The sequence below is a fragment of the Liquorilactobacillus mali KCTC 3596 = DSM 20444 genome (genome assembly GCF_000260415.1).
GTDB classification, from domain to species: Bacteria; Bacillota; Bacilli; order Lactobacillales; family Lactobacillaceae; genus Liquorilactobacillus; species Liquorilactobacillus mali.
In genome coordinates, this window is sequence record NZ_BACP01000033.1 from 1 (window position 1) to 57,671 (window position 57,671).

Here is a 57,671-nt window from a genome sequence, read left to right on the forward strand (position 1 = left end):
TTTAGACATGACACAAGAAATTATTATACACATTATTCATTAAAATGTCAACATGTTTTTAACTTAAATTGAACTTCAAAATTAATAATTTATTAAAATAACCTCACTATGTACATCCTTATCAAGGATAAAAAGACAAGCAATCTCCTTGACAACAATGAATATCATACCAACTATTTTATATTGCGTCAACAACTTTTTTTATTTTTATTCTCAACACTTTATATTACCAAATGACCTGAATCTTCTATCATCGGTAAAACCCTCCACATCAAAAAGGAGTCAGGCCAAAAGATAGCTTTTGACCTAACTCCACTGTTTTATTTAGATAGATATGTTCCATAAGTAAAGGTGTTCTGCCTAATCTCAAATTTTACTAGCCTAAGTCACACTCTATACTAGTTTAGTTTGGACAACAAATTTCAAATTATGTCTACTTAATAACCTCTAGTCCATTCATATATGGGCGAAGCACTTCTGGTACAGTAACTGTGCCATCCTCATTTTGGCAATTCTCTATGATTGCCGCCACTGTCCTCCCAACAGCAAGTCCCGAGCCATTCAAGGTATGCACAAATTTCAGCTTCCCATCTTCATCACGATACTGAATATGTGCCCTTCGTGCCTGAAAGTCTTCACAATTAGAACAGCTTGAAATTTCACGATATACATGCTGTGAAGGCATCCAAACTTCAACATCATGAGTCATGGCTGCTGAAAAGCCCATATCACCAGTCGAAAGTGTAATTACATGATATGGAAGTCCCAACTTATCAAGAATATTACCAGCATTTAGAGTCATTTTCTCTAATTCATCATAGGAGTTCTCCGGTTTACAATACTTAACCATTTCAACTTTGTTAAATTGATGCAGTCTTATCAGTCCTCTCGTATCCCGGCCAGCACTACCGGCTTCTGATCTGAAGGATGGTGATAGTGCAGTAAAATATACTGGTAAATCTTCATCTGGAATAACTTCATCACGATAATAATTTGTCAAAGGTACTTCGGCAGTAGGAATTAAAGTTAAATCCTGTCCTTCAATCTGGAAAACATCTTCTTTGAATTTAGGAAATTGCCCTGTGCCAAACATTGAAGCGCCATTCACCATATAAGGTGGTAATACTTCTGTATAGCCTTCCTTCGCATGCTCATCCAGCATAAAGTTGTAAATAGCGCGTTCTAGCCTGGCACCCCATCCCTTGTAGTATAAGAAACGACTACCCGAAACTTTCGCCCCACGTTCAAAATCTAAAATTCCAAGGTTCTCTCCTATATTCCAATGCGCCTTTGGTTCAAAATCAAACTTACGAGGAGTTCCAACAACTTTAATTTCTACATTTGCTGCTTCATCTGGTCCAACAGGAATCGTCGGGTTTGGTAAATTGGGTAGTCTCGCTGCCATATCAAGAACTTTGTCATTCACCACATTAAGCTGCTCATCAAGTTGTTTTATCTCATTACCGACCTCTTTCATTTCAGCAATAGCTACCCCTGCATCTTCCTTATTTCTCTTTGCCTGAGCAATTGCCTGTGATACTTCATTTCTTTTTTGTTTCAGTGTTTCTGTCTTAACGACCAATCCACGGCGGATCTTATCTTGTTCAAGCAAGTCATCAATTGTTTCAGGTTTAACATTGCGTGTTGCCAGTCTTGTTTTGACTTCATCTTCATTAAGACGAATCATCTTGATATCTAACATTTGTGCTCTCCTCCAATTTTTAAATAAAAAAGCCTTCTCATCCCATAATTGGGACGAAAAGACTTCATTCGCGGTACCACCCAAGTTCGATTTCAATAAAATCGCACTCAACTAAAATAACGGTTTCCCGTGCAGCATTACCTGCCCACATAACGAACGCTGGAATTTCGACTTCATGATTCTCACCAACCATCATGTCTCTGAAAGTCTACTTATAGGCGTACTCAAATGTTTTCTGATATTCTGATATATTATCTGTAAATAATAGTAATGGTTTTTCAATAGAATTGCAACTATTATTCAACTTTTTTACTTGCAATATCATGTGGCGTCAAATCAACTTCCTGTAGCGGAATCATTTTTGTGTGATACTTGATCTTATAATAGAAAAATAGAATCAAAAATAACGGAATACTCATATAACTAACACCGATTGCTTGCCAATCCCAGTTAGCGAATGACTTTAAATCCTGCCCGATTATCACCAGGACACACAAAACGAAAGAAAGTAAGGGTCCAAACGGAAACCACTTTGCACGATATCTCAAATTATCCAATGACATACCTTGCACCTTAAAAGCTTTTCTAAAACGATAATGTGAGATCGCAATCCCAAGCCAAGCGATAAATCCCGTTAGCCCGCTTGCACTTAGCAAAAACGAATATATTCTAGTACCATACACACTTGCAAAAAAGGTCAGCAATCCAACTGCAGTTGTTCCCAACAATGCATAGAAGGGAACTCCTCGTGTATTTAATTTATTAAATATCCGTGGGGCATTACCATGATGTGCTAATGAAAAAAGCATCCTTGTAGAAGCGTACATACCCGAATTTGCAGCAGAAATCACTGAAGTAAGGATTACCGCATTCATTACGCTTGCAGCAGAAGCTAATCCTGCCCGCTTAAAAACAAGTGTAAATGGACTAATCGTAATATCACTTGCACTTGAGCCTAATAAGTTAGAACTTGTATATGGTATCAAACAAGCAATTACAAAAATAGAAAGAATATAGAATAATAGAATTCTCCAAAATACTTGTTTAATCGCCTTAGGGATACTCTTTTCAGGTGTAGCAGATTCACCGGCCGTAATCCCAATTAGTTCTGTTCCTTGAAATGAAAAACCTGCTACTACAAAGACACTTAATAAGGTTGGGATTCCTCCAACAAATGGTGCTTTATGATAGACAAAATTTTCAAGTCCTACAGCATGACCGCCCATAATGCCAATTATCGTCAAAAAACCAACTACTAAGAAAATAATAACTGTAACTACCTTAATCAGTGACATCCAATACTCAGCCTCTCCAAATGACAAAACTGAAAAAGCATTAATGGCAAATATAATTAACAAAGCAACCATACTGAATATCCATGTAGGAATATGGGGAAACCAAAATTTCATCACTAAGGCAACTGTACTGACATCAACCGCCAGAGTGATTGCCCAATTGAACCAATAATTCCATCCCATTGCAAAGCCAAATGCAGGGTCGACAAATCTACTGGAATATGTTGCAAATGACCCTGTGACCGGCAAGTATGTTGCCATCTCACCTAGGCTTGTCATCAAAAAATAGACCATCACGCCTATACCTATGTAGGCTGCTAAAGCCCCACCAGGTCCTGCGGTACTAATTGCAGAACCACTTGCAACAAACAGACCAGTTCCAATACTTCCACCAAGGGCAATCATCGACAAATGTCTTGTCTTCAGCGTACGACTAACTTTTCTCGTAACTTTTTTTGCTTCCATTCTTCCTCCTAAATTTTCAAGAGGCAACCAAGCATGTGCTCCAGTCAACTAGCTTTTTAAACATAAATACAACATAAATAAAAAAGTCTTACCGCTAACAGCAGCAAGACTTTTATAATTCATAAGTGTCAATAAAAAGTCATACTCGATAGCTCTCCGCACAAATCTGCACGACAGTTCCCAACCTCTTAAGCTGAATCCCAACAACTAGCTGTTAAAGCAACTAATCATTTCGGCAAAATCTCCTTTCACTGCAGCTCATCAATGCTTCACCATCTCACTGCAGTTACTGATATCATTTGCAACCTCTTTTCGATATGACTCAATTATACGCCGTCCCAAATAAAAGACAACACCTATTAAAAATAAGTGTTGCCCTTTCTAAACTAATAATTAATGAATTTGATCCTCTAAAATTTGTGTACCTAATTCGTGATTAAAGCTGTAGTCAACTGGAATATCGACTACAACTGGGCCCTTTGTTGCAAACGCCTTATCTAGAACTGCTTTGAGTTCACTTGCCCTTGTAACTTTCATCCCGGTAGCACCAAAGCTCTCAGCATACTTGGCAAAATCGACCGGACCAAATTTTACACCGGCATCTTGCCCATACTTAAGCTCTTCTTGGAATTTAACCATATCGAAATTACCATCGTTCCAAATAATGTGCACAATATTTAAGTTAAGACGGACAGCCGTTTCCAAGTCTTGACTGGAAAATAAGAAACCACCATCACCAGAAACTGAAACAATTTGCGTATTTGGTCGAACTAAAGCTGCTGCAATTGCCCATGGCAAAGCAACACCTAGCGTCTGCATACCGTTACTGAATAATAAATGACGAGGAGCATAACTTCTAAAGTGACGCGCCATCCAAATATAGAAACTACCTACATCAACAGTTACTGTCATATCATCGGTTATATGCCTTTGCATCTCACGGATGACACTTAATGGATGATTTAAAATTTGATCATTTTTAATTGCTGGAGCTTCATCGCGTTCTTCAAGCTTAACATGCAAATCTGCCAAGTATTTGCGTGATGTTTCAGGAACCTTATAACCTTTCATGTACGGTAACAAGAAATCTAATGTCTGCTCAATATTACCAATCAACTCACGTTCAGGCTGGAAATTCTTATCTATTTGAGATTCGATTGTATCAATAACTACAATGTTTGCATCCCCAGTAGCATTCCAGTTTCTCGGTTCATATTCAATTGGATCGTAACCAATTGCAACAACTAAATCACTCTTTTTAAGTAAACGATCACCTGGCTGGTTGCGGAATAACCCAACGCGACCAAAGAAATCATTCTCCATATCACGAGGAATTATTCCTGCTCCTTGGAATGTTTCAACAACTGGCAAGTGCGTCTCTGCAATCAATGCTCGAATTGCCTTTGTTGCCTCTGGAGACGACGCACGCATCCCAACAAGCAAAACAGGCATTTGAGCCGCCTTGATCCTTTGTGCAAGCAATGTAGACTCAACTGGACTCGCTGGTCCTAACTTGGGTGCAATCAACGGTTTGATTACCTTTGTATTCACTTCAGAGTCAACAACATCTTGAGGTACAGAAACGAATCCTGCTCCCTGTTTTCCTGCCTCTGCTTCACGATAAGCATTAGCAACAACTTCAGAAATATTGTCAGGATCTTGCACTTCAGCACTATATTTTGTAATTGGTGCAAACAAAGCTGCATTGTCCATACTTTGATGTGTTAAGCGAAGTAAATCAGTTCTTTGAACCTGTCCTGAAATAGCCAAAACAGGATCTCCTTCAGCTGTTGCAGTAACAAGACCAGTTGCAAGGTTACTTGCGCCAGGCCCTGAAGTCGTCAATACGACACCTGGTTTACCAGTAATACGGCCAATACCTGCAGCCATAAATGCGGCATTTTGCTCATGACGAGTTAAAATTAGTTTTGGTGCTCTTGAATTAGTTGGATGTTCAAGTCTTTCAAACACACGGTCAATTTTTGCACCAGGGATACCAAATACATATTCAACATCATGATTTGTAAGACTGTCAATTAATGCATCGGCACCATAATATTTTTCCTTGTCTTCCATTGTAGTAAAACTCCTTCTCAATCAAATCATATTGACTTGTCTACATCACTAGTAAATGATGCTTGTAAATTCAAGAATTATGATAGCATTAGGGGCAGTTAAATACTAGTTTGTTTTTTTCTTGTGAATAAAATAATTATTATTTATGTAAGCAATTACTTGTACTTATGGAATTATATAGCTTAAAAAAATATGCTTTGTTAAAAATGTAACTTTGAAAAAAGCCGCACACTACTCTACCCTTTTATCTCAATATTTAATATCCTTCAACAGATCCCCCAGTTCTTGATTCTTTGTCACATCAGGATCATTCCAATCGACAAGCTTAAATTGTCGATTATCAAAAGTCTCTATGATTATATCGTAAACCGTTTTTTCACTTAAATATTCACACCATCGTTTATCTGCTTCTTGAAAAATTTCATCAATCACATGTGTCGCCTCATGTGATATTGGCAAGAAGTCCTTAAAAACCAAGTCAAGAAAGCCTAATTCAGGATATGTTTTTATGTTTCCCTCAGTCGCATTCACAATTTGGAGCAAAGTTATCTCTTTTGGATCCTTTGCCAAAGAAAATCCACCACTATTGCCAGAAACGGATGTTATTAAACCTGCAACTACTAATTTACGCATTATTTTTTGCAAATAAGTTTGCGAACCCTTTATCCTTTCGTGAATCATCTGCGATGACAGTGGTATATCTCTTTTTTGAGTTGCTAAAAGTGCAATAATACATGCTGCCTGCTCAAAGCCCTTGGTTAACTGCATATTCAACTTCTCCTTTTCTTAATATTTTTTCATAAGCTATTACTTTATTATTCATTAGTTGTATATCAAAATATGGAACATCAATGATTGAAGAGACTGAAAATCCTACCTTTTCCAGCACACGCTGTGATGCAATATTTCGGTTAGTGACGTACGCCTCAATTACATCTATCCCCATTTTGTTATTCTTTATCCATTCAACCAGTAATATCAAAGCTTCAGACATATAACCCTTATTCCAATACTTATTATTGAGAGCATACCCTATCGCCACTCGTTTTTCAGTTTGTTTCGCAAAATCAAGTCCCTGTTCATATAAACAAACATTTCCAATAACTTTACCAGTTTTCAGAATTATTACCCAAGCTAGGTCATTATCAAGCTCAGCGTAGAAATCCTTAGCTGCCGAATAATTATCGCTTTGAATAAAGCCAGCTGCTTGAGCGACCTCTTTTTGAGAGCTGTACTCATATAAATCATCAACATCACCAAGTTGAACATGTCTTAATAGTATTTTATTTCCACTGATCATCACTAATTCTCCGATACTGGATATAGTTTATCTACTGCTTCTTATTGAAAGTATAACTCATATCACGCTTTGATTGGGGTAAAATTAATAGTAACAGTAACAAAAAGTCTCCAAACCCAAACAAAAATTTCATAAGTATCAAAATTCCTGGTAAACTGCAGTCATGAAGGCGCCTTATTTGAGCAGTTGTAATTGAAATATAAATCAAAGTCATCCACAGGCTTATTGCGATTCGTTCTGTCAAATCTACAACGGCAGGATTAATTTCATTCACAATTACAAGTACTTCCCCCAACGCCAAACCAAATATCAACGACAGTGCAAATATGCCCGCAATTGACCACCAAAAGTCAGCTCTTCCCATTCTTTTTTGCAATACAAACATATCTTTAATCATTAATTTCGTAGAAACAAAAATTCCAGGTTTTTCATTTTCATTCTGTAATAATTTTTTCTCCTTTGTCTCATCCGGATTCGGCTGTATTTCTTCTTCTGCTGCTTTTTCTGAAAAGTTTTTTACATCAATAAAAGCTTGATCTTTCCCACAATATACACAATAATTCGCATTAACTGGTATATCTTTTTTACAAAATTTACATTTTTTTGCTTCAAAGCCGGCTTCAAAAATTGCCTGTTTTGTTCCACAATGATTGCAATAATGTTCATTTTCCTCAATACTGTATCCGCAACTTTGACATTTCATTAATTAAACCACCTTGTCCCTTCTTTGGTATACACATCAATCAATTCAATTGTTTCACCATTTTTAATTTTACTACAGTTTTTATTTCTTATATTTTTAAATATTAACAAAAGTATTACCTTCATACCAAATCTTACCAAACATACATCATTTACACATGCTTTCCAATCAAAAAGTTGTTTTTAACTTGATCTCAGCACATACCTATTTGCAACTGTTTCGTATTTGTATCAATATAAGCTACTTTCTTATTATTTTTTTAATTGGTCATAACTATTATTCTCTGTTAAAATTATAACTGTTAATTCATCAGAGGAGATGAAATATTGTGGTCAAAGAGCCAGAATTAAAGCGCTCAGAATTAAACAAAAGGAAAAAAAAGTTATTAAACCACTGAAACACAAATATTTCACGGCATTTCTATTTGTCTTCGTTGTGCTACTTGGAATTTTCTTTCTGTACCTAGGTCATCTCTATAAAGATGCCCAAGAAATGACGACCAAAATATACAGTTCAAGCAAGATAACAAAAGCTCGCAATACTCAAAATTTATTAAAAGAAGGTAAACCTATTTCCATTCTACTGATGGGAACAGATACCGGGGCTGTCGGCCGAAGTTTCAAGGGTCGGACTGACACCATGATTGTCCTAACATTAAATCCGCAAAAAAAGAAAATGACAATTGTTAGCCTTCCACGCGATGCCCTTGTTGCAGTAACTGGATATAAACAATATTATCCCAGTAAGTTAAATTCAGCGTATGATTATGGCGGATCTGGTACCGCAATCAAAACCGTTCAAAATTATTTAAATATCCCAATTGACTTTTATGCAACAATTAACATGGGTGGGCTTGAAAACATGGTCAACGCTGTTGGCGGCATTACTGTCAAGCCTCTCTTGACTTTTTCATATGATGGACATTCATTCGTTAAAAATAAAAAAACGCATATGAATGGCAGTGCAGCTCTTGCATACGTTAGAATGCGTCATTCTGATCCATTAGGAGATTATGGTCGGCAACAAAGACAGCGCCAGGTCCTAACAAAAGTTGCTCAGAATGGGACAAAATTAAAATCTCTCTTGAAAGAGCGTTTCTTCAAAGAAATTCAGAAACAGCTGAAAACAGATATTACATTTAACGACATGATAATGCTGGCACTTAAATATCGCGTTGCGACACGTAATATGACTTCAGATCACTTGCAAGGCGAGGCTGATTTGGTATCAGGCATATCCTTTGAAGCAGTTCCAGAAACTGAAAAACAACGAATTACAAACTTGATTCGTTCTTCACTTAATCTTGAAACTGCAACAACTGGTAATACTTTACTAAATTCAAGTAGCATAAATACGACTGAAAAATAACATACTGCTGTATATAAAAGGGACCGAATCAAAAGCCAAATTTTGATCCAGTCCCTTTATTTATTTCATATAAGCGTGTCCCATGACTCACAATTATCCGTTTAGTTTAAACTAGTACTCAAGTTTTATCACCTTATATCACACTTTATTTTTAATCCTGTACTCTAACTCTAAACCTGTTCGAATTTCTTTTGGCGAAGTTCAATGATCGAATCACACTTTTGAGCAACATCAAATTCATGAGTTACGATTACCACACATTTATTTTGTTCATGTGCAATTTGTTTAAACAACTCAAGTACGTCATTTGTACTGCTTTCATCAAGATTACCCGTTGGTTCATCAGCCACTACGAATCTTGAATCACAACACATCGTACGTGCAATTGCCACTCTTTGCTGCTGCCCACCAGATAATTTCGTTACCTTTCTTTTTGCATTATCTTCATCAATGCCAATCTTATCAAGTAAGGACAAAGCATACCTTTTATCACCTGTATGCTTGGCACCAGTAATTGCCATTGCACACAATAAATTATCAAGCGCAGACATGTATGTTAATAGATTGTATGATTGAAATACCATCGAGACACATTTTTTTCGATAGTTCATCAAACCAATCTTCTTAAGTTCTTCGCCTTCAAATTCAACTGTACCGCTTTTGGGAGTGTCAAGTCCAGCAATCAATGACAAGAACGTCGTTTTACCAGAACCGCTCTTTCCGATTATCGCATACAGCTTTCCAGCATCAAACTGTAAATTAATATCTTCAAAGAGCTTTTCATCAGCATTGTCATACCAATATGTCAGATTTTTTGTTGTAATCATATTCTGCCTCCTATAATATCAAAATTTTCTTCGGTTCTAATCGTAAAACATTAACGGTTCCTGCTAAAATGGCAATCAGGATAATTATCAATCCGAAACCAAACAATTCAATTATTGACATCATATCGACTGATACTTCTAAGTTAGATAAGCTGCTCTGTTGATTTCCGACACTCTGACTTTGTTGTGTAGCACCTCCACCACTTGGCATTCCGCCTTGGGTTGGTGCGCCACCTTGGCCTTGACCACTACTAACGGTCATCGTGCTTGTCGTAGAAGTTGTAGATTGTGAGACGAGTTCCTTAGACATGTAGTTTCCAACAAATCCTCCACCAATTACTGCAATAATTGTCGAGAATATTAAGACGACAAACATTTCTGTAAAGAATTGGGAAATAACCTTCCATCTTTTCTCACCCATTGAAAGCAAAACTCCAATTTCGTATCTTCTTTCCCGAATCATTAAAATAACAATCAATGCAAGGATAATTGTTCCAGCAATACTTACTAGCCATACAATCTTATTGGCAAATGATTTAACATTGTTCAGCGGTGTCAACAACGATTGATAAGTGCTGTCATCAGTCGTCAATGAGAACTTACTTGTGCTAATCAATTTCTTAGCTTGTTTAATGAATGTACTTGCCTTTGCAGGATTATTCATTGTAAACGTTACTGATTCTGCTTTACCAGTTGTTCCCTCAACTTTATTGACGTATTGCGCCGACGTGTAGATTGTGTTGCCTGGATCAGATTGTCCCATTCCGCCTGTGCTTGCAGTATTAGACGCTTTATATATCCCAACAATCTTCAAAGTACGAACCTTATCGTTCGTATCTTTAACTTTAATCGTTGAGCCAACTTTTAAGCTATTGTCCTTTGCCAATTCCTTTTCAATGACAACATTATTAGTATCAGCATCGCTGGCTGTTAATCCACGTCCAGAAACCAACTTGGCACTGCTGCTTGATAGAATAGTAGAAGTACTTGAAACTCCAGAAAGTGTAATGTCACCTTGACTAGAGCTTTGCGACTTACTGCTTCCACCCATTGATGGTCCTTGATTGCTTGAAGATGTAGATGTCGTTATTGCAGTAAATGATTTTGCATTTACAGTTGTGCTATTTGTGACATTATAGCTTTTAACATAACTAGACTTAGCTATCTTTTTAGCTGTAGCAATGCTGACGCTTGGTAAACTCAAAGTTGTCGGCTTAGACTTACTCTTTCTAGTTTTCTTAAAGGCTTGTTCTCTGTTAGCGGTCAATGTAACCGTGGCATTTGAACTTTCTTTAGCTGTTGCGATTGCGCTCTTTGCCGCGTTTTGAATAATGATTCCAGATAGTACAAATAATAATATTGCTGACATCACTAAGAGAAGTAATATCGATCTGCCTTTTTTCTCTTTAATGTTGAGAAAAGCTCTTTTGATAAAATTCATTCTTTCGCCTCCATGTTTAAAGTGCCATGACACAACTTTTTTTGGTAACTTCCTCCATTTTTGTTTTATGCCTTACCTAGTTGTTTTAGAGATTGTCCTTCTGCACTTCATTAATGTTAATTGGAAGTTGTGAATAATTTTAGAATATTTCCCGACAAAAGATTCCATTAAATTTGTTAATATCGTGAACTTCCTTTTCCAAATAAAAAAGGGAGTGTGACATAAGTTGGTAAGCTTTGAATACTAATACGAAATTACGAACATAAGTATATACTTTGTTACGGGTAATCCGCGGTTAGACTGAAAGTTTCAACTTATGGAACACGTGTATACAAGACAAATAGGGGGCTGGGTCAAAATATACCTTTTGATCCAACCCCCCTGTAAATTGATATTTAATGTTTTACAGTAATTCTAAAGTATGTTCTGGCTGCCAATTCTGAAATGAAAAATCCCATAGCAATAGCGCCGGCTATCATTGCAACTTGTACCAAATTACTAATTGCTGCCAAGTCATTTCCAACGGCAAAATTGCGCACAGCCTTGTATGCCTGTCCCCCAGGGACCAGCGGAACAAGGCTTGGAATATTGAACAAAATCATTGGCATCTTTAATTTGCGAGCCATAAAGATTGAACTAAGCCCTATCGCTAAAGCAGCTACCGCATTAGCCAGCATTGTACCCCCGTTAGCCATCTTAATCACCAGATAGGTCACCCAGCCTAATACACCTACCCAACCACAAGAATTAAGTGCTCTATGTGGAATATTAACAATAATGCCAAAACCAATTGTTGCTAAGTAACTGCAAATTATCTGTATTATCATCATATCGTACTCTCCTCATAAGAAGCGGAAAACAAAAGCAATCCCCATGCCGATTGCACAGGCACTCAAAAGCGCCTCCATCGCACGGGCCATTCCACTAAGAAAATGCCCAGCAAATACATCACGAACTGCATTAGTGATTGGTACTCCAGGTACCAGTGGCATTACACCACCAATAGTAATCATTCCAATCTGTGCCCCTAACTGTAGTCGCACAAATAAAACAGCTATAACTCCTATGAGAAAAGACGCCAAAAATTCACTAACAAACCTGATTTTAAGTCGGTTATTAATTAAATAATAACAGCTGTATCCAACTCCCCCTGCAAAGGCCGTCGCAATTATATCATGCCAAGATCCGCCATACATTATCATCAGAGTTACACTCACAATCACAGCGGCTATCAGCTGTAACCAAAAAGAAAAAAAAGGTGTTGAGATATTTAGTTTTACCAAGTTGTTGCGAAATTCGTTCAACGAAATTTGTCCGTCCTGAAAAGCTCTCGAATTCTGATTAACGAGGGAAACTTTCTCTAAATCAATCGTCCTCTTTTGGATAGGTTCGACCTGCGCAGCGGCTTGCTCTGGAATTGACATTAAAATTCCAGTGGTTGTTTCAAAAATTTTAGGATTATCAATTCCTGCATTACGTGCAATTCGTGTTAGCGTATCATCGACCCTAGCCATATCTGCACCATTTTCAATCATGATCTTTCCTGCCATTAAAATTGTTTCAATAATAAGATCGTTTTTAGTCACAAACTTCACAACCTTTTTGGGAGAATTATCTAATACAATTATAAAAATTGCAATTATTTTTTTAAATTAAAATAAGTAATTATTAGACTGATGATTGTAAATACCAACACCAAAAAAACTATTGTTTCAAACAATAATTCGTATGAAAACATTTCAACTATCACACCGCCTAATAAGGGCCCGACTGCATGACCAATTGAAGCCGCAATACTGACAAATCCTTGATATTTTCCTCTTTCAGAATTACTACTCAGCTTTGCGACAATTGCTGGGATAACTGGGAATGCAATTACCTCACCAAATGTTACTATTATCATTGAAATCATAAAATGTAAATAATCTTTCGCAAAAATCAAAGATGCAAAAGCAGCCACAAACATTACATAGCCTAAATATACTTTTTTGAAATCATTTATTCTATATTTTTTATCAAGAAAACTGATAATCGGCTGTCCAATTACCACAATTACCCCATTAACTGTCCATAAATAACTATATTTATTTAATCCAATTCCTAGTGATTGCATGTAAACAGACAGGTTTGACTGCCACTGTGCATATCCCATCTGAATCATTAAATACGTTAGTAATATTCCGCTGATAATAAGAATACTCCTAGTTGCTGTTTTTTGAGACACTTTTCCTTTAGCTGGGTTCTCGCCCTTCTCAATCCTGGTATTTTCAAACACATATTTTGTCAGAGCAATTACAAAAAAAGCTATGTACAATAAAAGTGTTACGACGAAAATATATCTAATGTTTAATTTGACGACGAAACCCACGATCAATGTTCCTAAGACAACCCCAATATTTGCCATAAAATACATCATGTTGAACACATAACTTGCTTCATGATTCTTAATAGAAGCAGCTAAAGCATTAATAATCGTGTTTGCAATTGCTCCGGCGAAACCATTAACAATCAATAGTATTGGATATGCCGGCCATTTATTGAAAAAAACCAATAACAGCAATGCAACAATCGAAACCATAATTGAAAATAGCATCCAAAGGCGACCATGGCCTTGGTCATATATGTACCCGCCAATATAGCTTCCACCAATCATAATTAGTGACTCTATAAATAAAACCATCCCCGCAAGTGCTAAGGATTTTCCCAGATAGTCGTGCATATATACAGTTGTGAGCGGCCAAATGAAACTTGTTCCAGTACTTGAGATCAAGTTCCCTATTAGCAGCCATCTTAATTTTAAACTTTTCATCTCTCTCCTAACAAAAAAAACCGAAGCGAGACAGCTGTCTCACTCCGGTTGCTTTTCGACTTTAAATTAGTCTTTTGTAACGTTAACTGCTTGTGGTCCGCGGTCGCTTTCTTCAACATCGAAAGTAACATGTTGGCCTTCATCTAAAGTTTTGAAACCGTCGCCTTGGATAGCTGAAAAATGAACGAATACATCGCTACCGTCTTCGCGAGTAATAAAACCAAAACCTTTGTCTGCATTAAACCACTTTACTGTACCTTGTTCCATGAATAAACTCCTCCTTGTGCCTATCAGGCACTATCTAATAATAGTTGTAATTCTTGATCGGCACAAATGGGGAAAGTTATTTGAAACATTCTAACCACGGTAACCTATACAAAAATACATCCTTAGTATATCATGTCATCTAAAAAAAGATAGTGCCGTATCACTATTTTACAAAAATATAGTGTGCCGCTTTAAAACTAACACTCATTTCTTGGCCTGTTTCTGTAATCATAATCTTAATTGGCCCTTCAAAAGGAGAATGTCCTATTATTTTTAGCTCATCACCAATTTGCAGCTCAATGTCATCTAAGTAAGTCAATAAATCATGATTATCAATGAAGCGTTCGATTTTCACTACTTCCCCATCTTTTGCTTCAGCCAAAACGTTGTGGCCATCTTCTTTATAATCACCATTTTTGTTTGGAATCACCCCGCCATGAGGACAATGTGTCGGATGATTTAAGAAAGCATCTAAATGTTCCATTAAGTTCTCACTGGCAATATGCTCAAGTACTTCAGCATCAGTATGAACATCCTGTAATTTGTAGCCTAATGCAGACACCAAAAATGTCTCCCATAAGCGATGTCTTCGGACTAATCCTTCTGCAACTTTAATACCCTCTTTAGTTAAAGAAATTCCTGCGTAAGGTGTGTGTACAGCCAAGCCATCTTTAACTAATTTTGCCACCATTTCAGTGACAGACCCAGCCGCAACACTCAGGCTTAATGAAATCTGCTTGTTTGAGACCTTTTTCTGGGTCCCACCCAATTCAAAAATGATTTTTAAATAGTCTTCTTTTTTTGGTGTCAAACAGTTCCACTCCTTTAGCACCCTCATAATTATGTTAATACATTCACACTACATTATAGCAAAAAAAAATCACCCTGCCAAAATAATATAAATACTCTTTTATCAAAGTACACTATTTTTTCAAAACTTGCAGCATGTCTTCGGGCAAGTCACACTCAACTTCAATATATTTTTGTGTAAATGGATCTAAAAATTTTAATTTAAATGCATGCAATGCCTGTCTCGTCATTCTATCTAGATTACCAGCATACAATTTATCTCCGAGTAAGGGGTGACCAATTGAGTCAAAGTGCACTCTAATCTGATGAGTTCTCCCTGTGTGAAGCTTAACCATTACTAATGAATTATCACCGATACGGTTCTTTACCCAATATTCGGTAATAGCTTTTTTTCCCCCAGACATAACTTCTCTGCGTATGTTGGAATCCTTTCTTCCAATCGGTTTATTAATAATTGCATGTCCTGATAACAAATTACCCTCGACAATTGCTAAATAATACTTCTCAAAGTCTTTACGATCAATCTTATCAATCATTCCTTGGGCGACTTTATTCTTAGCAATTAAAACAATCCCGCTCGTAAAACGATCGAGCCTTGTAATAATATGCGGTACTAGATCATCCGAACCAGATTCAACTAAATAGCCTTTTACGTAATTAACAAGTGTCGTTTCTCGATTACTCGGCCCAGGAACAGTTGTCATTCCAGCTATCTTATCAACAATCAGCCAATTCTTGTCCTCATATAATATCGTAAGTTTACCCTGAGCTGCCACTATATCATCATTATTTTCATTTGGTAGCTTTAGGGTTACCGCTTGATTGCAAGCTACCATTGTTGTTAGCTTGCAAGGCTTCGTACCAACTATTACTTCGCCTCCACCGCGCCTTATTTGGTTCAAAAGACGTTGGCTTAATCCGTTAGCTAGTAACAATTTCTTGACAGTTTGTTTAATTTCGCTATTTGTCCATGTATATTCCATTAACTAAATTCCTATCTTATTATCCTTCTCAGTAATCCCAAAATAAAGAGCACTGCACCAATCCCAATCAGCAACAACCCATAGCTTTGAACTTGATCAAATGTAATTTGTAATAATGTTCCAATCAACCCACTAGCTTGGTCTGCCATACTTGCAATTTTATTTGGAATCTCTGAATTTCCAATTAAAAAAGCAGTTGCTGCCAGGAAAATACCACTCCATATAGCCGAAATTCCCCAATAATACACAATCCTAAAAATATTTCGATCATGAATTATTAATAATAACGATAGAACAATAAATGAAATAATTCCAATGATGAATATCAGGTTATTTGTCTTTTTAACATTTGCAATCACCTTTGCCAGTTTTGCCGCCGGCGTTGCACTTATTTTGCTGGTAATATAAGAACTCATTTCACTCAAAAATGTATTCTGGGCAGACTGATAAATAGCACTATCGGTAGAAATACCAGCACTTTCAGCTTTTTTTGTAAGATTTTGCTCAATTTGTTTCTTAATCAATGTACTATCAATTATTTCGCTTTTCCCAGCATAAATATTACGTGTAACACTTGCTAAATCTGTCTTAACCTGACTCTTGGTAACTAGGTTAGATGTTAAGGAAGACGGAATGTTATTTTGAGATGCCAAAGTGGCCACAACACTATTTAGAGTAGCTGTAGCCTGCTTGACGTAAACTGTTTTAGTAACCTCCGAAACAGCTACCTTGACATTCAATATTGTATTTTTCAGTGCATATGTACCAGCACTCATCATCAATGCTATACCGATAAAAAATACTAAGTACCGGCTTACGCCTTTTCCTGGTTCATTTGTGTATCGTTCTTTTCCAGTACGTCTGTACGTTTGTCCTGGTTCAATCACCATAAAACACCAACCTTTTAAAGTTATCTAAAGTTCCACTATTAGTATAACCCAAAAAATCAGATTAAAAACAACATCTACTCATTCTTAATCTTAAAGCGTTTCATTACAGCATAACTTCCAAGTAGACAGACTACACCCGTTAGTATTGCCACAACAAATGGCATAGCCGGATTCCATTTCCCCACCTGTATATTGGCCCCACCATACCCGATAGTAAAATGGAGAAAAGAATCAGCATTTTTGATAGCATTTCGCATGTGGTCATTTTGTGTGGCCATCGAAATCCAATTAATAAAGACCACACCCATTACAAAAAGTCCAATAAAGATATACACTTTGGCCTTTTTAGTGAATAAACTAAAAATACTACCTACCATGATTGCTCCGAGCATTACAACCGATGTTGAAATTAGGATAAAACATAATCCCATAAAAGAATTCATTGCCGTACTACCAAAATACTTGCCATATACCTGCATGTACAGAGAATTTTCCTGCCATGAATGGTGTGTATATGGATTTAAAAGTGCTACAACAATTGCGATTAACTGTCCCAAAATACTAATAGCTAAAAAAGAAAGTATTCTTGCTTTCCAAAATGTCTTGCGTGATATTCCATTTTGAATTAATAGTTTGAAATCATTGTAAGAAAAAAGTGCAATTCCTGAAATAAGAATGGCAAGAATTGGACCTACTTCAGTATTTTTTAAAGCACTGTTGACAGAAAGATTTTCAACTTCAAATCCATTAAATACCCAGGGGAAGAATAGTGACGAAAAGACTAACCAGACTAACATGTAGCCAAGTTTTCTAAGTGTATTCTTAAAAAAATAATTGGTAACACTAATTTCTTTTTTTGTCATCATTTCTTAGTCTCCTCCATATTAGTAAGATTAACGAAGAGTTTTTGCAAATCCATCCGCTCAACAGAAACAGTATCTGGCAAAATCCGATTATCATCCAAATTACCATAAACATAATTTCCATGAATGCTTCCAAGATTCTCTTTACCTATTATATTGAGGCCACGACAATAATCATCAACATCTTTTTGCGGTCCAGCTATCAAATATGCCTTCTTTAATACATCTTCGACATCACCATCAATCACAATCTCGCCATGACAAAGAATAAAGACATGCTCGAGTATATTTGTGATTTCTTCAATGAGATGCGTTGATATTATAAACGTTTTTTGCGTTTTGACATAATTATCAAGCAGTTCACGATAGAACAATTCACGATGGTTAGCATCCAATCCCAAGATCGGTTCATCTAAAAAAATGTATCTTGCAGGGACAGTCAAAGCAATGATTAACTTAAAAATGCTTCGATAACCTGTTGATAATTTACCAAATTTTTGTTTTACATCTAAACCAAACTTGTCAGCTAATTCATTAGCATAATCATAATTGAATGAACCATAAAAAAGTTCAGTCAATTTGAAAATTTTCTCAATCTTCGTTCCTTCAGGATAGAGATTACGTTCACTCATCAAATAAATTTGGCCTAGTGCCTCATCAAGGTCAAAAACACTTTTACCATCCAATAATACATTACCAGAATCTGAAAATATTCGATTGGCCATGATACTTAGTAAAGTACTTTTCCCAGCACCATTTCGTCCAAGAAGACCATATATCTTTCCAGGTTCCAATTCAAAATTGACGTCGGATAGGATTTTCTTTTTATTAAAACTTTTTTGAATATTCTTAACTTCAATTCCCATATCAATCAAAACCCCCGTTTGATTAAATCTAGTAGCTCTTCCTTTGATATCTGTAACCTTTTAGCTTCATCAACAACCTGAACAATTTCATCTTGGTAAAATAATTCTCGTCGTTTCCTTACAAGTTTTTCGTATGCACCTTGAGCAACAAACATCCCAATCCCGCGCTTTTTTTCAACCAAGCCGTCACTTACCAATAGATTAATTCCTTTAAGCACTGTTGCAGGATTGATATGAAAATCCCGCGAAATTTCAGTGGTCGAAGGAATCTGTTCTTCTTCGGCATAATTTTTAGTAAAAATAGCTTCCTCAATCTGACTGGCGACCTGCAAATAGATTGGTTCCGTGCTGTTAAAATTAAAATGCATCTTTTTCACCTCATCATCATCAACCGTAAACTCAAGGATACTAACTTTTGCCATTAATTGTCAAATCTTCCTTAGTACAATCCTTTGATACATGAAGAGCACTATGAAATAGTATAGCAGGTACAAAACAGCAAATATCATAAACGGCAGCCAAATACCATAGTATGGATTAATCAGTATTCCTTTAAACAAGTTCAAACCAATTAAGACGTGCACAACACCTACAATTGCCGGTAAAACAAACAATATTCCAATTTCCTTAGCAATTGCTCCTTGCAGTAACGACTTACGCACACCTAATTTAGCTAACATTGCATACCTTCTGACATCTTCAAATGCACCTGAGAGAATTTTAAACATCAAGCAGCTTGCTAACATTGCCAAAAAAGCAATTCCAAGGAAGATTCCCATAAACTCTAGTCCGGAATAAAGCGGCTTTACTACATAAATTTTTGCATCATAGTTTCCCTGAATCGCATCTGTCCTATCTTTCTGTTTACTTTTTGCATATTCAAGATTTGAAATTTGTGAAAGGATACTCTGTGAATCATGTGTATCTTTTGCTCTAAAGAATAAAGCAGTCTTTTTTTGCCCCTGAATTGCAGCAAATTTTTGTGCATCTACGAGCACGACTTGCTTGTTAGGCTGTATGCTCTCTGTAAACATCTGCAATGGATAGCTGTCTTTTTTGAGTTCAGCAATGCTTAACTTTGTATAGCTTGAAGTAAAACTTTTACTATCAAATTTAACAGTTTGGAATGGCTGGTTTTCAAACTGTGTTTCTTCGAAATAAACAGCATTTCCTGAAACTTTATATGAATAACTTGATTGTCGTTCAACATCTAATTTTTTTATTAAAGTCCGCTGTTTCGAAGTTGGCTGGAATAGGCCAAAGGTATATGCAGTTTGTGTTTCTGCCGTCTTGTCTGTAATATTATTGAAACCAATACCTGTTGTTATCGCACCAAGTGCCAGTGCCAATAGCATCGTAACTACTGTTAAAATTTTGGTATAGTCGTGTATTCGAAACTCTAGTTGCCCCAAAGTAAATCCATTTAAGTTTTTCTTTGCTAACTTTGTTTTACGTAACAAACTAATTCCAACTGTCACAATCGAATTGAAAACAAAAAATGTTCCAAAGGTGATTGTAAATAAACTAATTGGAATGGTTTTGACCCCATATTTAGCTGCATTTAGGATTACCCCATATCCAATCGTAAGCAAAATAATACCAATTAGAGCCTGGATAAACTGCATCCACATAGGAAGTTGTTTTTTTGCAGCTTTTTGCTGGCTCTTTAATAATTTGAGTGCAGGTTTCCTTGTCATTAAGAAAGTATTGTAGACTGCTGCCAAGAAGAATAGTCCAAGATAAAGAATGAAGGTCCAAAGAATCGCTTTCCACCAAATGGGTGCATAATATCTTGCAGTTAAGCCTAAAGACTTAATAACGATGTTTTGCATTCCTGTGCTCAATACAATGCCAACAATAACACCGACGACTGTCGATAAAAAACCAATCAGCATTGTTTCTATCCAAATTAGTTGTCCAATTTTCCCCTTGCGTGCTCCCAACATCATGAATAATCCATAATCTCTTTGCCGCATACTTAACAAGAAATTGTTCGCATAGTTAATATATACAAGTGTGATCAACGTTAATAAGACAGAACCAAAGGTAAATATATATCCTATTATGCTAACTATTGCACCATTTTCTTTCAAGTATCTTCCATTCGTAGAAAGTGTCTCAAACAAATAAAAAATGGAACTTGAAATTACCAATCCTGAAAAAAGTACTAAGTAATCTTTCCAACGATTTTTAATACCATTTACCGCTAACTTTTGTAGCATTAATTTTTCCCCCACTCTTATTGCTCAAATGTTCCTAAGAGATCTAGGACCTCTTGGTAAAAATTACTCCGATTTTGATTATCTTCTCTGATTAGTTCACGTTCAATTCTGCCATCTTTAATAAAAATTATTCTTTTGCAAAAGCTCGCTGAAAAGGCATCATGGGTAACCATCAAAATTGAAGTTCCCATATTTTTATTAACTTCTGACATAAGCTCCAATAATTCACGGGCGGATTTTGAATCAAGTGCTCCCGTTGGTTCATCACCAAATAAAATTGCTGGATTATGTACCAAGGCTCGCGCACACGCAACTCTTTGCTTTTGTCCACCGGAAAGTTCACTTGGATAATTTTTTAATAACTCAAAGATGCCAAGTTCACTAGCAACCTTTGTTATAATCGCATCAATCTTCTTAGCCGAGACTCCTTGCAAAGATAGCGGCAAGCCTATATTTTCTGCAGCAGTTAAATTCTCAAGAAGATTAAAGTCCTGAAAGATGAAACCGATTCTACTAGCACGAAAATCAGCAAGTGCATTTCCTTTTAACTTTGCTATTTCTTCGCCCTTTATCTTTACTGAACCACTAGTTGGCCTATCAAAAGTCGCAAGCATATTCAAAAGGGTTGTTTTTCCAGAACCAGAGGCTCCCATAATCCCCACAAATTCTCCATCTTTGACACTAAAATTAACTGCTTTTAATGCTTCATATTGTTTTTCATTCTTTTTACCGTATATTTTTCTCAGATTATTGACTTCGATAATTGTTTCTTGCATCCTTATCTCCTCCGTTTTTTGTTAATTGGTTAATTACTTACGCAACTAACCATATCACTAACAAGCTGTTGAGTCAATCACGAAAAAAACTTAAATCAGAAATTCTAAATTTTATTGTCAGAAACCAAAAAAGCAAGACATGTAAGTATGTCCTGCTTTTTATCGCAATAAATCTCAAATAATTATTTAATTTTACTTGCTCGCTTGAAACTGTTGATAATACCAACATCATCTGTCTGTAAAATTAATCCTGAATACAACCTGCCAACATACATTGCCAAGCCAAAAGTTGCTGTTAACAATATCAACAACGATGATCCCACTTGAATAAGACTAACATTACTGTATATCAAGCGCATTGGCATAAAGAATGATGAGATAAACGGAATAAAGGATGCAACTTTTACAATAACATTATTCGCATTTTGACCAAATACCAATGATCCGACAAATCCAACTAAGACAACATAAATCACTGGTTGAACTGCCTTTGAGGTATCTTCGGGACGAACAACAAGTGCCCCGCATAATGCTGCCAAAATTGTAAAAATGATTACACCCAACAAAACATAAATCAAATTAATCGATAACAGATTACTTACTACTTTACCAATCATTGTATTATATTCTGCAAACATTTTTTTTGAAGTTTCCAGTTTTGGTAAAATCAGATACATGGCTCCCCCACCAATCAGATAAATCAAAAGATGTGTTGCAATCACAGCAAAAGTTCCAAGGATTTTACCGTAAAAATACCTTTGGGCTGGCATGCTAGAAAACACCATTTCCATAATTTTTGTTCCCTTTTCCGATGCAATATCTTGTGCTACCGTTGTTGTATAAGTAATCAAGATAAAATACATTAAAAAAATAGTAATTGTGAACGAAATGGTTTTTATCGTTTCGTCCGACACTCCTTTTTTGGATACCTGCTGTTCTAGAATTGACTGTCTTGCAAGTGCTTTTAGTTGTCCTTGTGTCAGCTGTGCTTTTTGCACATTTAAGCTCTGCTGATTTGCCTGCAGTATTTGCTGAAAATTAGATTTTTGTGTAGTACTGAGCTTTTCTTTCCCAACATATCTAGCCACCAATTGACTATCATTTTGATTGACTACCAAATAACCCTTTATCTTTTCTTTCGTCAATGCATTTCGAGCACTCTTTTGCGAGTGATACTTAAGTGTTATCTCGTCCTTATCATACCTTAGCTGTTTAGCTATTTTCTTATTAGTTGAAACAATTGCAATCTGATCGCTGCTACTCTCGCCGAATGTACTACTTAAATAACCAAATCCAAATGAAATAAAGATAAATATAAAAGGTGATATTACGAGTAAAATAAAACTCCAGCTCTTAACTTGTCTTCTATATGTCTCCATAAGAACTAATAAAATCTGTTTCATCTCATTTACCCGCCTTCATTTTAAATATTTCATTCAACGTTGGCGGTTGCTGATCAAAGGTTTTTACATAATGTCCGCCCGTAACTTCATTAAATATTTCTTTACCGTATTTTTCATCTTCAATATCTAAGCGATACGTTCCAAATTTAGTTTTTTCCACAGCTGTCACATGGGCCAAGTTTTGGAGTTTTTCTTGTGTCATTTCAGTTTGTACAAAAATTCTGGTACTTCCGAAACTAAGACGTAGCGCTTGAATCTCACCATCTAAAACTACTTGTCCAGTGCTAATCATTACAAGTTTGTCACAAAGTTCCTCAACGTTAGTCATGTCGTGATCGGAAAAAATAATTGTTGCGCCTCGTTTCTTTTCAGCTAAAATGACTTCCTTTAATAAATCAGTATTAACAGGATCCAAACCGCTGAAGGGTTCATCCAAAATTATTAACATTGGCTGATGAATTAGCGTACATATTAATTGTATCTTTTGCTGATTTCCTTTAGATAGGCTCTTTATCTTATCATCTATTTTACCTTTAACCTCAAGCTTATCCATCCATTTGAGCAGTTCTTTTCGTGTGACTTTTGCAGCCATACCTTTCAAACTTGCCAGAAATCTGACTTGTTGAAAAACCGTCAATTTGGGCATTAGGCTTCTTTCTTCTGGTAAGTAACCTATACTTTTATATGTTTTATCCGTGATTTGATCATCCTCGAATACTATCGAACCGTCAGATTTAACAAAGTTCAAAATACTATGAAAAATTGTTGTTTTTCCTGCTCCGTTCTTACCAATCAATCCAGTAATCTCGCCCGATTCTGCAGAGAAACTAATATCTCTCAAGACCTGCTTGTTACCAAAACTCTTACTTAAATGAACTAATTTTAACATCCACTCTCCCCTTACCCCTAAATATTATGTATCTTTCACACTATACCAATAACTAGGCTTCTTTTCACTCGTTTTTAATAAGTGTTCCCCTAATGTTGTCTAGAATAGCCTGTTGCAATTTATTGAAAACATGTGACCGTCGATAAGCAATACTCGTTACAAACATGGGAACATCTGTATCCAGCAATTCAACTTTGACAATATCTTTACGTGTGGGGTTCACAACTGCTGTCAAGAAACCTATTCCAACTCCATCAGCAATCAGGTTCATCAAACTGTGTGTACCATTCGACCTGAAAACAATGTGCGGTCGAAAATGGTTACGTGCAGCAAGCAAATCAAATGCATGATTATGCACAAATCCATTTTTGAACAACACAAAATCTTCACCTCTTAGATCTTTGAACCATACCTTTCTCTTTTGCGCCAATGGATGGTTTCTAGCTACAAATATCTCAAAGGGTTGGCGATCAAACTCCTCTGTCATAATTAATTCATCACTTAATGGATCAATTGAGCCTAGCAATGCCATGTCAATTTCGCCATTTTGTAGTGCTTTCAAAGTTGTTCTTGAACCATATTCCATTGTCTGAATCTTGTCTAATAAACCAACTTTTTTTAAGTTTTTAGCAACTTTTGGAAAATAATTATTTTCAATAATAGGTGGTAGTCCCATTGACAACATTTTTAGCCGACTACTCGTAATTTCTTTTTGAGCCAAATTATAGTGAAGCAGCATTCTCTTAGCATGATTTAATAGCTGCGCACCACTATCAGTTATCAATAATCCTCCTTGGGCGCGGTGCCTGATAATTAAGCGCGAATTCACTTCTTCCTCCAATCTTTTTAGTGCAAAAGTAATTGTTGGTTGGCTAACCCCAAATTCTTGTGCAACTTTTGAAAAATTTTTAATTTCTGTCAGCCTTATAAAATATTCAAGATCCCTCGTATTCATAAAAAGCCCCTCCCTCCCTTGATAAAACAGCATTCTAAAACTCATTATAAGAAATTATTATTAAAAAAATATTTTTTGACTATAAAAAACCAATAGATCTATTCTATGTATATCTTAACAAAAGGAAGGTCTAAATAACATGGGAATGAATATTTTAAATGATCCGTTCAAAAACAAAGGTACAGCTTTTACATTGGAAGAACGTAAAGAACTCGGCTTGGAAGGTCTCTTACCTCCATATGTTCAGACACTTGACCAACAAGTTGCTCAAACATATGCACAATTCCAAACAAAACCAACTGATCTTGAAAAACGCATGTTTTTAATGGAAATTTTCAATGAAAATCATGTACTTTTCTACAAACTTTTTAGTGAACATGTGGTTGAATTCATGCCAATTGTCTACGATCCCACGATTGCAGATACGATTGAAAACTACAGTGAATTATATGTACAGTCTCAAAATGCTACTTTCTTATCCATCGATGATCCTGATACTATTGAAAACTCACTTAAGAATGCCGCTAATGGCCGCAACATCAGATTAATTGTTGTGACTGATGCCGAAGGAATACTTGGCATCGGTGATTGGGGAACAAATGGCGTTGATATTGCCGTTGGTAAGCTGATGGTCTACACCGCAGCTGCTGGAATTGATCCTAGTCAGGTATTGCCTGTTGTTTTAGATGCTGGTACAAACAATGACAAGCTTTTAAAGGATCCGCTTTATCTCGGTAATCATCATAGCCGCATCACCGGTGACAAATATTACGAATTTGTTGATAAGTTTGTTGAATCTGCTGAACACTTATTCCCAAATCTGTATCTTCACTTTGAAGATTTCGGTCGTGATAACGCTGCTAACTTGCTTAATAAATATAAAGACAAAATTACAACGTTCAATGATGATATTCAAGGTACAGGGATCATTACTCTTGCTGGAATCCTTGGTGCATTGAACATCTCCAAGCAAAAAATGACTGATCAAATTTATCTTTGCTTTGGTGCCGGTACTGCAGGAGCTGGAATTACAAAACGAATTTATGATGAATTTATTCAAGAAGGATTAAGTGAAGAGGAAGCTCGCAAACATTTCTACATGGTCGACAAACAGGGCCTGTTGTTTGATGATGATACAACTTTGACACCAGAACAAAAACCTTTCGCTCGTTCAAAGAGTGAATTTGCTAATGCTGATGAATTAACAAACCTTTTGGCAGTCGTAAAAGCAGTTCATCCAACAATTCTTGTTGGTACATCTACACAGCCAGGTGCATTCACAGAAGATGTCGTTCGCGAAATGGCTGCTCACACTGAGAGGCCTGTTATCTTCCCACTTTCTAACCCAACCAAATTAGCAGAAGCTAAGGCTCATAATTTGATTGAATGGACTGAAGGGCGTGCACTTGTTGCTACTGGTATTCCTGCTCCTGATGTTAAATTCAATGGTGTATCATATCATATTGGTCAGGCAAATAATGCTCTCGTGTATCCTGGGCTTGGATTAGGTGTGATTGCTTCAACTGCAACAGTATTGAATGACGAAATGATTTCAGCTGCTGCCCATTCACTAGGTGGCATCGTTGACCCCAAAGAAGCTGGAGCTGCTGTCTTACCTCCTGTTTCAAAACTTGATCGTTTTTCAACCACAGTTGCTCTCGCAGTTGCTGAGAGTGCCAAGATTCAAGGGTTAACAAGAGAAAAAATAGATGATGTTGCTACTGCCATAAATGATGCCAAATGGGCACCTGAATACTAAGGAGGACTTAGGTATCTTGGCTACAAAAATAAATTATAAGAAGTTTATTATTCCCATAGTTGTAGCATTAGTTATTTGGTTAGCAACTCCTTTCCGTCCTGAAAGCGTCTCGATTGCCGCATGGCATATGCTAGCGATATTTGTTGCTACTATAATTGGCTGTATCACCCAACCATTACCAATTGGTGCAGTTGCAATTTTGGGATTTACTACAACCGTTATTACACATGAAGTTCCTATTGATACTGCAGTTGCAGGATTCGGTAATAATAGTATCTGGTTAATTGCAATGGCATTCTTCATTTCAAGAGGGTTCATCAAAACTGGATTAGGGCGCAGAATTGCTCTCGGATTTGTAAGAATTTTTGGTAAAAAAACGCTTGGGCTTGCATATTCATTAATTGGTGTTGATCTGATTCTTGCACCTGCAACACCAAGCAACACTGCCCGTGCAGGTGGTATCATGTATCCAATTATCAATTCTTTATCTAGGTCCTTTGGTTCCGCTCCTGAGGATAATACCCAACGTAAAGTCGGATCATTTTTGACCTTTGCTGAATTTCACGGAAATATGATTACTGCGGCAATGTTTTTAACGGCAATGGCTGGTAATCCATTAGCACAGTCATTAGCAAAAAGTGCGCATATCGATATTTCTTGGATGGGATGGTTTATTGCCGCACTTGTTCCTGGAGTAATAAGCTTAATCCTTGTTCCGTTTATTATATACAAGCTTTATCCACCTGAAATTAAAGAAACCCCTAACGCTAAGAAATGGGCTGATGAACAGCTTGCAGAAATGGGTAAAATGTCCTTACCTGAAAAATTTATGGCTGGAATATTCGTTATTGCCCTGCTCCTTTGGGTTTTAGGTGACACATTAAATATAGATGCGACTTTGACTGCCTTTATTGCCCTTTCTCTTCTATTATTAACTGGTGTACTTAACTGGAGTGATATCTTACAAGAAAAAGGTGCATGGAATACATTAACGTGGTTTTCTATACTGGTAATGATGGCTAATGAACTGAATGTGCTTGGTTTCATTCCATGGCTAAGCAAGACTATTGCAAGCTGTGTTCATGGCTTGTCGTGGCCTCTTGTCTTGATTGTTCTAGTTTTGTTCTATTTCTATTCACATTACCTCTTTGCAAGTGCAACGGCACATGTTAGTGCAATGTATTCTGCTTTGCTAGGCGTAGCGGTTGCTTCGGGTGTTCCACCCTTGTTAGCAGCATTATTCCTTGGATTCTTCGGTAATTTATTTGCATCCACTACCCATTACAGTAATGGACCAGCACCTATTCTTTTCTCAGCAGGCTATGTTTCACAGAAAGATTGGTGGCGTCTCAATGCAATATTAGGTATCGTCTATCTGGTTGTTTGGCTGGGAATCGGTAGCTTATGGATGAAAGTTTGTGGAATTTATTAAATCATAGAATAATACATTTAAACTAAAAAGCACAGTTTGAACAAAAAAGTTCAATCTGTGTTTTTTTATTGCCTAAAAGATTTCAAACAATTCCTTTTTATAAATTCATTATAAACAATATTTAATAAATAAATATTCACTTTATTATTCAAAGAAAAATGTCGTGTGCAATTAATTAAATAATTAAAAAGCCCATTTCTGTAATTTAAATGAGGTTTTAGTTAGATTCTATTTAAAAAAATCTCAATAACCGTTATTTTATTAATTATGAAGCTTATAAAAATTCGAAATTTATTTTCAGCATAGTTAGAGGTGTTAAACATGATAGCTTACAAATATGATTTTGTACCTGCAGGTGAACAGACACTCCATATTGCTTTTCCTGAACAAATTGATGTCTCAGAAAACCAACTGATTCAGGAGTTAGCCCAACAGCTGCGGTCTCGTTTTATTTATGAAATCACAGATATTGTTCCTGCATATAGGACACTAACCATCAGTTTTGACATCAGAAAAACGACTTATTACGAATTCAGTTCTAAGTTAAAGGATTTTTTGGCCCATTATGTTCCCGATACAAAAAATGATCATGGTCGTATATTTGAAGTTCCTGTTTGTTATGATTCCGAGTTTGGAATAGATCTCGAAGATGTTGCTGCCTTTGGTAATATAAGCGTCGAAGAATTAATCAAACTTCATTCAACTAATAATTATTTTATTTATATGATGGGGTTTTTGCCTGGTTTTGCCTTCATGGGAAATGTACCTGATCAGATTGCAATGCCTAGACTTTCCGCCCCGAGAGCTTCAATTGCTCCCGGAAGCGTAGCAATTGCAGGAAAACAGGCTGGAATGTATCCCGTCGACTCACCAGGCGGTTGGCGAATCCTTGGTAGAACTCCAATCACACTTTATACCCCAAATAATCCACTACCACCATTCCAAGCAGGTGATTGGATCAAGTTTTCTCAAATTGACCGAACTGATTATTCAGCAATAAAAGAACTTGATGCTCATGGTGAGTATCAGCTTAAAATAATTTCAGAATGAAAGGAGAAAATTATGCCACATATTGAGATTATTAATTCAGGCTTGTCCACAACTATCCAAGACCTTGGGCGTACCGGTCATCAAGCAAAAGGCATCCCTGTTTCAGGTGCTATTGATCAATATTCACATCGGTTAGCTAACATTCTAGTAAATAATTCTGAGAAATCTGCAACTTTAGAATTTAGTATTCTTGGGCCTACCATCGAGTTCAATGTTGAAACATTCATTGCAATTACTGGTGGTGATTCTGCTCCTATACTTAATGATTCAAATATCAGCTTAAATACTACGTATCCAGTAAAAAAAGGTGATATCCTAGCGTTTCATCCCATGAAAAGCGGACGTTTTGGCTATATTGCTTTTGCTGGTAATGGACTTCAAGTCGAATCTATTCTTGGTAGCCGTTCTACTAATACTAGGCTTAATCTTGGTGGATATCATGGACGAGCACTTGCAAAAGGAGATAGTTTAACCATCGACAACTGCTACCAGATGCCGAGTCTAGTAAACCGTAGCTTGCCTTGGAACGAGCCCACTGGAAATTCGATTCGCTTTATTAAGGGACCACAATGGAACATGTTTTCCGAAAGTGCAAAACAAATGTTTAAAGATGGACCTTTTACCATATCGTCACAGGCAGATCGTATGGGATTCAGGTTAGATGGACCGACTCTTGAAATACCGCAAAAAAATATGCTGTCTGAAGGGGCTGTTCTGGGAAATATCCAAATAACTAGAGCAGGTCAGCCAATTGCTTTGTTAGCTGATCGCCAGACTGCAGGCGGTTATCCAGTAATTGCGACAATAATTGGTGCCGACCTTGGTAAATTTGTCCAATTTTCTTCAAACAGTCCACTTCTTTTTGAAGAAATTTCACTCAAGGAAGCCACTGCCGCCCTTCGCAGCCAGTACCATTTTTTGAGTGAGCTGGCAGATTCCATTTATCAAAAAAGGTATCAATATCCTATTGGTCCTATTAGAAAAACAAGTAAAAAGATTGAAGAAATGATTTTTAATAGTTAAAGGAGACTTCTGTTATGGAAATACCAAGTTTGGATGAACTGATTAGCAAATTTCAAGAGGCAGGTCTTACACAACTTGAGATTAAAAATGGTGAAGATAAGATTGTTTTGAAAAAGGAAATAACAGCCCTCTCTCCTATTAATTCAGTTGTAAGTGAACAAAAACCTGCAGTTAATGTAGAAAATGCAGGAAGTAAGGAACTCACAATAAATGCTCCATTCGTTGGAACATTCTACACATCACCAAGTCCACAAGAAGATTCCTTCGTCAAGGTTGGAGACAAAATTCAAAAGGGACAAGTCGTTGGCATCATAGAAGCTATGAAGATGATGACTGAAGTTAAATCTGAAGTTGCTGGTACTATTACAGACATTCTAGTCGCTAATGAGAGTACCGTTGAATACAATACGCCCCTCATTGCACTTAAGAATTGAGGTGTTGGTTTTGAAAAAAGTTCTTGTTGCTAATCGTGGAGAGATTGCTGTTCGAATCATCCGCGCCTGTCACAATCTTGGTTTAAAGGCAGTAGCCGTATACTCCACTGCTGATAAAAATAGTTTACATGTTCAATTAGCGGATGAAGCTATCTGTATTGGACCAGCTGAACCAAATAAAAGTTATTTAAATATTCACGAAATAATCGCGGCTGCAGAGATTACACAGTCGGATGCTATTCACCCCGGATATGGTTTCTTATCAGAAAATGAAGAGTTTGCTAAAAAATGCGAAGATGAAAAAATCACTTTTATTGGTCCTCAGTCACATGTGATTGCACTGATGGGTGAGAAGTCTCGTGCACGTGAAACGATGTTAAAGGCGGATGTTCCTGTTGTTCCGGGAGGAGATACCGAATTTACCGATTTAACCAGTGGTTTAGCATATGCTAAAAAGATTGACTTTCCAGTAATGTTAAAGGCAAGCGCCGGTGGCGGAGGTAAAGGAATGCGTGTGATTAAAAGTGCTGATGTCTTTGCCAAAGAATTTGGATTAGCCCAGAGTGAAGCTCAACATGCCTTTAATGATAATCATATGTACCTTGAAAAATATCTCCCTCATCCGCGCCATATTGAAGTTCAAATTATTGCTGATCAGCAAGGTAATGTAACAGCAGTTGGAGAGCGAGACTGTACCATCCAGCAGCATCACCAAAAAGTAATTGAAGAGGCTCCCGCGATTGCATTGCCAGAAGAAACTCGTCAAAAAATGTTTGCTGTTTCTGTAAAGGCTGCAAAAAAAATCGGCTACGTTGGAGCGGGAACAATGGAATTCTTGTTAGATGACCCGAAACATTTTTATTTTATGGAAATGAACACTCGTATACAGGTTGAGCATCCCGTCAGCGAACTAACAAGTGGACTTGATCTTGTTGAATTGCAGTTGCTGGTTGCTCAGGGCAAAACTCTTCCTTTCAAGCAGGAACGTATCTCAGCAAATGGATTTGCATTGGAATGCCGTATAAATGCCTTAACTGCTGGTGAGATAGCTGGTTTACATCTTCCAGCTGGATATGGAATCCGTGTAGACACGGGCCTCTATCAAGGATATGTTGTCCCTCCTAACTACGACTCGATGATTGCCAAAATCATTACATTTGCTCCATCAAGGCAAAAGGCAATTACTTTGATGAAAAATGCACTTGATGAAACAGTCATCTCAGGTGTAAGTACAAACCTTGATTTTCTGATGCAGTTACTAAATGAATCTGATTATGTTGAAAATAAGACTGATATTAATTGGTTAGATAAATTAACTGCAACAATCTAATTTGGAGGTGTTCTCATGGATCTACTAAAAGATATAGCATCATTATCACCAGTTGAAGTTCGTCATCTGATACGTGCGGGAAAGTTTACTAAACCTACTAGTGGATTAGCTTCAGGATATACCCAAGCAAATTTAGTAATTTTACCAAAGGCGTTGGCATATGACTTTCTATTGTTTGCTCAAAGAAATCCTCGTCCTTGCCCTATTTTGGAAGTTAGTGATGTAGGAAGCCGTGAATTGCATAAATTTGCCCAAGATATTGATCTAGCAAATGACTTTCCACGTTATCGCATCTATCGCAATGGTATCTTTACCGATGAAGTCACAAGTGTTGCAGATTATTGGCAAGATGATCTAGTAAGTTTCTTAATCGGTTGCAGTTTTTCCTTTGAATCAGAGCTGATTGCTGCTGGAATTGAAATTCGTCATATAACCGAAGGCGTAAATGTTCCAATGTACAATACCTCTATACCGCTTGAATCTGCAGGTAAATTTCATGGCAATATGGTTGTCAGCATGCGTCCAATTCCTGAGAATCAAGTAGTGACAGCCGTCAATGTGACTGCCGCCATGCCAAAGGTTCATGGTGCACCAATTCAAATTGGCGACCCTAAATCGATAGGTATCACAGATATTTCGAAACCAGACTATGGTGATCCTGTCACAATAAAGCCTGGAGAGATTCCTGTCTTTTGGCCGTGTGGTGTTACTCCACAGAATGCAATAATGCAGGTAAAACCAGAATTTGTAATTACCCATGCCCCTGGTCATATGCTGGTAACAGATATCAAAAATACAGTACTAAAATATGAATAGGAGTTGATCTTAGTGACAAAAATTGATTTAAACAGTGATTTAGGTGAAAGTTTTGGTCGTTACAGTCTGGGCAGAGACAAAGAAATCATTCAACTTGTGACTTCTGTCAATATCGCTTGTGGATTCCATGCTAGTGATCCTGATGTGATGGCCAAGACAGTTGCTCTGGCAGAAGCAGCCGGTGTCGGCGTTGGTGCCCATCCGGGTTATCCTGATCTGCAAGGCTTTGGCAGACGAAAAATGCAGCTGCAGCCCTCAGAGGTTGAACACTTAGTAACCTATCAGATTGGTGCACTTCAAGCTTTTACATCTTCCAAAAAGCTCCATCATGTTAAACCCCATGGTGCACTCTATAACATGGCAGCTAAGGACTATGAACTCTCGTTGGCAATCTGTCGGGCTATCAAGTCGGTTGACCCAGATCTTCCAATCTATGCCCTTGCAGGCAGCAAAACAGTTCAAGCTGCAGAAACAGTCGGCATACGTTGTGCACAGGAAGTGTTTGGGGATAGAAATTATCTGCCTGATGGTAATCTAGTGCCAAGAAGTGAATCAAATGCTGTAATTACTGACCCAGCAAAAGTTGCTGCTCATGTAATTGAAATGATAGAGAATAAATCGGTGACTGCCATTGATGGTTCGACTGTTCCATTACAAGCTGACTCCATATGTGTCCATGGTGATAATGCAGCAGCATTGGCAATTGTTGCCAACCTCCGCGAGACACTGCAAAATAATAAAATTGTGTTTCAGGCTTTTTAAAGAAAACATAAAGAGAGAAGGAATTGTAATATGATGAATAAATCAAAAGATTCTAATAACATCCCTGATTTAAATGGGCCTAAAGCTTCACCTCGTAGCATTGCTATGGGCGCTGCATTCTTAATGGCCATGGCTGCTGTAGGCCCAGGATTCTTAACACAAACTGCTACATTTACTGGTCAAATGGGCGCCGACTTTGGTTTTGCAATTCTGATTTGTATTGTTTTTGATATTATCGTCCAAATGAATGTTTGGCGTATCATTGTTGTCAGTGGTAAAAAAGCACAAGTAATCGCAAATGAAATCTTCCCTGGCCTTGGATATGTACTTTCATTTCTTGTTGCAGTGGGTGGCCTCTTCTTCAATATTGGAAATGTTGGTGGAGCGGGTCTTGGCCTTAATGTGCTTTTCGGTATTTCACCCGAGAATGGTGCCGTAATTGCCGGTGCTCTTGCAATTATCATCTTTGTTGTCAAAAATGCTTTAACCGTTATGGATCGGACTGTTCAAGTTCTTGCTGTTGTTAAAGTCGCAATCTTACTTTATATTATATTCATCATGGCTGTGCCGTATCAGTCAGCCGTTCAACATACTTTTATGCCTACAAAAATTGATTTCTATTCTATTGTTACAATCGTTGGTGGAACTGTTGGTGGTTATATTTCATTTTCCGGTGGTCATCGCTTGATTGAAGGTGGAATGAAAGGCAAACAAAACATTAAGTATGTTAATGAAGGCGCCTTGACAGGAATTGGGATTGCCTCTGTTATCCGTGTACTGCTCTTCTTAGCTGGTCTTTCCGTTGTTGTAACAGGCTACAAGCTTGATCCTACTAATCCAGCAGCTTCAATTTTCAAATACGCTGCTGGTAACTTTGGATACAAATTCTTTGGCTTATTGCTCTTTGCAGCTGGGATGACCTCAATTCTTGGTTCAACATTTACATCAACTTCTTTCTTAGATTTTGCAGTCAAGTCAAAAAATGGTCTACAAAAATCACGTAAAATACTAATAATCAGTTTTATTGTAATCTCAACTGTTATCTTCTACATTATTGGTAGTCCCGCAAAAGTTCTTGTTTTTGTTGGCGCTGCTAACGGATTTGTACTTCCAATAGCATTAGCGATTCTCCTGGTCGCCAGTGTCTCCAAAAAAATTGTTGGTGACTATCGCCATCCAAAATGGTTAATTATTTCTGGTTGGTTTGTTGTTGCTTTCATGGCTTTTGCAAGTATCAAGACAGTTATTGGATTATTTTAAAACAAGCTAAATATTATTCTACAAAAAAGAAGACTGAGTCAAAATTTAACTTTTGATTCAGCCTTCTTTTTGATTGCTTATAATCATGTTCCACAAATCGAAATATCTTACTAATAAGTTATTTTGTATGTGGCAGCGCCTCTTGAATTTCTTTTTCAAATGCCTTGGGTTTTGTCTTCGGAGCAAATCGCCGTAAAACTTTACCACTGGGATCAACTAAAAACTTAGTAAAATTCCATTTAATTGAATTCCCTAATTCACCAGGTGCCTCTTTTTTCAAATATTGGAATAATGGAGCAGTTTCTTTTCCATTCACCACAGTCAGTTCATGCATCGGAAATGACACTCCATACGTTGCTTGACACGCCTGTGCGGCCTCTTGTCCATTGGCAAGTTCTTGCTTAAATTGATTGGACGGAAATCCTAAAATAACCAAACCATCATCCTTATACTTTTCATAAAGCTCCTCTAACTCTGCAAATTGTGGAGCCAACCCACATTTTGTGGCCGTATTAACAACCAGTATCGTTTTTCCTTCATACTTTGAGAGTTGATACTTTTCTCCGTTTTCACGTGAGACTTCAAAATCATATATTGTAGCCATTTCTGTGTCATCTCCTTCTTTGTACACAAGTATAAGCCTTATTTTTTATTTTGATAAGATATTAGATTGCCCTCAGCTGATTTTCATAACCACTTATTACTTTGAGCCATTTTAATTGCCTCAATTCTATTATGTACCCCCAACTTGCTGAAGATCGCAGACAGATAATTACGTACTGTTCCTTCTGACAAGAAAAGTTGTTTCGCTATTTGTTTCGTTGTAATTCCCGATTCTGCTACTGCAAGAACTTCCATTTCTCTTGTACTAAGTGGATTATTTTCCACAGAAATCATGTTTACTACAAGCTCCGGTGCAAAAATAGTTTTGCCCTCAGATACATCTCTAATTGCCGTAATAAGTTCATCACTGGGACTATCCTTCAACAAGTATCCTGCGACATTTGCTGCAACTGCTTGTTCAAAATATGCCTTTTGTGCAAATGTAGTCAAAATAATAACCTTTTCATCCAATTTCTTTTTATTTACTCTTGAAGCAACTTCCAGTCCAGTCATTTTAGGCATTTCAATGTCTAAAATTGCAATATTTGGTTTTAGTATTTGCAGATCCTGCCACGCTTTTGCTCCATCAACAGCACTACCTTTGTGAATAATAAGTAAAATACAGCAGGCATCAGTAATGTAAAAAACAAAAAAGATTTATTTCGAATTACTAATCTTAATACATCAAATTTTAACCGTTTCGTAATCTTTATCATCTTCACTGTTGCTCCTTATCTATTGTCATCTCCAAAGACTTGTACATTATTTTTACTTGGCAGCAGGCCTAGTAAGATATTCAACAAGGTTGTCTTACCCGCACCATTTTCACCAATTAGTCCAATAATTTCCCCTTTATTTATAGTCAAATTAATTTTTTTTAGGATTTCGGTTTCACCGTAACTAAAATTCAAGTTTTTAACACTTATAATCTGTTTCATGATGCACCCCCATGTAATCCTATCTTAGAACGGGATAATAAAAATTCCCAGTCATGATTGTAATTGACTGGGAATGACAAATGTCATAACTTTATATTATTTTCCGGTGAATTTAGCCATCAAGATAAATGGATACACGCCACCATTTGTTTCTTGATCGTGGTGGTTCACAACTTTGAAACCAAGCTTTTGATACAATTTCCGTGCACGAACGTTGAATTCTGCAACATCAAATAAAACTTTTTGAGGTTTTTTTAACTGAATTACATAATTCAATATTGCGGTGGCAAAAGCAAAACCCTTTCCCTTGCCAGTCAACTCTGGAGCCATTCCAAGACCAATCTCAATGGCCTCTTCGTCATTGGTATCCTCGACCGCAAAGAAGCCGACCAGTTTCCCCGCCTGGATAACTTGATAATAACTATCACCACGTGATTCTTCACTCAGTAGCTCTTGATAATCTTCTGGATCAGCCGTCATATCATAAAATTCATACTCACCTTGATAATGCCATTGTGCAATCAACAATGCATTTGGAGAGGTCAATCTTTCAATCTTAAACATCACTTATTCACCTCAAAAACGATTGTATCTTACACTTTAAAAAGCAGCAAGAAGTTTATTTTATTTATTTTCAGCAAGTTTACGATACACATCGACCAGCTCTCCGGCTAAATCTCGGAAAGTAATTGCATTCATAATGTGATCTTGTGCATGAACCATTAATAAATTAACTTCCGCATGTTCACCATTAGCTTCCGCAGTCAGCATCCCTGTCTGTGCATTATGAGCCTGTGCCATAAACTCATCTGCGGTTTTTAACTTCTTATCTGCTGTCTCAAAGTCACCTTCTTTAGCAGCCCTAATCGCTTCAAATGCTGCCCCTTTAGCATTCCCGCCATTTATGATTAAACCCATGATCGTTTCTTGTTGCTTTTCATCCATTTAAATCATCTCCGATTTATAGTTGTACTCCTTGTGATTCAATAACTGTTTTATACCAATAAAATGAATCTTTTCGACTCCTTTCCAACGTTCCTTCAGCTTTATCATTTTTGTCAACATAGATAAAACCATATCGTTTATCCATCTGACCACTTCCAGCTGAAACCAAATCAATACATCCCCATGGAGTGTATCCCATTAATTCAATTCCGTCTTTTTCAACAGCTAGCTTCATCTGCTGAATATGTTTCTTCAGATAATCAATTCGGTATTGGTCATGGATTGATCCATCCGCTTCAACTTTATCAATTGCACCCAGACCATTCTCAACAATGAATTGGGGTATATGATAGCGATCATTCATCCAATTCATTGCATAACGTAAACCTTTAGGATCAATCTGCCATCCCCAGTCTGATGCTGGAAGATATTCATTTCGTACTACGTCCTCCATTTCATCATAGCTATAGACCGAATCAGCATCGTCATGAGCTGAAACCGTAAATGACATATAATAACTAAATCCTAAATAATCAACTGTCCCAGCTTGAAGGACATCTAGATCTTCTAAAGTACGATCAATTTCCAAACTGTGTTCTTTTTGGTATTTTAATAGCCATTCAGGATACTTCCCAAGTACTTGCAGATCGCCTAACCAATAGCGCCACTGCATTGCACGTTGGGCTTTGAGAATGTCTTTAGGATCAGAAGTCGCAGGATAAAGAGGAATCATCGCAATCATAGCACCAATCTCAAAATCAGGATTGATTTTATGTCCTATCTGGACTGCCAAAGCACTTGCAACTGCTTCATAATGAGCTGCTTGGAACATCGTTTCCTCCACATTTTCTCCATCTCTTGGTACAATCCCGGAGTTAGTAAAAATTGAAAAACCGCGTTTGTAATCTGTCTGATTATTGATTTCATTGAACGTCATCCAATATTTAACTTTATTTTTGTAACGTTCGAAAACAACGGTTGCAAAGTTAACAAAATAATCAATTACTTTTCGGTTACGCCATCCGCCATATTCTGTTACAAGATGATATGGCATCTCAAAATGGGAAAGTGTGATTACAGGCTCAATCCCATATTTCAAACATTCATCAAACAAATTATCGTAGAATTTCAGCCCTTCCTCGTTTGGCTCTCTTTCATCACCATTTGGAAAAATTCTGGTCCAAGCAATAGATGTCCTAAAACACTTAAATCCCATTTCAGCAAAAAGCTTAATGTCTCCCTTGTATTGATGATAAAAATCAATTGCATCATGATTAGGATAATACTCTCCAGCAACTACCCCCTGCGTGATTTTTCGTTCGACTCCATTAGCTCCATTGGTCATTACATCTGCAACACTGACTCCTTTATTGTCTTCTTGCCAACCACCTTCCAATTGGTGCGCAGCTACCGCCCCGCCCCACAAGAAATCTTTTGGTAACTTATAAGCATTTTCTCTATCCAATCTGCACTCCTCCTTAAATAATTACACTCAATTGCTTCAAGTATAAGTAAAAGCATTTGATAATTATCAATAATTAATTTTCTCAAACAGGTCCTAGAGTCTCAAAAATAAAGGGTTCCCCTAAGAGAGCCCTTTATGGTCTGCCACAATAATTCTTATTAACCAAAACCAAGAGGGACTTCTTTGCAACTCATTGACCTCGTTTTTTTAATTATCTACTAATTCTTATTATTCTTTCTGAGCTTGCTCTTGTTCTTGTTTTAACAAGACCTTATCATAATGCCTGATGAATGGATACCACACGATAAATGCAACTGCCGCACAAATGATTGCCAGTATTCCACCTTTCCAGCTTGCCGTCGCTATAAATCCACCCAATCCAATTGGTGTTGGCCATGGCTGTTGAGCAATAATCTTATCTACCAAATGCGTAGTAACTGCAAAGTACCCAACTATCCCAGAAACTAATGGTGCACAAACGAACGGAATAAATAGCTGCACGTTATAGACAATTGGTAATCCAAAAAGTATTGGCTCATTAATATTAAAGAAAGCGGGTACAATCTCTGCCTTTCCAATTTCTCGTAATTGAACTGATTTCGCTCTAGAAACCAACCATATTGTCATTCCTAAAGTTGCTCCGGATCCACCGATAATAACGAAAGCATTCATTGGATCACCAGCAAAGAAATGATCAGCCCCCAACTTATTAGATGCCATGTTAGCTAGGACAATTGGAGTATAAAATGAGCTCATGATTGTTGCACCGTGGATTCCAAACCACCAGAGAAAATGAATCAAGAAAATGATGACCAAGAATCCCCACCATGTATCTGCAATATCACTGACAAATGAGAATGGGATGTAGAGAACCTTGAAAATATCTGTCCCTACAAAAATAAGCAACATATTGAGTACAGAAACAACGATTGCAACACAGAACCCTGGAATCAAGGAACTGAATGAATTAGCCACACCAGCTGGGACTGCAGCTGGCATTTTAATTGCCCAGTTATGCTTTATAGTAAAACGATAAATCTGTACTGTGAGCCAACCAACAACTAAACCAGTGAAAATTCCGACAGCAGCTATCCTAGTAACACCGGAAGTTGAAACTGCATATCCCCCGCCAATAATGTTTGTTTTGCTAAGAGATTGTACAAATTCAATAGAACCATCTTTCCACACTAATTGTGGAACGGTAATAAACATTGCCATTACAAACATGAATAAACTACTAAGTGGATTTAAATTGAGATGTTCTTCTTCTTGATATATTTTGGTATAGCTATAAGTGAATGTTCCTGCAAAAACAAGAGCTAAAATTCCCATTGTTGAATTATAAATAACTTGGAATATGTTCGTAAAATGTCCGACAGTGTTAGCATATAGCTCAGCAAATCCTGGTATCTGAAATGCTTGTGGCAAAATTTGTAAAATTAAAAATACGGCACCAATAATTGAAAACGCAATAACACTATAACCAGCATCCATAATTGCTCGGACAAAACGCGAACCAGCAAACTTGCCTACTTTCTCAGTCATACTTTCTTTAAAAGAATCAGAAATTTTCATTAGATCAACGCCTCTTTTCATGAATTTTTTATTTTCGGTATAATCAAATTTGCGATATGCACTAATTAACTCTGTAGCTAAATTCGTAAATTGAAACTGGTACCAAGTCTAATCCATATATTTTAAAATTATTACTGTTGCCTTACTTGATAGTATTCAGCATCTTCATTCTAACGTTTTACCTACATTCATCATTAAGTTCATGAACTACACTAACTATTATTCTTCATCACTATCCGACATTTAATTCTCTCTTTTGGAGACTAATTACTTTCTACAAAACCATTATTTTTTATTACTTAACATCCCTCCTAATTAGTTACGCACTTGATATCCAATATGATTTATCTACATTTTTTCACCTACCTTTACTTACTTTATTACTTACTAACTCTATTTTAACGAAAAAGCTTAATGTTTACTACATATTTTAGAAAGCGGTTACATTATTCAGATAATGAAACATTTTCTGCTTTTGTAATTTTTAAAATGTTATTGTATAATCCAGTTATTACCCACTTTGAAGAAAAGGTTGGATTATGAAATGATTGATTTAAAAGGATTTACCCCAACAGAAATTTTAATCTACAATTATTTGATTGCCCATCCCGACGAGGCACTTAACCTGAGTATTCGTCAACTAGGAAGTGCTATCCACGTCTCCTCCGCCTCCATCATTAGGTGTATTAAAAAGATGGGTTATGATAGTTTCTATGAATTTAAGTACAATCTGAAACAGCAACAGATGAATTTGCAAACAAAAAAATTAGAGGCTGACTATGATACTAAAATTATTAATATAGCAAGCACTTTTTTTAGACGTCCCCTTTTACAACAATATTCACATGAACTAGTATCTTTCAAAAAACTAATTTCCAATGTAGACAGTGTCTTGTTCTTTGGTATCGGTACATCAGGAATTCTTGCTCAATATGGGGCTCGACAATTTTCTAATTTTGGAATCAATTCCATTTATAATGTCGATCCTTTTTATCCTCTACCTCAAAAGAAGCAAAGCGATGCTAATCAGATTGCTATTATACTTTCGGTCAGTGGTGAGACTCCTGAAATTGTTGACAGGGCTCTTAGTTTAAAGGCTGATAATTTTCACATTATATCTATTACCAATAACAATTATTCTACTTTGGCCAAGGTTTCTGAAATCAATTTTTCATACAATATTAAACCTGAAGTCATCAAGGAAACGTTAAATATTACCACTCAAATTCCAGTAATTTTTATTCTAGAAGCACTAGCAAGAAACATTGAGCAAAACTATTAAAAAATAATCAAAAAGTTCTGATATTTATTAACAAAGATCGATAATATCAGAACTTTTTAAATTGTCTCTAACTATATTCACGCTAATCTAAGAAATTATTTATCATTAATATTGTTTGCAGCCATTGTTCCTGCAATCCGACCAAATGTAAAAATATCTGTTAGTGAATTACCGCCTAGTCGGTTTCCTGCATGAATTCCGCCAGCAACTTCACCGGCTGCATACAGATTGTCAATTATCACACCATTTTTATTCAGCACATGTGCATTTTTATCGATTTTCAATCCACCCATTGTATGATGCATTGCGGGTTTGCGTGGTGTTGCATAAAATGGAGCGACTTGTACTTTCAAATCGAAGACTTCCTTGCCAAATTCAGGATCATATCCTGCATCCACGTATGAATTATATTTATCAATTGTATCAACAAAAACATCTGGTTCAATTCCAATTTGTTGAGCTAATTCTGTCAGAGAATCTGCCCTATACAAAGTACCAGCAGCCACTTGTTCATCAATCTTTTGTTGGTTTGTATTGTATGCAGTCTCTTTAATTTTGTCATCCGCAATTAGATAGAATAAACTTCCGTTATCGATTGCTGCTTGTGTTAAAACATCACGACTCTCGTATTCATCAACAAAGCGTTTGCCCTCCTTATTGACTATCACGTAGTTAGCAGGTGGAACTTGCAAACCTGTGAATAATTCTCCAGTTACTGGATCTGAAACAGGCATCATCTGTGTAAAGCCCATTCCAACCAAAGCTGCATCAACACTTTCTCCCAACTTAATTCCATCTCCCATAATCGCAGGAGAATTGGAAGTGGCTATCCCGTCATCTATCTTCGTCCAATACGTATTATACTTTTGAATCATCTTTGTATTTGCTCCAAAACCACCTGAGGCCAATACTACACTCTTGGCATGAATAATGACCTGGCGCCCTTCAAAATTATGTCCAACTACTCCCTTGATTGTTCCATCTTCTATCAATAATTCTTGCACAGGTGTATCAGTCAAAATCTTGCCACCTTGATTATTGATAAAGTTTTCGAGAGCAGAAATATAAGCATATCCCTGACTTTTTAATGGTTTATGTCCTCGACGCCATTTTGCTCCAACAGGCATGGAGACTTCATTAGGATCAAATTCAACTCCTATATCTTCGAGCCATTTGACTGATTCAAGTGCCTTATTGGTTAATATTTTCACTAATTCGTACTGTCCATGAATCTCATTGCCATTTAAGTCAGTTCGTTTTCCACCAAGATACGTCTGAATTCTGTGCCACAAAATGCTATCAAACAATTTATTATTTCCACTCTGTAGATAATTTTCGATTTGTTTTTTTAATTTTTTAAAGTCGTTTTTGTACTCTTCATCAATTTTATCCTCATCTTGAGACAGAACTTCCTCTAAGGTCGCCTTTTCACCAGGAAGTGCAGCAAAAGTTCCCTGCCAATCTGGATCTGCAGCATTCATTGGTCCACCAGTACGAATAGTATTTCCACCTACTGCAGGGAATTTCTCCACAACAATTACTTGTCGCTTGGCTTTCAAAGCACACGCTGCGGCACTCAATCCTGCACCGCCTCCACCGACGACCACAACATCTGTTGCTAACTCAAGAGATTCTTGCTCAACTATATTTTGAGGTTTTGGTCTTCTTTTCAGAACGGCTGAGTCTCCTCCAGCTAAGTCAATAGCTTCCGCTACTCCGTCTATCACACCGTGACTCGTAACTGATGCACCTGATATAACGTCAATATTTAACGTTTGCCCACTGACAATTTGTTCTGGAATTCTTTGAAAGACAGTATCAGCAATTCCTTCTGTCTCATTCTTCGTATCAATTTCAATTTTTTCAATTCTTTTTTTTGATACGGTTATTGTCATTGGTAACTTACCATTATGACCAATTGCACTAACTTGATATTCTCCTGGTTCAAAATGCACTTCTTCAGAAGCATTTAGGAATTTAGCCGCTTGAATAAAATGCAGAAAATTTTTAAAGCACGAACGTAAGAATTTGATAGTTGATGCATCTTTTAAATTATTTTGTTCATCAAAAGCAGAACCTGAACTTCCAAGCAGAAACTCATTACCAGACAATACCCAAGCATCAACCCCTGGTGAATCTAAAATTTGTCTTAAATGTAGCTGTGCACTAGATGAACCTTGAATCCTGATCGATGTCCCTATTATCATAACCGGCTTATTGTTAAATGGGTGTTCTTTGAAAGACATCCACTCGATAAAACTATTCAATGCAGATGGAATGGAACGGTTATGTTCTGAAGTTGAAATAATTACACCATCTGCTTCAGTTATTTTTTGACTAATATCCTGAACTAACCGCCCTTCCCCGATCTCTATCGATTCATTGAATAAAGGTAGTTGTCTGATATCAATAATTTCAATCTCAGCTAGATTACTAAATTCTTTTTTAACAAAATTCAACAATAATGTAGTTGCCGAATCACCAACATTTGTTCCACTAATTCCAATTAATTTCATTATAATTTCCTCCGGTAATCTTTATTATTGATTTTTAACAACAAAGCGTACGAAATCTTCAAAATACTTGTCTAATTCTTCTTTTTTGGCAGAATTCATTAATTCACCCTTATCATTAAATGCCTGAAGAGACCCACCTAACAAGTATTCCCTGCCAGGCATCAATAGTCCGCTCAATTCAGGTGCATTCAATATTTGTCGTAAATGTGACTGTGCACGGGATGTTCCCAAAGTTCCGTATGAAGCTCCTGTAATCATAATAGGTTTATCTTTTAGAGGTTGTGTGGTATATGCAAACCATTCCAGTAGACTTGCTAAAGCAGCAGGAATAGTATGATCATATTCAGGTGTACTAATAACGACACCATTTGCTGCAATTATTTTTTCTGATATACGGTTAATCGTTTCCGGTGCTGTTTTAGATACAGGTTTATTAAAAAACGGAAAGTCTGTTAATTCGCAAATTTCAATTGTTGCTTGCACAGAAAAGCGCTCTTTCATATACTGCAGAAGTTTTCGATTCGTCGATTCAACTGCTCCTGTCCCTACAATTCCAATTAAATTTATCATACTAAATAACTCCTTTTATTTATGTGATTTTATTTTCAATGATTCTTATATTTTCAGTGAAAATTAATAATATTTTCAAACCATAATCTGATTTTTACTTATTTATAGGCAAAAAAAGTATACTTAAGATCTATCATTAAGTATACTAACGTTAATATAACTTGTGAAGTTTTTATTTAATTATCAAGTAATAACTAATTTGCTATTGAAAGAAGGAATTTTTTTGTTTTCAAAAAATCCATCATTAATGCTGCAATACCTTGATGCACTTCTAAAACACAGCAACTTTACTAAAGCTGCCAAGGACTTGTATATATCGCAACCTTACCTAACACAGATTATTAAACAGCTCGAACAAGAATTAGGTGTGCCAATTATTGATCGTCAAAGTCAAAGGCTTAGGCTCAGTGAGGCAGGAAAAATATACTATCACTACCTTGAAAAGCAAAATACTACAAATGCCATGTTAATTCAAGAACTGTCACAGTACACTCAACCAGATAAAACTATAATTAAATTGGGTGTGTTACAAAGCCTAGGGAGCTTTTTGCTTCCTCTCTTTTTACCCAGATACTTACGAGAACACCCTTCTGTTAACCTAATTTTAGTTGAAAACATTCCCGCAGTTAGCGAAAAATTAGCTGTTAACAACGAAATTGATTTTTTTATTGGTCAAAATCCTGAAACTATTGCACCTTCATTACGGTTAGAAACAGCAAAAGCAGAGAGTTATTGTGCAATAATTCCTTCTAACTCACCTTTTTTTGAAGAAAAAAAACAGCAGCTCTCAATTGGGTCAATCCCAATCAAGTCACTGCTAAGTTCACCACTAGTCCTAAGTTCACCTGGATCTGCTATTCGTAACCAAGTTGATTCACTTTTTAGTAAATACAAAATTAAACCAAAAATAATCATTGAGAGTCAAAATATTATAACTGCTGTTGAATTGGCTACACACGGACTTGGATTAACAATTGTACCCATGAGTATTATTAATAAGCTAACTCCTGGTACATATAACCTCTATCCCTTATCAACTAACTTGATAACCCTAAACTACTTTATTGCTACGAATCGTACAAAGACACTTACCCTTAGTGAAAATGACCTAATTGAATCTTTTCTAACAATTGGAAAGTAACCTTGAACTCAAATTGTTTTTATTCCCGCCAATATAGCTGCTCTGGACAATCTCAACCAACTTTTTAATCGTTGTCCCTGTATCACAAAAAGTTAATTCCGTAATTTATCCTTCCCAAAGACATCTAATTTTGGCGTAACACCCCTTACTGAATACTATTACGTATCCTATTCTATTTTGCTTTTTTCTTATTTCTATGCCTCATACTATATACGATTGTTGCTACAATTAAGACTGCTGCACCAACAATCACTGAAACACGTGTGTCTGGATTAATAAACATGAAGAAGACAATCACAACAAGCATTATAAGTGCAAAATAATTTGAAAATGGATATAGCGGCAATTTAAACGGGTGTTTTTCCATCAATTGCAGATTATTCTTGCGAAAACGAAGTTCTGCCAGCAATATCACAAACCATGGTATCATGCCAGGAAGAACCGATGAACTAAAGACAATCACAAACATATCGGATGTTGACTTACTATATGCGCTTGCAATAATATCAATAACAAATCCAATTAAGATTCCGCTGGAAATCCCAAGAATGGCAATATTTGGCACGATTCGCTTAGACAAATGACCAAATATTTTGGGTGCATCTCCCTCATGTGCTAATTTAAAAAGCATTCTACTTGAAGAATAAATTCCCGAATTCGCACCCGATAAAGCTGCAGTTAACACCACAAAATTGATGATTGAAGCTGCAGCCGTAATACCAACTTTAGCAAACGTTGAAACAAACGGCGAGCCAACTGAACTTAACTGGTTCCATGGATAGATTGTTACAATTACAAAAATTGCACCAACATAAAAAATCAAAATTCTAAACAAGACAGATTTAACTGATTTAACAATTGCTTTTTGCGGATTGGCAACTTCACCCGCCGAAATACCCAACAATTCAATTCCTTGATAAGAACCAACGATAATTGACATTGAGAAGAAGAATCCTGTAAAACCACCGGTAAAGAAACCGCCATGACTCCACAAATTACTGAGACCAATAGGGTGACCATTATTACCAAAACCAAAAAAGATTACCATGAATCCTAAGATGATCATCATAATAATTGTAATCACCTTGATCATTGCAAACCAAAATTCTAATGAACCATACGCTTTAGCACTAGCAAGATTAGCTAATAACAAAAATACAATAATAATAATTCCAGAGAAAAATGGATTAATATTTGGCCACCAATACTTTAAATATTCGGTAGCAGCAACAACCTCCGACATTCCGACAACTATGTATTCAAAGACATTCGCCCATTTAGCAAGATAACCAGCTAATGGATGCACGTACTCTGTTGCATAGTCTGCAAAAGAGCCAGTACCTGGATTAATATAAATCATCTCACCCAAAGCACGCATTACTATATATAAAACCAAGCCAACAAACATGTATGCCAGCAAAACTGACGGTCCTGTCCATTTAATCGTAGATGTTGCACCCATGAACAGGCCGACTCCAATGGCTCCGCCAAGTGAAATCATTTCCATTTGTCCAGCGGTCATGGAGCGTTTTAAATCAGGTGCACCATTTGATTCTTGTTTCATTCTTTTACCTCCAAAAAAACTGTGACAAAATGATTGTGATGTCATAGTCCTTGCACATTGTAAAACTAAAAATGAACTAGTAATTCTTAAGTTTCATCTTCGTCATACCTTAATAATCATTCTACTCATACAACACAACATGAATAATTATAGATAATTTAAATAATAAGCGCAACTTTGGGGGGAAATTAAAGTTGTAAACTTTTAATTTATCTTTCTCAAATAAGCCATATTATAGTATTTAATTTCTATTTTTAAAATTTGTAGGATGTAAAAACTTAAATTTTTTGTTGCTTTCAAATAATTTTGCAATTTGAAGCAATAATTGCTCTTGCCCTTTACCAGTCTCAAATTGGATTCCAAGAGGCAATCCCCCGGCCGTAACATGGGTGGGTAAACTTATTGCTGGATTTCCAGTTAAATTTGCCTGCTGTGTAAACGGAGAACGAGTCAGTGCAGGCAGCCATTGATCCCAAATCAATTGTTTTTGGTCCCTGGGGCTTAGCTCTTTGATCTGCTTCATTTTAAGCAAATCTTCATCACTAACTAAGGGATCATCTATTCGAGGTGCTGCAGAAGCTGTTGCCGGTGTTAAAATCACTGAGTATTTTTCATGCAGCAGTGCCATTTGGTAAGCCGCATTATCCCAACTATATAAAGCTTTGCTATATTCGGCAGCAGAAACATTTTTCCCCGTTTGATATAGTGCCCATGTCAATGGTTCCATATCGTCCACAGTTAATTCACGTTTCGTCGATTGTTGAATTGCATTAAATGTTGCGGCCATCTCGCCTTCATTCATTGTATAGTAAGCTTGCATCAAGCGAACGCCATCCGTTGGTAACTCAATTTCTTCAGTATTGAATCCTTGATCATTTAAAAAAGAGACAGCATTTTCTACTGCACTTATTGCTTCCCTGTCAACAGGTGTCCCAACCGGTGATTTAGTTGTATAACCAATCTTTATTTTATCGGGCTTTAACTTAAGACCGTTTAAAAATCCATAAGTGTTCAATGGTACTTGAAAGACTCCTGCAGGTTGAATAGTCTGTAAAGAGTCGAGAAGAGCAGCTGTATCGTCGACGCTCCTAGTTAATGCAAAATTAATGGATGCTCCTTGCCACGAGCGCCAGTCATTCGGTCCAACTGGAATTCGGCCACGTGTTGGTTTTAAACCAATAGTTCCAGACCAAGAGGCTGGTATTCTAATTGAACCTCCGCCATCGTTTCCCGCAGCAATTGGTAACATTCCATCTGCCACTGCTGCACCCGCTCCACCTGATGAGCCACCTGCTTGATAATTGATATTCCAGGGATTACATGTTAGTCCATTGATTTTAGAATCAGTAATATTCTTCAAACCAAATTCTGGAAAATTAGTTTGACCAATAATGATAAAGCCTTCATGTTGCAATGCTTTGACATAATTATTTGTCATCTGAGCCTTATTTTCCTTAAACATTCTATTTCCAAAAGTTTCTGATTCTCCCTTAAGTGACTGCCCTAATCCCTTAAGTAGCAACGGTACACCGAAAAAGGGTTGTCCTTTATCCTCTAGCTGGCCGGCTTCTTTTAGAGCTGCTGCCTTTCTAGTTGAAATAACGGCATTTAGTTGAGAATTATCATTTGCTATCTTAGCTAATGATATTTCAATCAATTCGGACGAACTAATTTTCTTTTTTCGAATTAACTCAGCTAGCTCTAATGCAGGTTTTAACAGCAATTTTTGCTCATCATCAGACATTTTAGACCTCCTTAGATTATCTTAGTTTTAGTTACTAATTTTCCTTCTTAATTTGTCTTTGTCTTTAAATTCAATAAATGGTGAAATAAATAAAAGATAACCACTCCAAATACAACTAGCAAAATGAATGCCATCGTACTCCCCACACTAATATTTTCTGCGTGTGTATATCCTGCACGATTAACTGAATCCATTATCAAAGCCAACACAGTAGTTCCAATTGCTCCTGTGACTTGCTGTCCCGTGTTATAAAGTGCATTCGCATCATTACGAAACTTCTTATCGATATGTTTTAAGCCATAAGCTACTGAATTTCCAAAAGCCATTGAACGACCAATTGCAAATACCAGATACGCTAAGGTAATACCCCAAATGCCTAATTGTGAACCGCCAAATGCAAGTCCAATAAGTGAAAATGTAAATAAGATATCACCTATGTATAATGGCATCTTGCCACCAAACCGATCTAGCATCCATCCATAAATGGGCTGTCCAAAACAATTAAACATACTGCCTGGCAGGAGAATTAATCCCCCAATTAATGATGTTGCCTGAAACACTTCTTGCACATAATTAGGTAACAAAAAATTGATTCCAACATTTGAAAATTGCAACATAATGTATGGCAAAAAGCTAAACAAAAAGGCTTTTTCCTTAAAAACTGATAGTGAAAAAAGTGCTTTAGTTGCTGAACTTGAAAGCCTAACAAATATTCCTGTTAAAATTATGCTCGCAGCTAATAAAATAGCAAAAGTAATGTATGAATGTAAGCCAAGATCATTCAAACCAATGATCAAGCAGATTAAAGCAGCCCCTAAAATCAAGAATCTCGTCCAGTCAAATGCATACTTTCCTTCAATTGGCGCATACTGTCTAATTCTTTTAGTGCCCATTGCTAACAAGATAAGTGCTAATGGCAAAGTTACCCAAAATATTACACGCCAACTTGCAAAAGCTACAACTGCTCCGCCAAAAGTCGGGCCTAATGCTGGTGCAACCAGTATAATCAAATTTGCTAAACCAATATATGTTCCAAGTTTTATTGCTGGAACAACGTCAAGAATAATATTAACCATTAATGGTGTACAGATTCCAACACAACCTGCTTGGATCACACGACCTACCAGCAGCATCCAAAAATTAAATGCACTTCCGCAAATGATATCTCCCAGACTAAAAAGAATGACCGCTATAATAAATAACTGTCGATTTGTAAATCTTCGTTTCATATAAGCAGAAGTCAACATGATCAATGCTGCCATTAATAGGTATCCTGATGTCACCCACTGAACTGTACTCAAAGACTCATTAAATTCGCGCATTAAAGCAGGAAATGTCACATTCATCGATGTTTCCGTCAACACCCCCATAAATGACATTAGCGCAACAATCGCAACAACGACCATAGGATTTTCTTGTCTTACTGCTGGTGCTTGCATTCTTATTCTCCCTTTAATAATTTATATTGCATTAAATTGTTTAATTAAATGTACACATCTTAATGCGACAGTGATAATTATAGTGCAAAAATACGAAATACGGAAAATAAGTTTTTTATTCCAGTATCGTTTATAAGTTTATATTATTTCTTACGACAAAAAGAGACCTCCTGCTCTTCCAAGAGATCTCTTTTTATTATGTCGTTATGACAGTCCATTATTTAGCCTATCAAATTCTTTTTTTGCTTTGTAACCATCAGAAAAAATAAATAGGCAAGGCATGCAAAACCGCCAAATAAGAAGAAAGGAAATTTAGGATTCAACTGATAAACAAATGATCCTAGAAGTGGTGAAACAATTCCTGCAATACCTTGAATCATTGCAACAGTCCCAGCTACTGCACCCTGTTGACTTTCAGAAACAGCTAAAGAACACCCTGCAGATAATGAGCTCATGCCTAAACCTGCACCCGCACCAATAAGAATATAACTAACAAAAATTAAATAATATGCACTCGTTATAGTTGCAAGAAGCAAACCAACAATTATTAGTGGTATTCCCACCATCATCATCATCTTGGCTGTCCACTGTAATACTTTCATTTGAAGGACCTGAACAAGCATTAAAGCGATCCCAAGTACAAAAAATAATAGCGCTGCAGTTTGTGCACTTCGGGTAACCGTTTGTTTAAAGATATCATGCAAATATAATGAAGTAATTAACTGTAGTACAACAACTACTAGCATTACTGCACATCCTGCTAATAACCAGCCTGCCAACTCCAATGAAAAGAAATTCCTTTTTGATTTTGTTTGCTGTAATGTATTCGTTAATGTTTTTTCAGGAGATTTTATTTTCTGTTGTCGTGGTAAAACAGCCACCATTACAAGTGAAAAGATTAATAATCCTATGATAGTTAAGTAAAAAGGTGTATATAAGTTACCAATCGTGGAAACAGCACCACCAATAATTGGTCCTAATACCATAGCAAGTCCAGTTGCAAATCCAAGAGAAGCCATGTCTTTAGAGCGATCCTGTGGTGAAGAGATGTCAGCCATATATGCACTGGCAGCCGTAGGAGTAGTTGTCATGAACATTCCTAACAAAAATCTCGTTCCCATTAGACTATAAACCAGTACATTGGCCGCTTTGCCAGTCGAAATCGATAAATGAAAGAGAAAAACGTATAGTATAAAAAAGATAGACATTCCTAATAATCCGGTAACGATAACCATCCGGCGGCCCAATTTATCACTGATTTTCCCCCAAACTGGGGCGAATAAAAGCATTGCGAAGGCTCCACACGAAATCATTACACCAATTTGGCTAGGAATCATGTGTGCTTTGGTAGAAATTGCGGATAAGATCGGCATAGTAACGTATATTCCTAAATACGATACTAGTGTTGCTAAAAAAAGTTTGTTCTTCATGGTTAATTCCTCTCATGCTAATATTTTTACAACCAATTAACATTCTATACACTATAGGTCGCTTTCTCTGCTCCGCAAAGACAGAAATGTCCCTAAAAAATGCTTAATACCGATGATAACTTCTCTAAGTAAAACTAGGGAGTGTGACATAAGTCGGTAAAATTTGAGTACCAACAAGAAATTATGAACATGGCGAGTAATTTGCTATGAGTAATTCGAGGTTAGACGAAAAATTTTGACTTATGGAATACGTTTATCCGAGATAAATAGAGGAGCTAGGTTAAAATTTCACTTTTGGCCCGGCCCCTATTATTAAGCCAAATAAAAAACTGACACTTGGAAACACAATGCGTTCCATGGTCAGTTCTTCTTTCAGATGCCCCAATAAATTCCCCGCTCTTCCTTAATATCGATGCAAGCTACGATACTTGGTAGGTGTCATCATCATCTTTTTCTTAAACATTGCAGCAAATTTACTTGGATTCGTGTATCCTACTTCATTCGCAATTCGTGCCACATAAAAATTTGTTTTCTTAAGTAATTCACAAGCCTTTTCAATTCGCTTTTCTCTTAAATAGGCATGAATTGAGGCTCCATAAAAATCACGATATCCTTTTTTCATTGAAGTGGTGGAAATTTCAAATTTGTGAGAGAGCATTTCTAAACTAAGATGTTTCGTAAAATTTTGATCTAGATACTGCCTCAAACGGCGAATCTTATCCAATATTCCTACAGAAATGATTCCTTTGGGGCAATTATTCTTTGCTATTGTCTTAGAAGAAAGATAAATCAGCAATTCAGCAACTTTCAAACGCAAATAAGTTATTGAACGCCTCAAAGTAGGCGTGCGGAGGTCCTCAAAAAGTCTGTCAATAAAATCTGTCTTTAAAAAAACATGATCTCTATTCTTACGATAATTATCGCAAATTGTATTTAAGTTGAATTTCTCTCCAGTCATCTGCATGAGTGTTTCTTCTTTTGCCTTTGTGTTGATTATAATTGTTACCCCACTGTATTGGTGAGATGGGAAAAAATATCTCATATTTTGTTTTTCACGCCAATCAAGTTTTAAAAATCCGGGTTCAAAAAAGACATTCTGCTTATCAGCAATGCCATAATCAACGTGTCCGGCATAACAATAGTCCAAGCGTAAGCTTCCTGCAACAACCTTTAATGGTGATTCAAATTTACCAAAATTATATTGATGAAAGAAAATTGTAACTCCTTCAAAAAGAGTAAGATAATCTGTTTGTACCACATCTTCTTTATTAACAAGCGACAAGGTTTTGGTTTCTTCTTGTTTATCTTTCTTCCATCTTATTTGTTTTTTCATTTATCGTCACCAACCTTTTACAACCTACATTTTTTATAGCTGCCATTTTTTTGCTTTTTCTTTGATTTCGACAAAGTCACGGTAAATACCAGGTTGCTCCATTAATTGCTCGTGCTTCCCTTTTTGGACTACTTTCCCTGCATCTAAAACCACAATCTGATCCGCATTTTGAATAGTCGCCAACCGATGAGCAATCGTTATAATTGTTTTATGTGTAACCAACGAAGTGATAGCACGTTGCAAGGCCTGTTCATTTTCAGGATCAATGCTGGCCATCGCCTCATCTAAAATAATGATTGGTGCATCTTTTAAAATTGCTCTCGCTATAGATAACCGCTGCTTTTGACCTCCTGATAAGGAATTACCACCTTCATCAAGTACTGTGTCATATTGTTGTGGCAGTTGCATAATAAAATCATGGCAACATGCTTTTTTACTTGCATCCATGATTTCAGCCATAGTTGCACCTTTTTTCCCAAACAAGAGGTTGTTTCTAATAGTATCATGAAATAAGTACGGCTTTTGAAAAACGATACTTATATTCTTTATCAAACTACTATACGAGAATTCTTTTACTTCATGTCCCCCTATAAAGATTTGTCCTTCATCACAATCATAGAAGCGTGCAATCATCTTACAAAGAGTACTTTTCCCACTACCCGAAGGCCCAATAATTGCTGTAGTCTTATTCTCTGGAATAGTAAGTGAAATATCATGCAATACTTTTGGCTTGCCTTTATCATATCCAAAAGTAACATGCTTGAATTCAATTTCAAAGTTTTTGAGATTCATATCTGAGCCATCCGTATCAAGTAATGGCATTTTTTCCAATTGCTGTAAGTGATGCAGATTGTTATCAATTGCACCTAAAATATGTGTAGCATCTGTCATTTCCTTAATACCATTAAAAAGAATATAAGCAAAAAACATCAATGTCACAAAAAAATCCAATGATAATTGACCGCTTTGCTGATTAGCTACACAAATTGCCATAACAACTACAGTAGCAGTATCTAAAAGCAGCAATAGTAAACAATTGAAAAAAGCAAACTTAGACTGTATCCTTAACCGAATTTGCTTACTTTGTTTAAAAACAGGCTTTAAATTATCCAAAACTGTACTTTCTTGTCCATATGTTTTAGCAACATTAATTCCTTTAACGAATTCAACTACACTATTTGCCATTTTTGTCTGAACTTGATTGGATATCTGAGAATTTTCTCGACTTCTTTTATTAATCAGTTCTATTATAAGTGTTCCTAAAATAAGTGTAACAAAAACTATCGTTCCAACACGTACGTCAACTACAAACATAAATAGACTCATGACGAAGAAGTTAATATAGCCATTTACAATTAAATCAATCATTTTTGTGCTTTGCAGTTCCAGCATTGACAATTCAGTTGTAACTGCATTCAGTAAACTGCCAACATTGTTTTTACTAAAATATCCCATCGAAGTTTTTTTCAATTTTTGCGCAATTTCAAGTCTTGACTTTGCAGCGATTTGAAAACCAATACTTTCTTGAGATTTTGCTTTTAGATATAAAAATAAAAACCTTAAACCACAACATAGTGCAAGCACGCAAAATAAAAAAAATGCAACTTTGACTGGTGAAACATCCTCACTTTTTTTATAGTTTGAAACTACAGCCTGCGCGGCTATCCAAAAAGGCAAAGCTGCAAACATCGAAGCAATGAAAGAATATAAAAAGCCGCGGTACAATTGTTTCTTGTAACTGCTGCTCCACTGCATGATTCCTCTAATAGTATTAAACATACTTTCTTCCTCCTAGTGATTGTCAATGTGCCATCCCTCAGTTTGAGTATAGGAAGCCCATAATCGCTGATAAGTTGGGCAACTTTCCAATAGTTCTGCATGCTTTCCATTCCCAACAATTTTGCCAGTATCTAAAACTATAATTTGATCAGCATTTTTGATTGTACTCAATCGATGAGCTACCATGATTACTGTTTTATTTTTTGTTAATTTTAATAATGACTCTTGAATCTGTTGTTCATTTTCAGGATCAATGCTTGCGGTAGGTTCATCTAAAATAATAATAGAAGCATTTTTTAAAATCGCGCGTGCAATAGAAATTCTTTGCTGCTGTCCACCCGAAAGCTGACCATTGCCAAAAGAGATTTCAGTCTGAAACCCCTGCGGCAACTCATTTATGAAATCTATACAGCGCGCTGCTTGTGCTGCTGCTCGAACCTCCTTCTCAGTCGCATCAGGATTTCCCATTCTAATGTTATCAGCAATAGTTCCTTTAAAAATAAAGCTGTCCTGTGTAACATAGCTAATGGTGCTATTAAGTTGATGGAGCGTTAGATCCTGCAATGCAACATTACCAATCATAATGTTTCCCTTTTGAATATCCCAAAATCTAGTCAACAGCTGAAGTAAAGTAGATTTCCCACTTCCTGAAGGCCCCACAATGGCGCAAAAACTATTGGCTGGAATCTTTAAGTTAATTGCGGTTAAAATAGGGTTATCTGAAGTATAACTAAAATCAACATTGGCAACCTCGATACTGTTATTAATAATCTGACCAACTTCTTTTTTATTAAAAGCAAGTATTGGCAATTCTAAAAATTTCTGTGTATCAATAACACTCTGCTTCATGGCATTAAAATCATTCGCAAATAAAGAAAGTTTATTCAACGGATTACTTAATCCAATTGCTAGTAATAATCCTAACAATAGTTGATTCAGGCTCAAGTCCGTATCTAAATACAACCAAATCCCAATAGGTAAGACTCCCAACAAGGTAAACGGTAATAATGCAAAAATTAGATTTTGAGTCTTCCATGCGGTTCTTAACCAATTCAGTGTGTAGTTTTTGAATTCTGTAACAGCACTCGAAAACTTTCTGAAAGAAGAACCTGTCTGATTGAATGTTTTAATGACTTCGATTCCTTCAATGTATTCCACCATAACGTTGTTGACTTCATTATTAGCTTGCATATACGCCTGATATTTTGCTTCAAAGTTTCTCATTAATAAAAACAAGGGAATACTAGCTAATGGAATGGTTAATAAAGCTGAGAGTGCCAAACGAAAATCTAATATAAACAAATAAACTGCTGTTACGATAATTAAAAGTATATTGGCTGAAAGTTCAGGAATCATGTGTGCTAACGGTATTTCGACTTCCTCTGTACGATCTAGAATTGCATTTTTAATACTACCAGCCGAAAAATGTTTGACTACTCCTAAAGAAGTCTGCATCAGTCTATTGGTAATAGCATTACGCAAATTATTTAAGGTATTATATGCAGCATGATGTGAAAGTGTCGTTGAAATTCCATAAAAAATCGTTTTTAACACAAATGCAAGCAACATTGACCCCAATAGTACAATAAATTCTGAATAATTATTTTGTTTCATAATTATCATTGCCATTAGCCGTGCACCAATTACGTAGGGAACAATTCCAGCAAAAACACTTAAAACTGAAAAAAAGACGGACCAAATAAATAAAAGCTTATGCCCATTAGCAAAATGGAATAGTATTTTCAACCAATTCTTCTTCATTAATTTCTCCCCTAACTTCAAAAGTATCCCTTGAAGTTTAAATCCACTTCATAGTTCGCAGTAATCCATTTGGACAAAAATGTTCTATTAAGACAATTACTTTTGTAGATTGAATGAGCTGAGTTATGAAAAATAGAAAAAATTACAGAACTGAACACAAAATAAAAAGCCCTCCGAGGAGAGCTTAATTATTTTTAATAACCAAATTGGCCTTTAATGATTCATCTTATGACATTAATCAAATTTTTGTATTAAACTAAAGTATGCTTTTTTGAGTTTGTGAATCAAAAAAGCATTGAAAACTAAGCTTTGCTTAATAAAATTTCTTATGCCTTAATTTTCAACAAAGATTCAGTCAAAGCTAATTTTAAAAAGATTGTACTTATATTTTCCCGATTTAAGTATTTACAAACTTAAGCATGTGCATGTGCAATTTTTGCTCCAGCTGCCGCTGCTACTGCAGCAATAATATCATCTAAAAATGTATTAACACTTCCATCCGTTGGTGTGTCCAATTCTTTGAGAATTCCATGTTTTTCTTTGTCCAGATACCCGAAATTAGTTGTAGCAATTTTACCATAAATACCCGAAATTCCACCTTCGGCTATCAATTCATCAACACCAAAAACCCCACTATCTTTTTCAATAATACTTTGTAATGGCTCAGGCAATTGGTGTTTAGAAGCAAACTGATCCAGTACGATACCAACCATAGCATTATTTAACACTTCTCGCTTATGCAAAACATCAACCACAGCCTTTTGAACTTCTTCGAGTGTCAGGTCAGGAATATAGTTGCGCTGAATATTG

50 protein-coding genes, 3 pseudogenes and 1 riboswitch (1 of these 54 running past the window's edge) are annotated in these 57,671 nt (G+C 36.4%); of the genes and pseudogenes, 12 read left to right on the forward strand and 41 right to left on the reverse strand.

Going from position 1 to position 57,671, the window contains the following annotated elements; translation table 11 throughout:
- Positions 1-433: 433 nt before the first annotated feature.
- The 6 genes from serS to GSM_RS05580 all read right to left on the reverse strand — a co-directional run bounded on the left by serS (position 434) and on the right by GSM_RS05580 (position 7,541).
- Positions 434-1,702, reverse strand: a complete 1,269-nt coding sequence (gene serS, locus GSM_RS05550; RefSeq protein ID WP_010077885.1) for a serine--tRNA ligase — start codon at positions 1,700-1,702, stop codon at positions 434-436.
- A gap of 296 nt (positions 1,703-1,998) precedes the next feature.
- Entirely contained in the window at positions 1,999-3,462 is a 1,464-nt protein-coding gene (locus tag GSM_RS05560; RefSeq protein ID WP_003689172.1) for an amino acid permease, read from the reverse strand.
- A 141-nt stretch (positions 3,463-3,603) separates the two neighbouring features.
- Positions 3,604-3,781, reverse strand: a riboswitch (Lysine riboswitch).
- Positions 3,782-3,855: 74 nt separating this feature from the next.
- Positions 3,856-5,538, reverse strand: a complete 1,683-nt coding sequence (gene alsS / locus GSM_RS05565) for an acetolactate synthase AlsS (RefSeq protein WP_003689173.1) — start codon at positions 5,536-5,538, stop codon at positions 3,856-3,858.
- 249 nt (positions 5,539-5,787) lie between these two features.
- Positions 5,788-6,306, reverse strand: coding sequence for an Rrf2 family transcriptional regulator (locus tag GSM_RS05570; protein WP_003689176.1), 519 nt, complete (start codon positions 6,304-6,306; stop codon positions 5,788-5,790).
- Positions 6,284-6,838, reverse strand: coding sequence for a GNAT family N-acetyltransferase (locus GSM_RS05575; RefSeq protein WP_003689178.1), 555 nt, complete (start codon positions 6,836-6,838; stop codon positions 6,284-6,286). The genes GSM_RS05570 and GSM_RS05575 overlap by 23 nt, the downstream gene beginning before the upstream one ends.
- 31 nt (positions 6,839-6,869) lie before the next feature.
- Positions 6,870-7,541 carry a zinc-ribbon domain-containing protein gene (locus GSM_RS05580; protein WP_010077886.1) on the reverse strand — a complete coding sequence of 224 codons (672 nt, stop codon included), beginning with the start codon at positions 7,539-7,541 and terminating at the stop codon, positions 6,870-6,872.
- A 492-nt stretch (positions 7,542-8,033) separates the two neighbouring features.
- Between GSM_RS05580 and GSM_RS14025 the strand changes: the two genes are divergently transcribed.
- Positions 8,034-8,909 (forward strand): LCP family protein, encoded by an 876-nt coding sequence (locus GSM_RS14025; protein ID WP_152134788.1) that lies wholly within the window; start codon positions 8,034-8,036, stop codon positions 8,907-8,909.
- A 170-nt stretch (positions 8,910-9,079) separates the two neighbouring features.
- On the opposite strand, the gene GSM_RS05595 is transcribed toward GSM_RS14025, so the two are convergent.
- The 17 genes from GSM_RS05595 to GSM_RS05675 form a co-directional block, all read right to left on the reverse strand.
- Positions 9,080-9,736, reverse strand: coding sequence for an ABC transporter ATP-binding protein (locus tag GSM_RS05595; RefSeq protein ID WP_003689184.1), 657 nt, complete (start codon positions 9,734-9,736; stop codon positions 9,080-9,082).
- A gap of 10 nt (positions 9,737-9,746) precedes the next feature.
- On the reverse strand, positions 9,747-11,177 hold the full coding sequence (locus GSM_RS05600; RefSeq protein WP_003689186.1) for an ABC transporter permease: 1,431 nt from the start codon (positions 11,175-11,177) through the stop codon (positions 9,747-9,749).
- A gap of 395 nt (positions 11,178-11,572) precedes the next feature.
- Positions 11,573-12,007 (reverse strand): threonine/serine exporter family protein, encoded by a 435-nt coding sequence (locus tag GSM_RS05605; RefSeq protein WP_003689189.1) that lies wholly within the window; start codon positions 12,005-12,007, stop codon positions 11,573-11,575.
- Positions 12,008-12,019: 12 nt separating this feature from the next.
- Positions 12,020-12,727 carry a threonine/serine exporter family protein gene (locus GSM_RS05610; RefSeq protein ID WP_050901462.1) on the reverse strand — a complete coding sequence of 236 codons (708 nt, stop codon included), beginning with the start codon at positions 12,725-12,727 and terminating at the stop codon, positions 12,020-12,022.
- A gap of 89 nt (positions 12,728-12,816) precedes the next feature.
- The gene (locus GSM_RS05615) at positions 12,817-13,986 is read right to left on the reverse strand and encodes an MDR family MFS transporter (protein ID WP_003689191.1); all 1,170 of its coding nucleotides are present in this window, start codon (positions 13,984-13,986) and stop codon (positions 12,817-12,819) included.
- A gap of 66 nt (positions 13,987-14,052) precedes the next feature.
- Entirely contained in the window at positions 14,053-14,253 is a 201-nt protein-coding gene (locus GSM_RS05620) for a cold-shock protein (RefSeq protein ID WP_003689193.1), read from the reverse strand.
- A gap of 163 nt (positions 14,254-14,416) precedes the next feature.
- On the reverse strand, positions 14,417-15,064 hold the full coding sequence (locus GSM_RS05625) for a metal-dependent transcriptional regulator (protein ID WP_003689195.1): 648 nt from the start codon (positions 15,062-15,064) through the stop codon (positions 14,417-14,419).
- A gap of 112 nt (positions 15,065-15,176) precedes the next feature.
- Entirely contained in the window at positions 15,177-16,046 is an 870-nt protein-coding gene (locus tag GSM_RS05630) for an RluA family pseudouridine synthase (protein WP_003689197.1), read from the reverse strand.
- A gap of 11 nt (positions 16,047-16,057) precedes the next feature.
- On the reverse strand, positions 16,058-16,936 hold the full coding sequence (locus GSM_RS05635) for a hypothetical protein (protein WP_003689199.1): 879 nt from the start codon (positions 16,934-16,936) through the stop codon (positions 16,058-16,060).
- A 74-nt stretch (positions 16,937-17,010) separates the two neighbouring features.
- On the reverse strand, positions 17,011-17,802 hold the full coding sequence (locus GSM_RS05640; RefSeq protein WP_003689201.1) for a hypothetical protein: 792 nt from the start codon (positions 17,800-17,802) through the stop codon (positions 17,011-17,013).
- Positions 17,799-18,665: an ATP-binding cassette domain-containing protein gene (locus GSM_RS05645; RefSeq protein WP_003689204.1), complete on the reverse strand. Its 867-nt coding sequence runs from the start codon at positions 18,663-18,665 to the stop codon at positions 17,799-17,801. Before GSM_RS05645 ends, GSM_RS05640 begins: the two co-directional genes overlap by 4 nt.
- A 5-nt stretch (positions 18,666-18,670) precedes the next feature.
- Positions 18,671-19,033 (reverse strand): GntR family transcriptional regulator, encoded by a 363-nt coding sequence (locus GSM_RS05650; protein WP_029327373.1) that lies wholly within the window; start codon positions 19,031-19,033, stop codon positions 18,671-18,673.
- A gap of 60 nt (positions 19,034-19,093) precedes the next feature.
- Positions 19,094-20,887: an FtsX-like permease family protein gene (locus GSM_RS05655; RefSeq protein WP_003689209.1), complete on the reverse strand. Its 1,794-nt coding sequence runs from the start codon at positions 20,885-20,887 to the stop codon at positions 19,094-19,096.
- Between the two features lie 17 nt (positions 20,888-20,904).
- A complete protein-coding gene (locus tag GSM_RS05660; protein ID WP_003689210.1) occupies positions 20,905-21,663 on the reverse strand; it encodes an ABC transporter ATP-binding protein in 759 nt (252 codons plus the stop codon).
- A 182-nt stretch (positions 21,664-21,845) separates the two neighbouring features.
- Positions 21,846-23,066 carry an ABC transporter permease gene (locus GSM_RS05665; protein ID WP_003689211.1) on the reverse strand — a complete coding sequence of 407 codons (1,221 nt, stop codon included), beginning with the start codon at positions 23,064-23,066 and terminating at the stop codon, positions 21,846-21,848.
- Position 23,067: 1 nt separating this feature from the next.
- On the reverse strand, positions 23,068-23,955 hold the full coding sequence (locus GSM_RS05670; protein WP_003689212.1) for an ABC transporter ATP-binding protein: 888 nt from the start codon (positions 23,953-23,955) through the stop codon (positions 23,068-23,070).
- Positions 23,956-24,019: 64 nt separating this feature from the next.
- Positions 24,020-24,910 (reverse strand): LysR family transcriptional regulator, encoded by an 891-nt coding sequence (locus GSM_RS05675; RefSeq protein ID WP_003689213.1) that lies wholly within the window; start codon positions 24,908-24,910, stop codon positions 24,020-24,022.
- Positions 24,911-25,049: 139 nt separating this feature from the next.
- Between GSM_RS05675 and GSM_RS05680 the strand changes: the two genes are divergently transcribed.
- The 9 genes from GSM_RS05680 to GSM_RS05720 all read left to right on the forward strand — a co-directional run bounded on the left by GSM_RS05680 (position 25,050) and on the right by GSM_RS05720 (position 34,776).
- Positions 25,050-26,669 (forward strand): malolactic enzyme, encoded by a 1,620-nt coding sequence (locus GSM_RS05680; protein WP_003689215.1) that lies wholly within the window; start codon positions 25,050-25,052, stop codon positions 26,667-26,669.
- Positions 26,644-28,101: an anion permease gene (locus GSM_RS05685; RefSeq protein WP_222832079.1), complete on the forward strand. Its 1,458-nt coding sequence runs from the start codon at positions 26,644-26,646 to the stop codon at positions 28,099-28,101. Before GSM_RS05680 ends, GSM_RS05685 begins: the two co-directional genes overlap by 26 nt.
- A gap of 321 nt (positions 28,102-28,422) precedes the next feature.
- Entirely contained in the window at positions 28,423-29,151 is a 729-nt protein-coding gene (pxpB, locus tag GSM_RS05690) for a 5-oxoprolinase subunit PxpB (RefSeq protein ID WP_003689217.1), read from the forward strand.
- Between the two features lie 12 nt (positions 29,152-29,163).
- Positions 29,164-30,174, forward strand: coding sequence for a 5-oxoprolinase subunit C family protein (locus GSM_RS05695; RefSeq protein WP_003689218.1), 1,011 nt, complete (start codon positions 29,164-29,166; stop codon positions 30,172-30,174).
- Positions 30,175-30,188: 14 nt separating this feature from the next.
- Positions 30,189-30,608 carry an acetyl-CoA carboxylase biotin carboxyl carrier protein gene (locus GSM_RS05700; RefSeq protein WP_003689219.1) on the forward strand — a complete coding sequence of 140 codons (420 nt, stop codon included), beginning with the start codon at positions 30,189-30,191 and terminating at the stop codon, positions 30,606-30,608.
- 10 nt (positions 30,609-30,618) lie between these two features.
- On the forward strand, positions 30,619-31,938 hold the full coding sequence (locus GSM_RS05705) for an acetyl-CoA carboxylase biotin carboxylase subunit (protein ID WP_003689220.1): 1,320 nt from the start codon (positions 30,619-30,621) through the stop codon (positions 31,936-31,938).
- Positions 31,939-31,953: 15 nt separating this feature from the next.
- A complete protein-coding gene (locus tag GSM_RS05710) occupies positions 31,954-32,754 on the forward strand; it encodes a putative hydro-lyase (RefSeq protein ID WP_003689221.1) in 801 nt (266 codons plus the stop codon).
- Positions 32,755-32,766: 12 nt separating this feature from the next.
- Positions 32,767-33,516 (forward strand): 5-oxoprolinase subunit PxpA, encoded by a 750-nt coding sequence (locus tag GSM_RS05715; protein WP_010077888.1) that lies wholly within the window; start codon positions 32,767-32,769, stop codon positions 33,514-33,516.
- Between the two features lie 30 nt (positions 33,517-33,546).
- Positions 33,547-34,776: an NRAMP family divalent metal transporter gene (locus GSM_RS05720; protein WP_003689224.1), complete on the forward strand. Its 1,230-nt coding sequence runs from the start codon at positions 33,547-33,549 to the stop codon at positions 34,774-34,776.
- 118 nt (positions 34,777-34,894) lie between these two features.
- Here GSM_RS05720 and GSM_RS05725 read toward each other — a convergent pair whose 3' ends face one another.
- The 8 genes and pseudogenes from GSM_RS05725 to celB form a co-directional block, all read right to left on the reverse strand.
- Entirely contained in the window at positions 34,895-35,380 is a 486-nt protein-coding gene (locus GSM_RS05725; protein ID WP_003689225.1) for a glutathione peroxidase, read from the reverse strand.
- 83 nt (positions 35,381-35,463) lie between these two features.
- Positions 35,464-35,979: pseudogene (locus GSM_RS05730) on the reverse strand (response regulator transcription factor); the annotation flags it as partial.
- Positions 35,970-36,095 (reverse strand): annotated as a pseudogene (locus GSM_RS15570) (ABC transporter permease); the annotation flags it as partial. The pseudogenes GSM_RS05730 and GSM_RS15570, both read right to left, overlap by 10 nt.
- A gap of 33 nt (positions 36,096-36,128) precedes the next feature.
- A pseudogene (locus GSM_RS05735) lies at positions 36,129-36,317 on the reverse strand (ATP-binding cassette domain-containing protein); the annotation flags it as partial.
- A gap of 96 nt (positions 36,318-36,413) precedes the next feature.
- Complete coding sequence (locus GSM_RS05740) at positions 36,414-36,881, reverse strand: GNAT family N-acetyltransferase (RefSeq protein ID WP_003689228.1); 468 nt, start codon at positions 36,879-36,881, stop codon at positions 36,414-36,416.
- Positions 36,882-36,941: 60 nt separating this feature from the next.
- Positions 36,942-37,262: a PTS lactose/cellobiose transporter subunit IIA gene (locus GSM_RS05745; protein ID WP_003689229.1), complete on the reverse strand. Its 321-nt coding sequence runs from the start codon at positions 37,260-37,262 to the stop codon at positions 36,942-36,944.
- A 16-nt stretch (positions 37,263-37,278) separates the two neighbouring features.
- Positions 37,279-38,727, reverse strand: coding sequence for a 6-phospho-beta-glucosidase (locus GSM_RS05750; RefSeq protein ID WP_003689230.1), 1,449 nt, complete (start codon positions 38,725-38,727; stop codon positions 37,279-37,281).
- A gap of 228 nt (positions 38,728-38,955) precedes the next feature.
- On the reverse strand, positions 38,956-40,302 hold the full coding sequence (gene celB, locus GSM_RS05755; RefSeq protein ID WP_003689231.1) for a PTS cellobiose transporter subunit IIC: 1,347 nt from the start codon (positions 40,300-40,302) through the stop codon (positions 38,956-38,958).
- Positions 40,303-40,846: 544 nt separating this feature from the next.
- Between celB and GSM_RS14030 the strand changes: the two genes are divergently transcribed.
- Complete coding sequence (locus GSM_RS14030) at positions 40,847-41,584, forward strand: MurR/RpiR family transcriptional regulator (RefSeq protein WP_029327374.1); 738 nt, start codon at positions 40,847-40,849, stop codon at positions 41,582-41,584.
- Between the two features lie 95 nt (positions 41,585-41,679).
- Here the strand turns inward: GSM_RS14030 and GSM_RS05765 are convergent, their stop codons facing one another.
- Together GSM_RS05765 and GSM_RS05770 are read right to left on the reverse strand one after the other, a co-directional pair.
- The gene (locus GSM_RS05765) at positions 41,680-44,100 is read right to left on the reverse strand and encodes an FAD-dependent oxidoreductase (protein ID WP_003689234.1); all 2,421 of its coding nucleotides are present in this window, start codon (positions 44,098-44,100) and stop codon (positions 41,680-41,682) included.
- Between the two features lie 24 nt (positions 44,101-44,124).
- Positions 44,125-44,670, reverse strand: a complete 546-nt coding sequence (locus GSM_RS05770; protein ID WP_003689236.1) for an NADPH-dependent FMN reductase — start codon at positions 44,668-44,670, stop codon at positions 44,125-44,127.
- 223 nt (positions 44,671-44,893) lie between these two features.
- Between GSM_RS05770 and GSM_RS05775 the strand changes: the two genes are divergently transcribed.
- Positions 44,894-45,811, forward strand: a complete 918-nt coding sequence (locus tag GSM_RS05775) for a LysR family transcriptional regulator (RefSeq protein ID WP_003689237.1) — start codon at positions 44,894-44,896, stop codon at positions 45,809-45,811.
- 172 nt (positions 45,812-45,983) lie between these two features.
- Here GSM_RS05775 and GSM_RS05780 read toward each other — a convergent pair whose 3' ends face one another.
- The 8 genes from GSM_RS05780 to GSM_RS05815 all read right to left on the reverse strand — a co-directional run.
- The gene (locus GSM_RS05780; protein ID WP_003689239.1) at positions 45,984-47,375 is read right to left on the reverse strand and encodes an amino acid permease; all 1,392 of its coding nucleotides are present in this window, start codon (positions 47,373-47,375) and stop codon (positions 45,984-45,986) included.
- Positions 47,376-47,616: 241 nt separating this feature from the next.
- Positions 47,617-49,119, reverse strand: coding sequence for an amidase (locus GSM_RS05785; protein WP_003689242.1), 1,503 nt, complete (start codon positions 49,117-49,119; stop codon positions 47,617-47,619).
- Positions 49,120-49,166: 47 nt separating this feature from the next.
- The gene (locus tag GSM_RS05790) at positions 49,167-50,558 is read right to left on the reverse strand and encodes an MFS transporter (protein WP_003689243.1); all 1,392 of its coding nucleotides are present in this window, start codon (positions 50,556-50,558) and stop codon (positions 49,167-49,169) included.
- A 221-nt stretch (positions 50,559-50,779) separates the two neighbouring features.
- Entirely contained in the window at positions 50,780-51,988 is a 1,209-nt protein-coding gene (locus GSM_RS05795; protein ID WP_003689245.1) for an MFS transporter, read from the reverse strand.
- 403 nt (positions 51,989-52,391) lie between these two features.
- Entirely contained in the window at positions 52,392-53,321 is a 930-nt protein-coding gene (locus GSM_RS05800; RefSeq protein ID WP_003689247.1) for a helix-turn-helix transcriptional regulator, read from the reverse strand.
- Between the two features lie 33 nt (positions 53,322-53,354).
- Positions 53,355-55,100, reverse strand: a complete 1,746-nt coding sequence (locus GSM_RS05805) for an ABC transporter ATP-binding protein (protein ID WP_003689250.1) — start codon at positions 55,098-55,100, stop codon at positions 53,355-53,357.
- Between the two features lie 12 nt (positions 55,101-55,112).
- Positions 55,113-56,861 (reverse strand): ABC transporter ATP-binding protein, encoded by a 1,749-nt coding sequence (locus GSM_RS05810; RefSeq protein ID WP_003689252.1) that lies wholly within the window; start codon positions 56,859-56,861, stop codon positions 55,113-55,115.
- A 413-nt stretch (positions 56,862-57,274) separates the two neighbouring features.
- Positions 57,275-57,671 carry the 3' portion of a phosphatidylglycerophosphatase A gene (locus tag GSM_RS05815; RefSeq protein ID WP_003689253.1) on the reverse strand. Its footprint extends 107 nt past the window's final position, so 397 of the gene's 504 nt are visible here — the last part of the coding sequence; its start codon lies off the right edge, out of view; its stop codon occupies positions 57,275-57,277.

Coding starts and splice junctions, on each gene's coding strand:
- GSM_RS05725 (WP_003689225.1), bottom strand. CDS start 35,380: ATGGCTACAATATATGATTTTGAAGTCTCACGTGAAAACGGAGAAAAG.
- GSM_RS05790 (WP_003689243.1), bottom strand. CDS start 50,558: ATGCAAGCACCAGCAGTAAGACAAGAAAATCCTATGGTCGTTGTTGCG.
- GSM_RS05560 (WP_003689172.1), bottom strand. CDS start 3,462: ATGGAAGCAAAAAAAGTTACGAGAAAAGTTAGTCGTACGCTGAAGACA.
- GSM_RS05770 (WP_003689236.1), bottom strand. CDS start 44,670: ATGATAAATTTAATTGGAATTGTAGGGACAGGAGCAGTTGAATCGACG.
- GSM_RS05575 (WP_003689178.1), bottom strand. CDS start 6,838: ATGATCAGTGGAAATAAAATACTATTAAGACATGTTCAACTTGGTGAT.
- GSM_RS05700 (WP_003689219.1), top strand. CDS start 30,189: ATGGAAATACCAAGTTTGGATGAACTGATTAGCAAATTTCAAGAGGCA.
- GSM_RS05595 (WP_003689184.1), bottom strand. CDS start 9,736: ATGATTACAACAAAAAATCTGACATATTGGTATGACAATGCTGATGAA.
- GSM_RS05600 (WP_003689186.1), bottom strand. CDS start 11,177: ATGAATTTTATCAAAAGAGCTTTTCTCAACATTAAAGAGAAAAAAGGC.
- GSM_RS05785 (WP_003689242.1), bottom strand. CDS start 49,119: ATGTCTGATGATGAGCAAAAATTGCTGTTAAAACCTGCATTAGAGCTA.
- alsS (WP_003689173.1), bottom strand. CDS start 5,538: ATGGAAGACAAGGAAAAATATTATGGTGCCGATGCATTAATTGACAGT.
- GSM_RS05635 (WP_003689199.1), bottom strand. CDS start 16,936: ATGGTGATTGAACCAGGACAAACGTACAGACGTACTGGAAAAGAACGA.
- GSM_RS05645 (WP_003689204.1), bottom strand. CDS start 18,665: ATGGGAATTGAAGTTAAGAATATTCAAAAAAGTTTTAATAAAAAGAAA.
- GSM_RS05650 (WP_029327373.1), bottom strand. CDS start 19,033: ATGCATTTTAATTTTAACAGCACGGAACCAATCTATTTGCAGGTCGCC.
- serS (WP_010077885.1), bottom strand. CDS start 1,702: ATGTTAGATATCAAGATGATTCGTCTTAATGAAGATGAAGTCAAAACA.
- celB (WP_003689231.1), bottom strand. CDS start 40,302: ATGAAAATTTCTGATTCTTTTAAAGAAAGTATGACTGAGAAAGTAGGC.
- GSM_RS05795 (WP_003689245.1), bottom strand. CDS start 51,988: ATGAAGAACAAACTTTTTTTAGCAACACTAGTATCGTATTTAGGAATA.
- GSM_RS14025 (WP_152134788.1), top strand. CDS start 8,034: ATGACGACCAAAATATACAGTTCAAGCAAGATAACAAAAGCTCGCAAT.
- GSM_RS05620 (WP_003689193.1), bottom strand. CDS start 14,253: ATGGAACAAGGTACAGTAAAGTGGTTTAATGCAGACAAAGGTTTTGGT.
- GSM_RS05630 (WP_003689197.1), bottom strand. CDS start 16,046: ATGGAATATACATGGACAAATAGCGAAATTAAACAAACTGTCAAGAAA.
- GSM_RS05740 (WP_003689228.1), bottom strand. CDS start 36,881: ATGTTTAAGATTGAAAGATTGACCTCTCCAAATGCATTGTTGATTGCA.
- GSM_RS05675 (WP_003689213.1), bottom strand. CDS start 24,910: ATGAATACGAGGGATCTTGAATATTTTATAAGGCTGACAGAAATTAAA.
- GSM_RS05680 (WP_003689215.1), top strand. CDS start 25,050: ATGGGAATGAATATTTTAAATGATCCGTTCAAAAACAAAGGTACAGCT.
- GSM_RS05615 (WP_003689191.1), bottom strand. CDS start 13,986: ATGAAAAGTTTAAAATTAAGATGGCTGCTAATAGGGAACTTGATCTCA.
- GSM_RS05685 (WP_222832079.1), top strand. CDS start 26,644: ATGCCAAATGGGCACCTGAATACTAAGGAGGACTTAGGTATCTTGGCT.
- pxpB (WP_003689217.1), top strand. CDS start 28,423: ATGATAGCTTACAAATATGATTTTGTACCTGCAGGTGAACAGACACTC.
- GSM_RS05745 (WP_003689229.1), bottom strand. CDS start 37,262: ATGGATGAAAAGCAACAAGAAACGATCATGGGTTTAATCATAAATGGC.
- GSM_RS05720 (WP_003689224.1), top strand. CDS start 33,547: ATGATGAATAAATCAAAAGATTCTAATAACATCCCTGATTTAAATGGG.
- GSM_RS05800 (WP_003689247.1), bottom strand. CDS start 53,321: ATGAAAAAACAAATAAGATGGAAGAAAGATAAACAAGAAGAAACCAAA.
- GSM_RS05605 (WP_003689189.1), bottom strand. CDS start 12,007: ATGATGATAATACAGATAATTTGCAGTTACTTAGCAACAATTGGTTTT.
- GSM_RS05580 (WP_010077886.1), bottom strand. CDS start 7,541: ATGAAATGTCAAAGTTGCGGATACAGTATTGAGGAAAATGAACATTAT.
- GSM_RS05780 (WP_003689239.1), bottom strand. CDS start 47,375: ATGAAACAAGAATCAAATGGTGCACCTGATTTAAAACGCTCCATGACC.
- GSM_RS05710 (WP_003689221.1), top strand. CDS start 31,954: ATGGATCTACTAAAAGATATAGCATCATTATCACCAGTTGAAGTTCGT.
- GSM_RS05570 (WP_003689176.1), bottom strand. CDS start 6,306: ATGCAGTTAACCAAGGGCTTTGAGCAGGCAGCATGTATTATTGCACTT.
- GSM_RS05655 (WP_003689209.1), bottom strand. CDS start 20,887: ATGCTACAAAAGTTAGCGGTAAATGGTATTAAAAATCGTTGGAAAGAT.
- GSM_RS05805 (WP_003689250.1), bottom strand. CDS start 55,100: ATGTTTAATACTATTAGAGGAATCATGCAGTGGAGCAGCAGTTACAAG.
- GSM_RS14030 (WP_029327374.1), top strand. CDS start 40,847: ATGATTGATTTAAAAGGATTTACCCCAACAGAAATTTTAATCTACAAT.
- GSM_RS05640 (WP_003689201.1), bottom strand. CDS start 17,802: ATGATGACAAAAAAAGAAATTAGTGTTACCAATTATTTTTTTAAGAAT.
- GSM_RS05665 (WP_003689211.1), bottom strand. CDS start 23,066: ATGAAACAGATTTTATTAGTTCTTATGGAGACATATAGAAGACAAGTT.
- GSM_RS05810 (WP_003689252.1), bottom strand. CDS start 56,861: ATGAAGAAGAATTGGTTGAAAATACTATTCCATTTTGCTAATGGGCAT.
- GSM_RS05670 (WP_003689212.1), bottom strand. CDS start 23,955: ATGTTAAAATTAGTTCATTTAAGTAAGAGTTTTGGTAACAAGCAGGTC.
- GSM_RS05765 (WP_003689234.1), bottom strand. CDS start 44,100: ATGAAATTAATTGGAATTAGTGGAACAAATGTTGGTGATTCGGCAACT.
- GSM_RS05695 (WP_003689218.1), top strand. CDS start 29,164: ATGCCACATATTGAGATTATTAATTCAGGCTTGTCCACAACTATCCAA.
- GSM_RS05660 (WP_003689210.1), bottom strand. CDS start 21,663: ATGCAAGAAACAATTATCGAAGTCAATAATCTGAGAAAAATATACGGT.
- GSM_RS05610 (WP_050901462.1), bottom strand. CDS start 12,727: ATGGCAGGAAAGATCATGATTGAAAATGGTGCAGATATGGCTAGGGTC.